Origin of the sequence: Allocatelliglobosispora scoriae, assembly GCF_014204945.1 — a bacterium.
Classification (GTDB): domain Bacteria; phylum Actinomycetota; class Actinomycetes; order Mycobacteriales; family Micromonosporaceae; genus Allocatelliglobosispora; species Allocatelliglobosispora scoriae.
Window position 1 is genome coordinate 2,774,045 of record NZ_JACHMN010000002.1, and the last position, 56,357, is coordinate 2,830,401.

50 protein-coding genes and 3 pseudogenes (2 of these 53 running past the window's edge) are annotated in these 56,357 nt (G+C 69.8%); 26 read left to right on the forward strand and 27 right to left on the reverse strand.

Translation table 11 applies throughout. From position 1 onward, the window contains the following. The 4 genes from F4553_RS18030 to F4553_RS18045 form a co-directional block, all read left to right on the forward strand. Positions 1-438, forward strand: the 3' portion of a protein-coding gene (locus F4553_RS18030) for an Lrp/AsnC family transcriptional regulator (RefSeq protein ID WP_184837542.1). The gene continues 63 nt to the left of window position 1, outside the view; the window shows 438 of its 501 coding nt (coding positions 64-501); the start codon falls outside the window, past its left edge; the stop codon is at positions 436-438. A gap of 217 nt (positions 439-655) precedes the next feature. Further along, positions 656-1,534: a DUF559 domain-containing protein gene (locus F4553_RS18035; protein WP_184837544.1), complete on the forward strand. Its 879-nt coding sequence runs from the start codon at positions 656-658 to the stop codon at positions 1,532-1,534. Between the two features lie 240 nt (positions 1,535-1,774). Beyond that, on the forward strand, positions 1,775-3,124 hold the full coding sequence (locus F4553_RS18040; protein WP_184837546.1) for an aspartate aminotransferase family protein: 1,350 nt from the start codon (positions 1,775-1,777) through the stop codon (positions 3,122-3,124). Between the two features lie 20 nt (positions 3,125-3,144). Then, on the forward strand, positions 3,145-4,515 hold the full coding sequence (locus F4553_RS18045) for an NAD(P)/FAD-dependent oxidoreductase (protein ID WP_184837548.1): 1,371 nt from the start codon (positions 3,145-3,147) through the stop codon (positions 4,513-4,515). A 98-nt stretch (positions 4,516-4,613) separates the two neighbouring features. Here F4553_RS18045 and F4553_RS18050 read toward each other — a convergent pair whose 3' ends face one another. Beyond that, positions 4,614-4,964, reverse strand: coding sequence for a DUF3499 domain-containing protein (locus F4553_RS18050; protein ID WP_184837550.1), 351 nt, complete (start codon positions 4,962-4,964; stop codon positions 4,614-4,616). 171 nt (positions 4,965-5,135) lie between these two features. On the opposite strand from F4553_RS18050, the gene F4553_RS18055 reads away from it, so the two are divergent. Beyond that, a complete protein-coding gene (locus tag F4553_RS18055) occupies positions 5,136-5,570 on the forward strand; it encodes a metallopeptidase family protein (RefSeq protein WP_376776224.1) in 435 nt (144 codons plus the stop codon). A 49-nt stretch (positions 5,571-5,619) separates the two neighbouring features. Here the strand turns inward: F4553_RS18055 and F4553_RS18060 are convergent, their stop codons facing one another. The 3 genes and pseudogenes from F4553_RS18060 to cofG all read right to left on the reverse strand — a co-directional run. Continuing rightward, positions 5,620-5,874 (reverse strand): WhiB family transcriptional regulator, encoded by a 255-nt coding sequence (locus F4553_RS18060; RefSeq protein ID WP_184837552.1) that lies wholly within the window; start codon positions 5,872-5,874, stop codon positions 5,620-5,622. Positions 5,875-6,117: 243 nt separating this feature from the next. After that, positions 6,118-7,314: pseudogene (gene cofH / locus F4553_RS42980) on the reverse strand (5-amino-6-(D-ribitylamino)uracil--L-tyrosine 4-hydroxyphenyl transferase CofH); the annotation flags it as partial. Positions 7,315-7,596: 282 nt separating this feature from the next. Continuing rightward, positions 7,597-8,952, reverse strand: a pseudogene (cofG, locus tag F4553_RS42985) (7,8-didemethyl-8-hydroxy-5-deazariboflavin synthase CofG); the annotation flags it as partial. Between the two features lie 67 nt (positions 8,953-9,019). Between cofG and cofD the strand changes: the two are divergent. Together cofD and F4553_RS18075 are read left to right on the forward strand one after the other, a co-directional pair. Then, positions 9,020-10,018, forward strand: a complete 999-nt coding sequence (cofD, locus tag F4553_RS18070) for a 2-phospho-L-lactate transferase (protein WP_184837554.1) — start codon at positions 9,020-9,022, stop codon at positions 10,016-10,018. Then, positions 10,018-10,767, forward strand: a pseudogene (locus F4553_RS18075) (coenzyme F420-0:L-glutamate ligase); the annotation flags it as partial. The gene cofD and the pseudogene F4553_RS18075, both read left to right, overlap by 1 nt. Before the next feature lie 127 nt (positions 10,768-10,894). Here F4553_RS18075 and F4553_RS18080 read toward each other — a convergent pair. The 6 genes from F4553_RS18080 to F4553_RS18105 form a co-directional block, all read right to left on the reverse strand. After that, positions 10,895-11,860: an ArsR/SmtB family transcription factor gene (locus F4553_RS18080; RefSeq protein ID WP_184837557.1), complete on the reverse strand. Its 966-nt coding sequence runs from the start codon at positions 11,858-11,860 to the stop codon at positions 10,895-10,897. Between the two features lie 325 nt (positions 11,861-12,185). Next, on the reverse strand, positions 12,186-13,271 hold the full coding sequence (locus tag F4553_RS18085) for a mannose-1-phosphate guanylyltransferase (protein WP_184837559.1): 1,086 nt from the start codon (positions 13,269-13,271) through the stop codon (positions 12,186-12,188). A gap of 65 nt (positions 13,272-13,336) precedes the next feature. After that, a complete protein-coding gene (locus tag F4553_RS18090) occupies positions 13,337-14,461 on the reverse strand; it encodes a glycosyltransferase family 4 protein (RefSeq protein WP_184840858.1) in 1,125 nt (374 codons plus the stop codon). Positions 14,462-14,631: 170 nt separating this feature from the next. Continuing rightward, complete coding sequence (locus F4553_RS18095) at positions 14,632-15,285, reverse strand: TIGR03089 family protein (RefSeq protein ID WP_184837561.1); 654 nt, start codon at positions 15,283-15,285, stop codon at positions 14,632-14,634. Then, complete coding sequence (locus F4553_RS18100; RefSeq protein ID WP_184837563.1) at positions 15,285-17,252, reverse strand: acetoacetate--CoA ligase; 1,968 nt, start codon at positions 17,250-17,252, stop codon at positions 15,285-15,287. Before F4553_RS18100 ends, F4553_RS18095 begins: the two co-directional genes overlap by 1 nt. A 112-nt stretch (positions 17,253-17,364) precedes the next feature. After that, positions 17,365-17,880 (reverse strand): acyl-CoA thioesterase, encoded by a 516-nt coding sequence (locus F4553_RS18105; RefSeq protein ID WP_184837565.1) that lies wholly within the window; start codon positions 17,878-17,880, stop codon positions 17,365-17,367. A gap of 58 nt (positions 17,881-17,938) precedes the next feature. Here F4553_RS18105 and F4553_RS18110 point away from each other — a divergent pair, with 58 nt between their 5' ends. Beyond that, complete coding sequence (locus F4553_RS18110) at positions 17,939-18,598, forward strand: hypothetical protein (protein ID WP_184837566.1); 660 nt, start codon at positions 17,939-17,941, stop codon at positions 18,596-18,598. Positions 18,599-18,617: 19 nt separating this feature from the next. Beyond that, positions 18,618-19,421, forward strand: a complete 804-nt coding sequence (locus F4553_RS18115; protein ID WP_184837568.1) for a hypothetical protein — start codon at positions 18,618-18,620, stop codon at positions 19,419-19,421. 63 nt (positions 19,422-19,484) lie between these two features. On the opposite strand, the gene F4553_RS18120 is transcribed toward F4553_RS18115, so the two are convergent. Further along, positions 19,485-20,756 (reverse strand): MFS transporter, encoded by a 1,272-nt coding sequence (locus F4553_RS18120; RefSeq protein ID WP_184837570.1) that lies wholly within the window; start codon positions 20,754-20,756, stop codon positions 19,485-19,487. Beyond that, a complete protein-coding gene (locus tag F4553_RS18125; protein ID WP_184837572.1) occupies positions 20,753-21,343 on the reverse strand; it encodes a helix-turn-helix domain-containing protein in 591 nt (196 codons plus the stop codon). Before F4553_RS18125 ends, F4553_RS18120 begins: the two co-directional genes overlap by 4 nt. A 122-nt stretch (positions 21,344-21,465) precedes the next feature. On the opposite strand from F4553_RS18125, the gene F4553_RS18130 reads away from it, so the two are divergent. Both F4553_RS18130 and F4553_RS18135 read left to right on the forward strand, forming a co-directional pair. Beyond that, positions 21,466-21,738 carry a GlsB/YeaQ/YmgE family stress response membrane protein gene (locus F4553_RS18130; protein ID WP_184837574.1) on the forward strand — a complete coding sequence of 91 codons (273 nt, stop codon included), beginning with the start codon at positions 21,466-21,468 and terminating at the stop codon, positions 21,736-21,738. 211 nt (positions 21,739-21,949) lie between these two features. Beyond that, positions 21,950-23,047: a DUF4352 domain-containing protein gene (locus F4553_RS18135; RefSeq protein ID WP_184837576.1), complete on the forward strand. Its 1,098-nt coding sequence runs from the start codon at positions 21,950-21,952 to the stop codon at positions 23,045-23,047. Between the two features lie 40 nt (positions 23,048-23,087). Here F4553_RS18135 and F4553_RS18140 read toward each other — a convergent pair whose 3' ends face one another. Then, on the reverse strand, positions 23,088-23,555 hold the full coding sequence (locus F4553_RS18140) for a MaoC family dehydratase (RefSeq protein WP_184837578.1): 468 nt from the start codon (positions 23,553-23,555) through the stop codon (positions 23,088-23,090). Positions 23,556-23,593: 38 nt separating this feature from the next. Next, entirely contained in the window at positions 23,594-24,190 is a 597-nt protein-coding gene (locus tag F4553_RS18145; RefSeq protein ID WP_184837580.1) for a TetR/AcrR family transcriptional regulator, read from the reverse strand. Positions 24,191-24,256: 66 nt separating this feature from the next. On the opposite strand from F4553_RS18145, the gene F4553_RS18150 reads away from it, so the two are divergent. Together F4553_RS18150 and F4553_RS18155 are read left to right on the forward strand one after the other, a co-directional pair. Then, positions 24,257-24,799: a GNAT family N-acetyltransferase gene (locus F4553_RS18150; protein WP_184837582.1), complete on the forward strand. Its 543-nt coding sequence runs from the start codon at positions 24,257-24,259 to the stop codon at positions 24,797-24,799. A gap of 122 nt (positions 24,800-24,921) precedes the next feature. Beyond that, entirely contained in the window at positions 24,922-25,227 is a 306-nt protein-coding gene (locus F4553_RS18155) for a hypothetical protein (RefSeq protein ID WP_184837584.1), read from the forward strand. Positions 25,228-25,344: 117 nt separating this feature from the next. Here the strand turns inward: F4553_RS18155 and F4553_RS18160 are convergent, their stop codons facing one another. Beyond that, the gene (locus F4553_RS18160) at positions 25,345-26,427 is read right to left on the reverse strand and encodes a glycoside hydrolase family 19 protein (RefSeq protein WP_184837586.1); all 1,083 of its coding nucleotides are present in this window, start codon (positions 26,425-26,427) and stop codon (positions 25,345-25,347) included. A gap of 129 nt (positions 26,428-26,556) precedes the next feature. Here F4553_RS18160 and F4553_RS18165 point away from each other — a divergent pair, with 129 nt between their 5' ends. Beyond that, positions 26,557-28,437 (forward strand): TCP-1/cpn60 chaperonin family protein, encoded by a 1,881-nt coding sequence (locus F4553_RS18165; protein WP_184837588.1) that lies wholly within the window; start codon positions 26,557-26,559, stop codon positions 28,435-28,437. A gap of 125 nt (positions 28,438-28,562) precedes the next feature. On the opposite strand, the gene F4553_RS18170 is transcribed toward F4553_RS18165, so the two are convergent. Further along, complete coding sequence (locus F4553_RS18170; protein WP_184837590.1) at positions 28,563-30,617, reverse strand: glycosyl hydrolase family 28-related protein; 2,055 nt, start codon at positions 30,615-30,617, stop codon at positions 28,563-28,565. Positions 30,618-30,889: 272 nt separating this feature from the next. Between F4553_RS18170 and F4553_RS18175 the strand changes: the two genes are divergently transcribed. Then, positions 30,890-31,462 carry a bifunctional 4-hydroxy-2-oxoglutarate aldolase/2-dehydro-3-deoxy-phosphogluconate aldolase gene (locus F4553_RS18175; RefSeq protein ID WP_184837592.1) on the forward strand — a complete coding sequence of 191 codons (573 nt, stop codon included), beginning with the start codon at positions 30,890-30,892 and terminating at the stop codon, positions 31,460-31,462. Next, the gene (locus F4553_RS18180; RefSeq protein ID WP_184837594.1) at positions 31,452-32,393 is read left to right on the forward strand and encodes a sugar kinase; all 942 of its coding nucleotides are present in this window, start codon (positions 31,452-31,454) and stop codon (positions 32,391-32,393) included. The genes F4553_RS18175 and F4553_RS18180 overlap by 11 nt, the downstream gene beginning before the upstream one ends. A gap of 169 nt (positions 32,394-32,562) precedes the next feature. On the opposite strand, the gene F4553_RS18185 is transcribed toward F4553_RS18180, so the two are convergent. Further along, a complete protein-coding gene (locus tag F4553_RS18185; RefSeq protein ID WP_184837596.1) occupies positions 32,563-33,321 on the reverse strand; it encodes an IclR family transcriptional regulator in 759 nt (252 codons plus the stop codon). Positions 33,322-33,350: 29 nt separating this feature from the next. Between F4553_RS18185 and F4553_RS18190 the strand changes: the two genes are divergently transcribed. Then, on the forward strand, positions 33,351-34,115 hold the full coding sequence (locus F4553_RS18190) for a DUF6807 domain-containing protein (protein WP_184837598.1): 765 nt from the start codon (positions 33,351-33,353) through the stop codon (positions 34,113-34,115). A 70-nt stretch (positions 34,116-34,185) separates the two neighbouring features. Here F4553_RS18190 and F4553_RS18195 read toward each other — a convergent pair whose 3' ends face one another. From F4553_RS18195 to F4553_RS18225, 7 genes are all read right to left on the reverse strand, one after another. After that, the gene (locus F4553_RS18195) at positions 34,186-35,853 is read right to left on the reverse strand and encodes a pectate lyase family protein (protein ID WP_184837600.1); all 1,668 of its coding nucleotides are present in this window, start codon (positions 35,851-35,853) and stop codon (positions 34,186-34,188) included. Between the two features lie 93 nt (positions 35,854-35,946). Continuing rightward, positions 35,947-37,290 carry a pectate lyase family protein gene (locus F4553_RS18200; RefSeq protein ID WP_184837602.1) on the reverse strand — a complete coding sequence of 448 codons (1,344 nt, stop codon included), beginning with the start codon at positions 37,288-37,290 and terminating at the stop codon, positions 35,947-35,949. A gap of 171 nt (positions 37,291-37,461) precedes the next feature. Further along, the gene (locus F4553_RS18205; RefSeq protein ID WP_184837603.1) at positions 37,462-38,601 is read right to left on the reverse strand and encodes a Gfo/Idh/MocA family protein; all 1,140 of its coding nucleotides are present in this window, start codon (positions 38,599-38,601) and stop codon (positions 37,462-37,464) included. Next, on the reverse strand, positions 38,592-39,965 hold the full coding sequence (locus F4553_RS18210; protein ID WP_184837605.1) for a mannitol dehydrogenase family protein: 1,374 nt from the start codon (positions 39,963-39,965) through the stop codon (positions 38,592-38,594). The genes F4553_RS18205 and F4553_RS18210 overlap by 10 nt, the downstream gene beginning before the upstream one ends. Then, positions 39,956-41,236 (reverse strand): enolase C-terminal domain-like protein, encoded by a 1,281-nt coding sequence (locus tag F4553_RS18215; protein ID WP_184837607.1) that lies wholly within the window; start codon positions 41,234-41,236, stop codon positions 39,956-39,958. Before F4553_RS18215 ends, F4553_RS18210 begins: the two co-directional genes overlap by 10 nt. Positions 41,237-41,238: 2 nt before the next feature. After that, positions 41,239-42,690: a glucuronate isomerase gene (gene uxaC, locus F4553_RS18220; protein WP_184837609.1), complete on the reverse strand. Its 1,452-nt coding sequence runs from the start codon at positions 42,688-42,690 to the stop codon at positions 41,239-41,241. Positions 42,691-42,692: 2 nt separating this feature from the next. Further along, positions 42,693-44,006: a Gfo/Idh/MocA family protein gene (locus F4553_RS18225; RefSeq protein ID WP_281395021.1), complete on the reverse strand. Its 1,314-nt coding sequence runs from the start codon at positions 44,004-44,006 to the stop codon at positions 42,693-42,695. Between the two features lie 264 nt (positions 44,007-44,270). Here F4553_RS18225 and F4553_RS18230 point away from each other — a divergent pair, with 264 nt between their 5' ends. The 7 genes from F4553_RS18230 to F4553_RS18260 all read left to right on the forward strand — a co-directional run bounded on the left by F4553_RS18230 (position 44,271) and on the right by F4553_RS18260 (position 50,047). After that, positions 44,271-45,305: a LacI family DNA-binding transcriptional regulator gene (locus F4553_RS18230; protein ID WP_184837613.1), complete on the forward strand. Its 1,035-nt coding sequence runs from the start codon at positions 44,271-44,273 to the stop codon at positions 45,303-45,305. A gap of 131 nt (positions 45,306-45,436) precedes the next feature. After that, entirely contained in the window at positions 45,437-46,699 is a 1,263-nt protein-coding gene (locus F4553_RS18235; RefSeq protein WP_184837615.1) for an ABC transporter substrate-binding protein, read from the forward strand. Between the two features lie 140 nt (positions 46,700-46,839). Next, positions 46,840-47,829 (forward strand): carbohydrate ABC transporter permease, encoded by a 990-nt coding sequence (locus F4553_RS18240; protein WP_376776275.1) that lies wholly within the window; start codon positions 46,840-46,842, stop codon positions 47,827-47,829. Continuing rightward, entirely contained in the window at positions 47,829-48,680 is an 852-nt protein-coding gene (locus tag F4553_RS18245; protein WP_184837617.1) for a carbohydrate ABC transporter permease, read from the forward strand. The genes F4553_RS18240 and F4553_RS18245 overlap by 1 nt, the downstream gene beginning before the upstream one ends. A 4-nt stretch (positions 48,681-48,684) precedes the next feature. After that, positions 48,685-49,284, forward strand: a complete 600-nt coding sequence (locus F4553_RS18250) for a hypothetical protein (protein ID WP_184837619.1) — start codon at positions 48,685-48,687, stop codon at positions 49,282-49,284. Between the two features lie 92 nt (positions 49,285-49,376). Then, positions 49,377-49,724 (forward strand): type II toxin-antitoxin system RelE/ParE family toxin, encoded by a 348-nt coding sequence (locus F4553_RS18255; protein WP_184840862.1) that lies wholly within the window; start codon positions 49,377-49,379, stop codon positions 49,722-49,724. Beyond that, positions 49,721-50,047, forward strand: coding sequence for an XRE family transcriptional regulator (locus F4553_RS18260; RefSeq protein WP_184837621.1), 327 nt, complete (start codon positions 49,721-49,723; stop codon positions 50,045-50,047). Before F4553_RS18255 ends, F4553_RS18260 begins: the two co-directional genes overlap by 4 nt. Positions 50,048-50,260: 213 nt before the next feature. Here F4553_RS18260 and F4553_RS18265 read toward each other — a convergent pair whose 3' ends face one another. Continuing rightward, positions 50,261-50,713 carry a carboxymuconolactone decarboxylase family protein gene (locus F4553_RS18265; RefSeq protein ID WP_184837623.1) on the reverse strand — a complete coding sequence of 151 codons (453 nt, stop codon included), beginning with the start codon at positions 50,711-50,713 and terminating at the stop codon, positions 50,261-50,263. Positions 50,714-50,880: 167 nt separating this feature from the next. Between F4553_RS18265 and F4553_RS18270 the strand changes: the two genes are divergently transcribed. Next, complete coding sequence (locus F4553_RS18270; protein ID WP_221469939.1) at positions 50,881-53,118, forward strand: ATP-binding protein; 2,238 nt, start codon at positions 50,881-50,883, stop codon at positions 53,116-53,118. 35 nt (positions 53,119-53,153) lie between these two features. On the opposite strand, the gene F4553_RS18275 is transcribed toward F4553_RS18270, so the two are convergent. Further along, positions 53,154-53,612, reverse strand: coding sequence for an iron chaperone (locus F4553_RS18275; RefSeq protein WP_184837628.1), 459 nt, complete (start codon positions 53,610-53,612; stop codon positions 53,154-53,156). 263 nt (positions 53,613-53,875) lie between these two features. On the opposite strand from F4553_RS18275, the gene F4553_RS18280 reads away from it, so the two are divergent. Continuing rightward, positions 53,876-56,149, forward strand: coding sequence for a WD40/YVTN/BNR-like repeat-containing protein (locus tag F4553_RS18280; protein WP_184837629.1), 2,274 nt, complete (start codon positions 53,876-53,878; stop codon positions 56,147-56,149). Between the two features lie 102 nt (positions 56,150-56,251). Here the strand turns inward: F4553_RS18280 and F4553_RS18285 are convergent, their stop codons facing one another. Continuing rightward, positions 56,252-56,357: the 3' end of a type I restriction endonuclease gene (locus F4553_RS18285; protein ID WP_184837631.1), read on the reverse strand. It continues 974 nt past the right edge of the window; only the last 106 of its 1,080 coding nucleotides appear in the window; its start codon lies off the right edge, out of view; it ends in the stop codon at positions 56,252-56,254.

Sequence of the window (56,357 nt, forward strand, 5' to 3'; positions counted from 1 at the left end):
CTCCTCGACGATGTCGCGAAGCAGATCATCGAGCAGCTGCAGGAGGACGGTCGGCGGCCGTACGCCACGATCGGCCGAGCCGTGGGCCTCTCCGAGGCTGCGGTGCGGCAACGCGTACAGCGGCTCATCGACGCGGGCGTCATGCAGATCGTCGCCGTCACCGACCCGCTCCAGCTCGGCCTCGGCCGCCAGGCGATGGTCGGGGTGAAGACATCGGGCAACCTGGAGCTGATCGCCGACCAGCTGTCCCTGATCGACGAGATCGACTACGTGGTGATCACAGGCGGATCTTTTGACCTGCTGCTGGAGGTGGTCGCCCGCAACGACGACCATCTGCTGGAGGTGATCCAGGAGGTCCGCGCGGTGGAGGGTGTCAACGGCACCGAGGTCTTCGTCTACCTCAAGCTCCGCAAACAAACCTACTCCTGGGGCGCCTAACCCCTCCCGCTCGCCTTTCCTCGCCACGTGGGCCGCTGCGCGCCCAAGATCGTCGTCACGTTTTGCAGCAAAGCGTGGCCTCGGCGCGGATTTTGGCCACGCTTTGCTGCAAAACGTGACGATCTTGAGCGGGCTCGGTTGTCCACACAGCGGCACTGTCCACAGGACGGGGGTGCTTGAGCGGGCGTCCACGCGGTGGAGGGCTGAGCCTGGTCCGGTGCCCAAGCCTCCATACCGGCCTCGGGAACTCGCCTGGCAGATGTTCAGGGGATCCCAGGCCACCCGAATCGGCGTCCTCACCGAAAACCAGCTTCGCACCTCGGCCTGGATCCGGGTGCGTCATGACGTCTACGCCGACTCCCGCCTCGAACGCGATCACGCGCTCGCCTGTCAGGCCGCCATGCTCAGGCTGCCGAGGGAGGTGGTGATCGGCGGGGCTTCCGCGGCGTACCTGCTGGGTGTTGCTCATGCCGCGTCCTTCCGCGACCCGGTCAGCGTGATCGCGCCAGCCTCGATGCATGTCGGAACGCAGGCCCGCCTCGTGACCCACCACCTCACGGTCGACCCGCAAGACATCAGCGGTCGGATGACCACGGCGGAGCGGACCGCGTGGGATGTCGCCCGGTGGTACGAGGTGACACGAGCAGTGGCGATCATCGACACTCTGCTCAGCGGCGGTCTCGTCACCGCCGAGAGCCTCGCCGCGACAGCGGAGCGCCTGGGCAGCGAGCGAGCGGTCACGACGTTCGACCTGGCCGACGGCCGATCGCAGTCACCTCCGGAGTCCGCGCTGCGAGTGCGCCTGGTGCTTGCCGACCTGCCCAAACCCACGCCCCAACTCGCGGTCCGTGTCGCCGACGGAATCGTGCTCCATCCCGATCTCGCCTGGGCGGAGTACAAGGTGGCGATCGAGTACGACGGCGAATGGCACGACGAGACCGACCAGTTCCATCGTGATCGCCAACGCCTGAATCTCCTCGTTGCCGATGGCTGGATCGTCCTGCATGTGACCAAGCGCCAGCTCACAGCCGACTTCCCCCGGCTGGTCAGGCAGGTCAAGGCCGCACTCCGCTCCCGAGGCTGGCGCCCGGCCTAACGCTGGTCACGTTTTGCAGCAAAGCGTGGCCTCGGCGCGGATTTTGGCCACGCTTTGCTGCAAAACGTGACGATCTTGAGCGGGCGGACCGGCCGCCGCCGGGTGGTCCCGTCGCATCGGGAGCGGGGTACGGATTTCGTTGCGAAAGCTTGAAAGGGCGACGGTTAGGGTTGCGGTGGGCCGCAGCACTGTGCGATAACCGTAGGCACCTGCTTTTGAGACCCCCAAGATGAGGCGACAATGGGCAATCCAACCGACAACCTCTGGATGCACTTCACCCGCATGGGTGCCTACCGTGACGGCAACGTGCCGACGATCGTGCGGGGGGACGGAAGCTACATCTGGGACGCCGATGGCAAGCGCTACCTCGACGGCCTCGCCGGCCTCTTCGTCGTCAACGCGGGCCACGGTCGGCAGGAGCTGGCGCAGGCGGCGTTCAAGCAGGCGAGCGAGCTGGCCTACTTCCCGCTGTGGTCGTACGCGCACCCCAAGGCGGTGGAGCTGGCGGAGCGGATCGCGACCCTGACCCCCGGCGACCTCAACCGGGTCTTCTTCACGACGGGCGGCTCCGAGGCGGTCGAGACCGCGTGGAAGCTGGCACGGGCCTACTTCAAGCGCGTCGGCCAACCGCTGCGGCACAAGGCGGTCAGCCGCTACATCGCCTACCACGGCACCTCGATGGGAGCCCTGTCGATCACGGGCATCCCGCCGTTCAAGGTGGACTTCGAGCCGCTGGTGCCGGGCGGGATCAAGGTCCCCAACGCCAACTTCTACCGGGCGCCGGAGTTCTGCCGGGAGGACGAGGCGGCGTTCGGCCTCTGGGCCGCCGACGAGATCGAGCGCGCGATCCTCCGCGAGGGCCCCGAGACGGTGGCCTGCGTCTTCCTGGAGCCGGTGCAGAACGCGGGCGGCTGCCTGCCGCCGCCGGTCGGCTACTTCCAGCGGGTCCGCGAGATCTGCGACCGCTATGGCGTCCTGCTCGTCTCCGATGAGGTGATCTGCTCGTGGGGTCGGCTCGGTGAGTATTTCGGCGCCCAGCGCTACGGCTACCAGCCCGACATCATCACCACCGCCAAGGGCCTGACCTCTGGTTATTCACCGCTCGGCGCGATGATCGCATCGGACCGGCTGATCGAGCCGTTCCTCGCCGACGGCCAGATGTTCGCCCACGGCGTCACCTTCGGCGGCCACCCGGTGAGCTGCGCGGTGGCCCTGGCCAACCTCGACATCTTCGAGCGCGAGGACCTCATCGGTCACGTGCAGCGCCACACGGCTGCGTTCCGGGCGACGCTGGAGAAGCTCTACGACCTGCCGATCGTCGGTGACGTTCGCGGTGACGGCTTCTTCTTCGGCATCGAGCTCGTCAAGGACACGACGACGCGGGAGACCTTCACCGACGCCGAGTCCGAGCGGATCCTGCGCGGATTCCTGTCGCACGCGCTCTTCGACGCGGGGCTCTACTGCCGCGCCGACGACCGGGGCGACCCCGTCATCCAGCTGTCGCCGCCCCTCATCGCCGAGCAGCAGCAGTTCGACGAGATCGAGCAGATCCTCCGCGATGTCCTGACAAAGGCGTGGACGCTCCTGTGACCTCGTTCTGGTCAGAGTCCGTGAATGCCGCGAAGCCGACTTCGTCGACCGCGACCGAGGGCCGCTCCCCGATCGGGGGGCGGCCCGCCCTGACTGGCGACACGACCGCCGACGTGGCGATCGTCGGCGCCGGCTACACGGGCCTCTGGTCGGCCTACTATCTCAGCAGACAACGCCCTGACCTGCGCATCATCGTGATCGAGAAGGAGCACGCGGGCTTCGGCGCCTCCGGTCGCAACGGCGGCTGGTGCTCGGCGCTGCTGCCGACGCCGATCTCCACGCTGGCCCGCCGCCACGGTCGCGACGCCGCGATCGCGATGCAGCGCGCGATGTTCGCGACGGTCGCGGAGGTGGAGCGCGTCACGGTCGCCGAGGGCATCGACTGCGATCTGGCCGTCGGGGGCACTCTCCACTTGGCGCGTACGCCGACCCAGCTCACCAGGGCCGTCCACGAGGCCGCCGAGGCCGCGGAGTTCGGGCTCGCCGACGATGTCAGGCTGCTCAGCGCGGCCGAGGCGAGTGATCGCTGCTCCGCCACCGGGGTCCTCGGCGCGACCTTCTCACCGCACTGCGCCGCGATCCACCCGGCGAAGCTGGTCCACGGCCTCGCCGCGCTGGTCGAGCGGCTCGGCGTGACGATCGTCGAGGGCACCAGCGCGCTCCGCCTCACCGCCCACCAGGTGATCACGGACCGGGGCACGGTGACGGCGGGCCACGTCATCCGGGCCACCGAGGGCTATACCCACACGATCCCCGGCAACCGGCGCGAGCTCGCCCCGGTCTATTCGCTGATGGTGGCGACCCCGCAGCTCGACGCGGCGACCTGGGACCGGATCGGGCTGCGCGAGCGGGAGACCTTCGCCGACCACCGCCACCTGATCATCTACGGCCAGCGGACCGCGGACGACCGGCTCGTCTTCGGTGGACGGGGCGCGCCCTACCACTTCGGTTCGGCGATCCGGCCCGAGTTCGACACCGATGCCCGCGTCGCCGCCAAGCTGCGCCGGACGCTCGGCGAGCTCTTCCCGGTGCTGGGTGACGTACCCATCACGCACGCATGGGGCGGACCACTCGGGATCGCCCGGGACTGGCACGCCGCCGTGGGACGGGATCCGCGTCGGGGGTTCTACCACGCCGGAGGCTATGTCGGGGACGGGGTGGCGACGAGCAACCTCGCCGGGCGTACCCTCCGGGATTTGATCTTGGGGGTGGAGAGTGAGCTGACCGCGCTGCCGTGGGTGGGGCACCGCTCGCCGAGGTGGGAACCGGAGCCGCTGCGCTGGATCGGGATCAACGCCGCATTGCGGCTGGTCTCGGGCGCGGACGCCGAGGAGGCGCGCACCGGCAGGCCGTCCCGCCGAGCCGCCCTCACATCGCGCCTGCTCGGCTGACCGCCTGCCACGTTTTGCAGCAAAGCGTGGCATCGCGGCGCGAAATAGCCACGCTTTGCTGCAAAACCTGGCAGGGGCGGCGCTACCCGGCGCGGGAGCTACTGGGGTGGGGGGACGCTGCGGAGGTGGCCTCGGCGGCCGGGGGTGGGCGGCGTGCCCTCCTCGCGTCGCTGCACCGGGCGGGCGGCCTCGCGGACCGCCTCCGCGAGCGCGACCAGGTCGTCCGTGGTGGGCGGTGGCGCCTCGAACTCACCGTCGTGGCGCACGAGCTGCCAGCCGCGGGGCGCGGTGAGGCTCCGCGCGTGCGTTTCACACAGGTCATAGGTGTGCGGCTCGGGGTAGGCCGCGAGGGGCCCGACAACGGCCGTCGAGTCCGAATAGACATAGGTCAACGTCGCAACCGCCTGGCGGGGGCAGCCGTTGCGGGAGCAGCGTCTTGGTGACCTCACGGCCGCTGACGTTATCGCGACACGCCCTGGCTGATCCCACCGACACGCCCTATTGACGTGCGCGATCTCCCAGCGGCACCCGGGAAGCGCCCGGGATGCCGGCAGGGGAGGCCCGCAAGGCGCGCCCGGATAGTTGCCGCGCGCCGGTCGCCGGGCGATACATTGTCAGACGTGACCAGCCCTGAGCGCCGCCGCCCGAGCCAACGTCGTGACCGGCACGGCCGCGGCCTGCGGGGGCGCCTGGTGCCGGCGACGGTCCCGATGTCCCGGACCAAGGCCGAGGTCTTCGACGACCTGGTGCTCGACACGGTCGAGTCGCTGGAGCGGCGTTACACGACGGAGCTGGCGGGTGTCGAGTTCGCGGTCGAGGATGTGCCGCCGGACCTCAACGTCTACGACTCGGATGTGCTGGAGGACGGCTCCGTGCCGCTGGCGCGCCTGCTGCCGGGCCGACCGGGCAAGCACGGCGTCCCGCCGCGGATCGTGGTCTACCGCCGACCGCTGGAGTTCCGGGCAGCCGATCGTGACGAGCTGGCGGAGCTGGTCCGCGACGTGGTCGTCGAGCAGGTGGCGAACCTGCTCGGCATGAGCCCCGACGACGTATAGAAAAGCGCACAGTAAAGGGCGCCCCACCGCGGGGCGCCCTTTACCGAAGTCAGGCAGCTCGACGCTTCAACTTGCGTCGTTCTCTTTCGGACAGTCCACCCCAGATGCCAAAACGTTCGTCATGGCCAAGGGCGTACTCCAGGCATTCGGCCTTCACGTCACACCGCGAGCAGATGCGCTTCGCCTCCCGGGTGGAGCCACCCTTCTCCGGGAAGAACGCCTCCGGGTCAGTCTGCGAGCAGAGAGCCCTCTCCTGCCACTCCGGCGCGTTGCCGAGCAGATCGGCCACGACGGGACCGTCCATCGCACCAGCCTCCTTATTCTGCGCCGACCGTGTCGACGCAACCCCCCTTGTCCAGTTTGGCAGCGTTCCCCAAACGCCCTCCGGACAACCCCGCCAAAATTACACGTGTGTCACGCGTGCATCGTCAAGGCGAACCTGATAAATGGGCCGTTCGTTCGGGGTACCCCGCCACTGCCCTATCGTTTGGAACGCCCAATTGGTTACGGCCTTTCGGCGTGTCGTCGCGGATTTTCCTTGGGGGCACTAAACAATGGCGCGCGCCATCGCCGGACCCACCCTGCCGTAGGTCGTCGTCCGCTGCGCTGCCGGGCGTCCCGCCGCCGCCGCGATCGCATGGAGTTGTTCCACCGTACGGGCGGATCCAAACTCAGATCCGGCCATTCGGGAAATTGTCTCCTCCATCAGCGTCCCGCCGAGATCGTTGCAGCCGCCCTGGAGCATCATCCGGGTGCCCTCGTCGCCGAGCTTCACCCACGAGCACTGAATGTTGTCGATCCGCCCGTGCAGCAGGATCCGCGCCATCGCGTGGATCACCCGGTTCTCCCGCCAACTGGCTCCCGCCCGGGCGATCCCGGCGAGGTAGATCGGCGCGTTGGTGTGCACAAAGGGCAGTGCCACGAACTCGGTGAACCCACCCGTCCGGTCCTGGATCCCGGCGAGCACCCGGAAGTGCGTCAGCCAGTGCCCCGGATTGTCCACATGCCCGAACATCATCGTCGCGCTGGACCGGATCCCCAGCTCGTGCGCGGTCGAGACGACGTCGATCCACTGTGCTGTCGGCAGCTTGCCCTTGGTCAGCACCCAGCGCACCTCGTCGTCGAGGATCTCCGCCGCGGTCCCGGGGATCGTGCTCAACCCCGCGTCACGCAGGCCGGTCAGCCACTCCCGCACCGAGACGCCGGCTTTCGCCGCCGCAGTCACGACCTCCATCGGCGAGTACGCATGAACGTGCATCTCCGGCAACCGCGACTTGATCGCCCGGACCAGGTCGGGGTAGACGCTCACGGGCAGCTTGGGATCGATGCCGCTCTGGATGCAGACCTCGGTGGCGCCGAGATCCCAGGCCTCCACGGCCCGCTCGACGACCTGGTCGACGCTGAGCCGGTAGGCGTCCGCGTCCCGTTCCCGCTGCGCGAAGGCACAGAACCGGCAGCCGACATAGCAGACGTTCGAGAAGTTGATGTTGCGATTGACCACGTAGGTCACCTCATCGCCCACCACCTTGGCCCGCAGCACGTCGGCGATGCCCGCGAGCCGGTCGAGGACCTCCCCGTCGCTGGCGAGCAGCGCGAGCGCCTGCTCCTCGTACTCGGGAAGCAGCAACGACGCCGGGTCGTCAGCGGCCCGGGCCAGCGCGGCCTCGATGAGCGCGCTGGAGATCGCACCGTTTTCCCCGAAGATGGCCTGATCATGACCCTTGATCACACCGTTATCCCCGAGGAAGGTGTGATCTTGCTCGGTAACGCCGCGCGAGGAGCCCGCAGCGGGCCGCGAGAGCAGCGAAGCGCTGGAGATCACGTCGCTTTGCCCGAACCAGACGTGATCATGGGATGTGATCACGTCTGGTTCCCCGAACTTGACGTGATCTCCAGAAGGGAAGCCCGCGGCGAGCGGCCCCGCAGGGACCCGCGCACCCCGAGCAGCACCCAGCTCCTCGTCGTCGAGCTCTCCCCCCAGCGACACATCCGCGCCCGTCGACCCACCCGCAGCAGCCGAAGCCCCAGCAACCGGAGTCCCAGCCGCAGCAGCCGACGCCACCGCAGACCAGTCCCCATAGATCGTGTCGAAATCGGCCCGCCGATCCCCCGTCCGCCCCACCGTGTCGATCTCCGCGTGCAGCGAGGTCCGCCCGATCGCGACGAGCTCCTCCGGCTCCTGCCAGGCCATCCCCACCGGCTTGGCCGACTCGTCCGCCAGCCCGGACGGCAGCGCGAGCGCCGACACGAACGAGAACAGCCGCGGGTCGATCCACCGCTCCGCGTCCTGCACATAGGACGGGTAGACCGTCAACCGCTCGCGCAGCTCGAACCCGGCCTCGGCCGAGTGCGCCGCGAGCTGCTCGATCACCGGCCAGGGCCGCTCCGGGTTCACGTGGTCCGGCGTCACCGGCGACACGCCGCCCCAGTCGTCGATCCCCGCCGCCAGCAGCAGCGCGAAATCCCCGCCGATCAGGTTGGGCGGCGCCTGGATCCGGGCCTTGGGCCCGAGCACCAGCCGGGCCACGGCGACGGTGGCCGCAAGCTCGGTCACGAGTGCGTCCGGCGCGGACCGCATCGCCGTGTCCGGCTTCGCCCGGAAGTTCTGAATGATGGTCTCCTGGATGTGGCCGTACTCCCTGGCCACCCGGCGGATCGCGAAGATCGACTCGGCCCGCTCCTCCAGCGTCTCACCGATCCCGATCAGGATGCCGGTCGTGAAGGGCACGCCGACCCGCCCGGCGTCCTCCAGCACCCGCAGCCGCAGCGCGGGCTCCTTGTCGGGCGAGCCGTAGTGCGGGCCGCCCGGCTCGGACCACAGCCGGGTCGCGGTCGTCTCCAGCATCATGCCCATGCTCGGCGCGACCGGGCGCAGCCGCTGCAGCTCTTCCCAGCTCAGCACGCCCGGGTTGAGGTGCGGCAGCAGACCGGTCTCCTCCAGCACCGCGATCGCGCAGGCCCGGACGTAGTCCAGGGTCGTGCCGTAGCCCCGCTCATTGAGCCACTGAGCCGCCTGGGGCCATCGGTCCTCAGGTCGGTCACCAAGGGTGAAGAGAGCTTCCTTGCAGCCCTGTGCAGCCCCCTCGCGGGCGATCGCCACCACCTCGTCACGCTCCAGGAACAGCGATTCGAGCCGGTGCGGCACGGTGGCGAAGGTGCAGTAGTGGCATCGGTCCCGGCAGAGCCTGGTCAGCGGGATGAACACCTTCTTCGAGAAGGTGACGACGCCTGGGCGGCCGGCTGCGAGCAGGCCCGCATCGCGTACCGCCGAGGAAATCTCAAGAAGCGCGGCCAGGTCGTCACCGCGTGCAGCGAGCAGCGTCGCAGCCTCGGTCTGGTCCAGAGTCCGGCCGTCGCGAGCGCGACGCAGCGCCCGCCTCATCGCATCCGCCACTCGCGCACTCTAGCGCCGTTGAAGGGTGGAACAGAGCATGGGAGAGGATAAGGAAATGCACATCACGGTGATCGCCGGCGGCATCGGCGGGGCGAAGTTCCTCCAGGGGGTCCGTGCGCACGCTCGCACGATCGGCGCCGAGGTCACGGCCATCATCAACGTCGGCGACGACGTGACCATGCACGGGCTGCGAATCTGTCCCGATCTCGACTCGGTGATGTATACGCTGGGCGGGGGCAACGATGTCGAGCGCGGCTGGGGCCGGGCCAAGGAGACCTTCGTCGTCAAGGAGGAGCTCAACGCCTACGGCATGGCGCCGGAGTGGTTCGGGCTCGGCGATCGTGACATCGCCACGCACCTGACCAGGACCGTCATGCTCAACGCGGGCTACCCGCTCTCGGCGGTCACGGAGGCGCTGTGCCGGCGCTGGCAGCCGGGCGTGCGCATGATCCCCGCGACCGACGAGCGGATGGAGACCCACGTCGCGCTGCGCCGCGACGAGGCCGAGGCCGCGGGGGTCGATGTCTCGACCGCTCCCGCCGAGTCCGAGCAGGTCGTGGTCCATTTCCAAGAGTGGTGGGTACGCCTGCGCGGCCGCGTCGACGCCCAGCGCTTCATCTTCATCGGCGCCGATCAGGCGAAGCCCGCGCCGGGGACGCTGGAGGCGATCGCCGGGGCCGACATCGTGCTCCTCGCCCCGAGCAACCCCATCGTCTCGATCGCTCCGGTCTTCGCCGTGCCGGGCATGCGCGACGCGCTCCGATCGACGCCTGCCCCTGTCGTCGGCGTGTCGCCGATCATCGGCGGCTCCCCGGTCCGGGGCATGGCCGACCGCTGCCTCGCCTCCGTCGGGATCGAGTGCTCCGCCACCGGTGTCGGTGCCCTCTACGGCGCCAGGGCGACCGACGGCCTGCTCACCGGCTGGCTCGTCGACCCGGTCGACGCGCAGACCACCGTGCCCGGCGTGACCGTCCGGGACACCCCGTTGTGGATGACGGACGACGAGGCGACCGCCTCGATGGTCCGCGCCGCCCTGTCGCTCGGAGGCGTGTGATGGAACTGCCCGATGGTGCCCTCTCGGTGATCCCGGTGCGGGGCATCCCGTCCGTGCAGCCCGGGGACGACCTCGCCTCGTTGATCATGACGGCCGCGCCGTGGCTGCGGGACCACGACATCCTCGTCGTCACCAGCAAGATCGTGTCGAAGGCCGAGGGCGCGCTCGTCGACGTGCCGGAGAGCGGCTCCGAACGCGAGGAGGCCCGCGAGTCGGTCCTGCGCTCGCAGACCGCCCGGGTGGTCGCCACACGCGGGCATACCCGGATCGTGCAGACCCACCACGGCTTCGTGATGGCCAACGCCGGCATCGACGCCTCCAACGTGGACCGCGCGCAGCTCGTCCTCCTGCCCAAGGACCCCGACGCCTCCGCCCGGGCACTCCGCGCCGAGCTGCTCGCCCGAGGGCTCGACGTGGCGATCGTCGTCTCCGACACCGCCGGGCGGCCGTGGCGCAACGGGCTCACCGACGTGGCGCTCGGCTGCGCGGGGATCTCACCGCTGCGCGACCACCGGGGCGAGACCGATCCCTACGGCAACGAGCTGCACATCACCCAGATGTCGATCGTCGACGAGCTGGCGGCCGCGGCGGAGCTGGTCAAGGGCAAGATCGACCAGGTGCCGGTCGCGGTCGTCCGCGGCCTGATCACGTCGACGACCGACGAGGAGCCAGGCGTCGTACCCACCCTGGTCCGCGACGCGGGCAGCGACCTGTTCTCCCTGGGCACGGCCGAGGCGATGGAGCTCGGCCGCACCCTCCTGTAATGCGGGCGTACTGCCGACGACCGTCACGTTCCCTGTCACGTTTTGCAGCAAAGCGTGGCCATTTCGCGCCGCGAAGCCACGCTTTGCTGCAAAACGTGACAGGGGGCACGGGTCAGCCGAGCAGGGCGAGGCCCAGCGGAGTCAGGGAGTGCATCACCCGGTTGGCGTCGCGGACGCTGACGAGCAGGCCGGAGTCGCGCAGCACGGCGGCGTGCTCGCTCGCCGCCGACATCGAGATGTTGAGCCGTCGCGCGAGCTCGGTCGTGGTGCACCCCTCGGCCACCACCTCCAGGACCGACGCCCGCGTCCGCCCGACCAGCGACGCGAGCGCCTCCTTGCGTACGCCGGCGGGCAGCACCGGGGTCTTCTTCACCGGATAGACCAGCACCGGCGGCAGGTCGTGATCGGCGAGCTTCAGCGGCATCTCGTTGGACTTGAAGTAGCTCGGCACCAGCACGAGGCCGCGGCCGTCGAGGTGCAGATCCGGCTCGCCGCGGTAGCCGTCGATCTCCAGCACCCCACCCGACCAGCGCATCGCCGGGTGGATCGCGCCGAGCATCGCCTCGACGCCACGCTCGACCATCATCCGGCCGCGCAGTGCCCGGTCGGCGTCGATGGCAGCCCGGACCCGGTCCCAGATGGGGTCGAGTGCGGTCTTCTGATAGCTGCGCATCGCGGTGCCGAGCGCCTCCGCCGATGACGCGTCGCCCCGGCGCAGGCCGTCGAGCGCGGACGAGCGGGTTTCGAGCAGGCCGACCTCGCGCTCCAGCACCTCGCGGGGAGTCCGGACGACCTGCTCGATCGCCGCCTCGAAATCGCGGTCGGCGACAGCCGGGGTCAGGAAGTCCGGAAAGTAACCGAGTGGGGGGTTCAGCTTGACCAGCATGTCGACCTCGGCGCGCACGGGACTGCCCGGACGGAGCGCCGCCGTGACGGTGCGCTTCCAGGGGTCCAGGACCGGGTCGGCATTCCGCGTACGCAGAACGTGCATGCTCAGCACGAGTTCCCAGAGTGGCTCGGGGCCGGGCGCCACCCTGGTACGAGCGAGATCCTCACCGGTGAAGTGAATCCGCAGCATGTTGAGGGCTCCGTACTAGGGAACCCCAGACATTACAGAACCCTTATCACCTGCGTCTTTCGTCCCTGGCCGAAACTCCTCGACCCGAACGGCCCATATGCAGCATGCTCATCTGGCGCCACACGGGGAGGCGCACCGCACGGGGGATTTACTTGCGGGGGCGTGGCGCGCTCCTGCTGCGCTTGGCACCAAGCAGCAGCAGAGCGCGCCACGCTGTTTTTCCTGCCCGGGTGGCTCAGCACCCGAAATAACACCAACTCTTCAAGAGTTGCGGCGATCGGGGAGCCGAACCGCCCGGCCGCCCGCCGAAGCGGGCAGGCCGGCGTTACAGGTAGGCGGTTTCGCCCCGGTCCTTGAGCTCGTCGACCAGCTTCTTCACATCCTGGGCCCGGTCACGCGGGCAGACCAGCACCGCGTCCGGCGTATCCACGATGATCACATCGCGCAGGCCGACGGCGGCGACGAGCCGGCCCGAGCCGGGCACGATCACCGAGTCGTGCACGTCGACGAGGAGCACCTCGTCCTTGGACCCGCCGAGGATCACGTTGCCCTCGTCGGTCGCGGGCAGCACCGTGCCGACCGTGTGGAAGTCGCCGATGTCGTGCCAGCCGAAGTCACCCGGAACGGTCCCGACGATGCCCTTCGCCGACGCGCCCTCCATCACGGCGTAGTCCACCGAGATCTTGGTCAGGGTCGGCCACAGGTCGCCGATGGCGGCGTCCCGGTCGTCGGTGTCCCAGACCGCGGCGATGGCACGCAGCCCCTCGTGCAGAGACGGCTGCTGCTCGGCGAGCTCGGCGAGGAAGACGTCGGTCTTCCAGACGAACATGCCGGCGTTCCACAGGTAGTTGCCGGACTCGACATACGCCCTCGCCACCTCGGCGTTGGGCTTCTCCTTGAACTCCGTGACCTCGCGGATGCCACCGGCGACGAGATCACCGGTGTGCAGGTAGCCGTATCCGGTCTCGGGGTGCGTCGGGGTGATGCCGACCGTCATCAGCAGCCCGCGCTCGGCGCCCGCCACGGCCTCGCGCACGACGGTGACGAAGGCGGCCGGATCGCGTACCAGATGGTCGGCGGAGAAGGACCCCATCACCGCGCCGGGCGAGCGGTGCTCGATCACCGCGGCGGCCAGCCCGATCGCGGCGCAGGAGTCGCGGGGCGACGGCTCGACCAGGATGTTGGACTCGGGCAGGTCGGGCAGCTGGCGCGCGACCGCGACGGCGTGGGACACGCCGGTGACGACGAAGGTCTCCGACAGGCCGGAGAGCGGTGCCAGCCGGGCCATCGTGGCCTGCAGCATTGTCTGTGCGGTGCCGGTGAGCGGGTGAAGGAACTTGGGGTTCGACGACCGGGACAGCGGCCAGAGGCGCGTCCCGCTTCCACCAGCGGGAATTACGGCATGCAACATCCGGCCATTCTGCTCCAGGATGGCCGGAGTTGCCGTGTTCACCACCGATGAAGTTACCGGCGCCACTATCGCTTTACGTCGGTGATGGCCCGTTGCCAGGCGGCGATGTGCGCCTCCGCGCTCGCCGCCCAGGTGAATTCCGTGGCCCTGAGCAGGCCCGCTCGGGCCAGCGTCTTGCGGCGGGGCTCGTCGTCGAGGAGCGCGAGCAGGTCCTTGGCGATCCGTTCCGGGTCCTCGGTGGTGTATGCCACGGCATCGCCACCGACCTCGGGCAGGGAGAGCCGGGGGGTGGTGAGCACCGGAGCACCGCACGCCATCGCCTCCAGCACCGGCAGGCCGAAGCCCTCGCCATAGCTGGGGTAGGCGGCGACGAGCGCACCGCCGAGGAAGCCGGGCAGGTCGGCGTAGCGCAGGTAGCCCGGGCGGATGAGCCGCAGGTGCGCGGGCACCTCGGTCGCGGCCCGGTCGATGTCGTCGTCGTGGCCGGAGCCGCCTGCCACCACGAGCGCGGGCGGATTGGGCAGGTCGCGGACGGCGAGGACCCAGCCCCGGATGAGGTTGGGCACGTTCTTGCGCGGCTCCTTGGCACCGAGGAAGGCGACATAGTCGCCGGTGAGGCCGAGCCGGGCCCGCACCCGCGCCTTCTCCTCGTCGGTGGGTGCGTGGAACGCCGCCGGGTCGACGCCGTGATAGGCGACGTCGATGCGGGTGGGGTCGGCGTCGAGCAGCCGGATCAGCTCGTCGCGGGTCGCCTTGCTCGGCACGATCACTCGCGCGGCGCGCCGCATGGAGGTGCGGATCGCCGAGCGGAAGAAGGTGCGCCGCGAGGCGTCGTAATGCTCCGGCTCGGTGAAGAACGTCGCGTCGTGGACGGTCACGGTCACCGGGCAGGACGCCCGCAGGGGACAGGTGTAGAACGGCGAGTGCAGCACCTCCGCCGAGACCTGCTGGGCGAGGATCGGCAGGCCGGTCTGCTCCCAGGCGAGTCGGGCGGGTCGGTGCGCCGCCGCGGCGGGCGCGGCGATCACTCGGGCTTGCGGCAGCATCTGCTGATAACGCTCCTGGTCGGAACGCTGAGCCACGACGCTCAGATCATCCGAGAGCAGGGTGCCCACCGCACCGAGGAGACCGTCGAGATAACGTCCGACACCGCCCCGGTCGGCTGGGACGCTGGTGGCGTCGACTAGCACGCGGGCCACGGGTCACTCCTTCGCGCTCTGCGGCACGGGTCACGCGCCGCTGATTCGCGTCAGCGCTGCTCGCTCCGGCCGCTGTGCCTTCTTGAGTGTGCGCTGCGTCACAGTTGTCATTACTACCTTACGTCAGCACAGCACGTTCCGGTGGTCGGCGACGCGACAGTTCACTCACTCATCCGGTCTGATTCAGCATCCATCCGGATGGTTACCCGCTCTGACGTCGCTTTACGCGCCAATGTGGACACGTCCGTGTGTGAACAGGCCACAATCGAAGAACCCGCCGCGAGTGGCGCCCAGAGCCACACCGACGGCTCCGGGTGGCGGTCGGTGTCGATCAAAACCCGCCCCGCTGCGGCTTCGCGGGGCTCCAGCTCCATCGGCTGGTACGCCGAGAAGAAGTCCCCGTGCTGCCTCGCCTCCAACGCCCAGTCCCCCACCCCGCCGGGCAGATCCCGCATGGGCAGGGCAAAAGGGTGCAGCGAGACCGCGAGCCGCTCGTCGGCCCCGGCGATCTCGGCCAGCCGCTCCAGGGTCGCGAACCCCACGTCGGCGGTGCCGGTGTCGACCACCCGCACTCCGGCGGCGGCACACCCGAGCAGCACGGCGGCGGTCTGCCAGTGCGGTGGCAGGGCCACCACGGCGGTGCTCCCCGGTCCCAGGCCCAGCCCGTCGACGAGCAGGTTAGCCGTCTTGTTCGTCCAGTTGGCGAGCGTCGCCGTGGAGAGCTCGGTGCGCTCGCCGGTGGCGTCGTCGTACCAGGTGAGGCGGGGTTGGGCGGGGTCGGCGGCGCGGGCGAAGAGGTCCCGGACGGTCGTCATCAGTTGCCTCGCTCGTGGGCGAGCCGCTCGAAGGCGAGCAGCGACTCGGGGTTGGCCAGGGCGCCCTTGGCGGCGGCTGCGTCGACCGGCGTGCCGGTGAGGATGCGCTTCACCGGCACCTCCAGCCTCTTGCCGGACAGGGTCCGGGGTGCCGCCTTGACCTGGTGGATCTCGTCCGGGATGTGGCGCGGTGACAGGGCTGTCCGCAGCTCTCGGGCGATCTTGGCGCGCAGCGCGTCGTCGAGCTCCATCCCGTCGGCGAGCACCACGAAGAGCAGCAGTTCGCCGGCGCCGCCCTCGGCGTCCTCCAGGTGCACGACGACGGAGTCGACGACCTCGTCCAGCCCTTCGACGACGGAGTAGAACTCGCTCGTGCCCAGGCGTACGCCGCCGCGGTTGAGCGTCGCGTCGGAACGCCCGGTGATGATGCAGCTGCCGTGGTCGGTGATCGTGATCCAGTCGCCGTGCCGCCACACCCCGGGGAAGACATCGAAGTAGGCCTCCCGGTAGCGGGCACCCGACTCGTCACCCCAGAAGCCGACCGGCATGCTCGGCATCGGCGCGCTGATCACGAGCTCGCCCAGCTCGCCGAGGACCGGCTTGCCCGTCGGGTCGAAGGCCTCCACCCGGGCACCGAGGCAGCGCGCCGCGATCTCGCCCTCGAAGACCGGGTTGAGCGGGCTCGCGCCGACGAAGCCGGTGCAGACGTCCGTGCCGCCGGACAGCGACTGGAGTTGCAGGGTCGAGGAGACCGACTCGTAGACCCAGCGGAACCCCTCGGGCGGCAGCGGCGCGCCGGTGGACCCGAGCCCGCGCAGCCCGGACAGATCGGCCAGCTCGCTCGGCACGACTCCAGCCTTGCGACAGGCGAGCAGGTAGGGCGCCGATGTCCCGAAGTAGGTCATCCCGGCGGTCTCGGCGAGTCGCCACAGCGCCCCGAAGTCCGGGCTTCCGTCCACCTTGGGCGCGGGGTCGCCGTCGAAGAGGACGATCGCGGCGCCGACGGCCGGGGCCGAGATGAGGAAGTTCCACATCATCCAGCCGGTCGTGCTGAACCAGAAGAAGCGGTCCCCGGGGCCGAGGTCGTGGTGCAGGGCGAGCATCTTCAGGTGCTCAAGCAGGATGCCGCCGTGCCCGTGCACGATCGGCTTGGGCAGCCCGGTCGTCCCGGAGGAGTAGAGGACGTAGAGCGGGTGGTCGAAGGGGACGGCCTCGAAGGTGAGCGGCTCGTCGGTCTCCCGGGTGAGCTCCGCCCAGCCGTCGGTGTCGGACAGTCCCGCGTAGTCGAGGACGACCGTGTGCGCCAGCGACGGCAGGGCGGCCTGGATCCCGGCCACCTCGCCCCGGCGGTCGATCAGCTTGTCGCCGTAGCGGTAGCCGTCGACGGCGACGAGGACCTTCGGCCCGATCTGGGTCCAGCGGTCGGTGACGCTGCGGGTGCCGAACTCCGGGGCGCAGGACGAGAAGATGGCGCCGAGGCTCGTCGTCGCCAGCAGCAGCACGAAGGTCTCAGGGATGTTGGGGGCATAGGCGGCCACCCGGTCGCCCTTCGCCACGCCGAGGCGGCGCAGGCCGGCGGCGGCTCGGCGTACCTGCTCGCGCAGCTCGGCGGCGGTGAGCGTGACCGGCTCGCGGGTCTGCGAATAGCCGATCACCACCGGCGCGTCGTCGGCGATGCCCGGCATCCGCAGCACGTGCTCGGCATAGTTGAGCGTCGCACCGGGGAACCAGCGAGCACCCGGCATGTGCGCGTCGCCCAGGGTCTCGGCGGGTTCGGTGTGCGCGACGACCTCGAAGTAGTCCCAGATCGACCGCCAGAAGCCGGGCAGATCGTCGACCGACCACTGCCACAGCTCGGCATAGCCGCCGAAGGTGCGCCCCCGCTCATCGGCGAGCCACCGCAGGTAGTGGCCGATGCGGGTCGTCTCGAGAACGTCGGCCGGCGGGGTCCACAGGATCGTGGTCATCGTGCTGCTCCTCCCACGGGCACGCCACGGCTGTGTGCCGGCCCACCGTCCCATCCTGCCCGAGTGCCGTACCGGCCGGAGATGGAGGTCGGCCACACGACCAGCCCGAACCTTATGTGCGCCCCTCCTGCTTCTCACTGCGGTGCTTGTTGATGGCCTCCCTCGATGCGAGCCGGTGCGCCCGGCGGATCTGCGCCTCGGCGAATCTGCGCTCGTTCTTGGGGGTGTCCGGGATCACGGGATTGACGGTGCGGGGCTGGCCGTCCTTGTCCACCGCGACGAAGACCAGGTAGGCGGTGCCCACCTTGACCGCGTCGGTGCCGAACTGGTCCCAGCGCTCCGCCCGGACGGTGACGCCGACCTCCATCGAGCTCCGGCCGGTCCAGTTGACCTGCGCATAGACGTGCACAAGATCGCCGACGCGGACCGGTTCCAGGAAGAGGATCTCGTCGATCGCCGCGGTGACCGCGATGCCGCCGGAGTGGCGGGCGGCGGAGGCCCCGGCCACGTCATCGATGAACTTCATGATGACTCCACCGTGGACGGAGCCGTAGAGGTTCACGTCGACCGCGGTCATGATGCGAGACAGGGTGACCTGTGAGTGCGCGGTAGGACGGCCTTCAGTCATGCCGTGACGATACCTATGGACCTGTCGCGCGGAGTGACGAGACGGTACCCTGCCCCGCATGCGTCATCTTTGGAGCCTCCTCGCCGGGCTCACCATCGCACCCCTCACCTGGGTGCTACTCGCGTATGCCAACGGCGGCATCCATGTCACGGCGGACGCCATCGGCACCAACCCGCCGGTCATCGCGACTGCCCTCGTCGCCATCGCGGGTCTCATCGTCGGCTCCATCGCGAGCCTGCGGGTGTCGCCGCTGGGACCGCTCTTCAGCGGGCTGCTGCTGATCAGCGTCTCCGTGCTGGGCCTCGCCATCCCGGGCGAGTTCTACCGGTCGCTGCCGGACCTGCCGGAGATCTCCGACCTCCGCTCCGCGACCCTGTCCGTGCCGGTCGGCAACGGCGAGCTGCTGCTCGTCGGCGCCATCCTGGTCTTCGCGGTCTTCAGCGCGCAGCGCTGGCGGATGTGGCCCACGTCGAAGCTCCACCCGACGGTCGGCCCGGTCAACCCCATGATCGACACCGGCCGGATCGAAGCGATCAAGAGCTGGTCACCGGGCGAGGACACCGGATCGACGCCGACCGCGGCCACGCCCACGGTCGCCACCCCGGTCTACCTCGCCGACGACCCGACGAACCCCATCGTCGCCGGGAAGCACGCCAGCACCGACAAGACTGAAACCGACGGCGCGTCGCCGTGGGCCGCACCGCCCACCGGCCGCTGATCATCGGAGGATTAGGCGCATGCGCCATCTAGGTTCGCTCGCTCTGGCCCTGGTGCTCGCACCGGCGGTCTTCCTGCTCACCGGTGTCGGCCTCGACGCCTTCGCCGCCGCCTCGGCCAAGGGCCCCGACCAGGCGCCGATGGACACCACGCTCGCCCTGGCGGCGCTCGCCGTCGCCGGTGGCATCTACGCCGTGCTGGTCATGGCCCGGCTCTCCCCCATCGGCCCGGCCTTCGCCGGTCTGCTCCTGCTCGGCGTCAGCGCCTGGCCGATGATCGACGCCGAGGGTTACAAGATCGCCCTCACCGACTTCATGGGCCTCTTCTCGGACACCGTGGAGATCCGCGGCTTCAACCTGGTCGGGATCAGCGGCCTCGGCGTCTTCCTCGCCGTCCCGCTGCTCGCCACGGTGGCGAGCCCGCGTCGCTGGAGCCGTTACGCATTCCCCCTCGCCGAGGTGGAGGCATCGAGCGGCGGCGGTTACAGCGGTGGTTCCGCACCGGACGCCACGCGATACATGCCGTCGCAGGGCACCGAGCCGGTCACGACCGGACTGCCGGACATCAAGGCTCCATCGCTCGGCTACCCGCGTGCAGCGGCCGGGCAGGTCTCCGCGCCGCCCGTGCCACCGGCGGTCGTGACGCAGCCGGTCCCGCCGCCCGCCGCGGTGACGCAGCCCGTACCGCCCCCGGTCATCGCACCGCCGGTCGTCTCGGCCCCGCCCGTCATCTCCGCCCCGCCGGTCATCGCGCCGCCGGTGCTCGGTGGCGGCGAGACCGTCAGCCTCATCGACGGCGACCCGGACAAGACCCGCCAGCTCTGACCCGTTGTGCAGCACAGCGTGGCCTTCTCGCCAAGGGAGGCCACGCTGTGCCGCATCACGGGGCTAGACGGCGACGACCTCCCGCTCCACAGCAGGCTCCGCCGCACCCGGTGAGCCCCGACCGGCGTCCATCCGGCGCCACCGCTTGCCGAAGAACGGCACCAGGGTGACGGCGAGGTAGATCAGTCCGGTGATGAGCAGCCCTGCCCGCAGGCTCACCAGGTCGACGAGCAGCCCACCCAGCAGGCTGCCGGCCGGGATGCCCGCCCAGGCCGCCGCGGTGACGAGGCCGAAGACCCGGGCCTGCAACCGTTCCGGAATGACCTCATAGCTCACCGCGCTCAGGATCGGGTTGACCACGGAGATCGCCACCCCGGCGGTGGCGGCCATCGCGACGACCGTCCAGACCGGAGAGTCGAGCGCCATGACGAGGAACCGGGGCGCTCCGCCGATCAGGAAGCCCACGGCGAACGGCCCGAGTCTCGGCCAGCGGGGCGCGACCAGGGTGTACGCCGCGTTGCCCGCGACGGCACCCAGCGCGAAGACCCCGGCGAGCAGGCCGATCCCGGCCGGGGATCCGAAGACGTCCCGGGACCAGACCGGCACGAAGACCGTCGTGTAGGCCTGGTCGAACAGGTTGGTGGCGAAGAGCATCAGCACGATGCCGAGGGTCAAGGGCTCCCGTCGCACGAAGCCCAGCCCGGTCCGCAGAGCGGTGAAGTAGGGCTCGGCGGGCTCGGCCGACCCCGACGGCTCATCGGTCGGCCGGTTGCGGACCAGCCCACCGATGATGAATGCCGCGACCGCGAACGACGCCGCATCGATGAGCAGCACGTCGACCGCGCCGAACGTGGCCGCGAGCACCCCGGCGAGCGGCGCACCGACGAGCGTGGCGGCCCGGGCGATGCCGTCGTAGAGGCTCACCGCGCGGGTCATCTCGACACCGGACTCGGCGATCGCCGCGGGCAGCAGCACCCGCTTGGCCGAGTCGCCGAACCCTCGGACCAGGCCGATCACCCCGACCAGGCCGAGCAGCAGTCCGAAGTCGAGGCGGCCCAGGTGGTGCAGGAGCGGGACGGCGGCGACGAGCGCGGCACTGAGCACGTCGACGACGACCGAGATCCGGCGCGCGCCGAGGCGGTCGATGAGCGGACCACCGGCGGCGGAGGCGATCACATAGGGCAGCATCTCGGTCAGCGCGACGAGCCCGGTCTTCGTGGCGCTGCCGGTGGTGACGAGGACGAGCCAGGGCAGCGCGACCGCGGTCATCCTGCTGCCGAACAGCGAGATCGCCTCGGCGGTGAGCAGCCCGACGAGTCCGGCCAGGCGCCTCATCGGAGGTCACCCCCGTGCCCGGCGACGCGCGGGAAGGGCATCAGCTGGTATTGCAGCATCACGCGCTCGGTGCCGTCGGGCAGCTCGCCCGCCGGTTCGTCCCGGCGGTAGGTGTCGATGAGCGCCTGGAACTCCACGAGAAATCGCGCCGCCTCCTCGGGGCGCAGTCGCAGCAGGGCGTTGGAGAGGGTCATGCCCTCGTGCCACTCCTCGGGGATGGTGGTGAGCTCGCCGAGCCAGCGGTCGACCCGGTCGGCATACTCCGCGGCGACGGCGCGGAGGTATGCCTCGCTGTCGGCCGGCGATGCCCGCGCGTCCTCGGCCTGGAGGGTCGTCGTCTCGTGAGCGGCCCGCCACCAGCGCTCCCGCCCGTCGCCCTGGGTGTCGTCCTCGACGACGAAGCCATAGGCGGCGAGTTGGCGCAGGTGATAGCTGGTGGCTCCACTGGACTGGGCGAGCCGCTCGCCGAGGCGGGTCGCGGTCGACGGCCCGTCCTCGCGCAGCAACGAGAGGAGTCGCACCCGCAACGGGTGCGCGATGCCGCGCAGCGCCTTGCCGCGCAGCTCGACGCGAGTCGGTTCGGTCATATCGCAAAGATAGCTTTGCAAAGAAGTCTTTGCAATCCTCCGACGGAAAAACCTCCCTACAGCGACCTGCGGGTCTACCGTGATTTTGGAAGATCCATCAGTGCCGAGTACGGGGGTTGGTCATGATCGGAACGATCATCTGGGGCATCATCGGCGGTGCCATCGTGGGTTACCTGGGGCGCCTGCTGCTGCCCGGTGCTCAGAACATCTCCGCCGTCGTCACGATCATCGTCGGCATCCTCGCCGCGACGCTGGGCGGCATCCTCGCCGACGCGCTGGGCGTCGGCGACACCAACGGCATCGACTGGATCAGGCACATCATCCAGCTTGCCCTCGCCGTGTTCTTCGTCTGGCTGGCGACCCGGTTCTTCGGGAACAAGACCGCGACCCGCTGATCCGACGAGCACCACGACAGCGCCGGGCGATCCTCGCCCGGCGCTGTCGCGCGCCAAGACCGCCGCAACTCTTCAAGAGTTGGTCCTAAAAGGGTCGGCGCATGCCGAAAGCGGGCATCCTAACCAGCCGATTCACGTTTCGGACAGGGTTGACCAATGTGGCCTCAAGCCGCCGTGGCCCTTCGTAGTGTCGCCAACGGAAGGAGAGAACATGCATCCAATCCTGGGAGCGTTTCTCCTGGCCGGCACCATCACGGCCAGTACGCCGACAGCGCCGCTCGTCCCGCCCGCAGCCCCCGACGTCTCGGTCGCGATAGCGCCCAGCGCCGATGGCACCAGCTTCGATCTGCGGATCGTCAACACCTCCGACAAGGCAGTCCCCACCCTCGTCACGCAGACCCTCCCCGATGGAGCCGGTCCGGCGAAGGCGAGCGAGGGCGGCAAGGTGACCGCGTCGGCGGTGAGCTGGCAGCCGACAGTGCCACCACACGCGACGATCCGGCTGACGACCACGCTCGCCGCCGTACCGACCGCGGTCCGGCAGGTCAGCTCCGTCTGCGCGGCGGACCCGAGGACGGGGCGGATGCACGACTGCGCCTCCGCCGTCACCACGCTCGCCCCGCCTCCCGAGCCGTCGACGCCGTGGTGGCGTAGCGCATGGCTGCTGCTGGGCCTGCCGCTGCTCGGGCTCGGCGCCTGGGGATTCTGGCGCTGGCGCAACCGCACCCGACCCGAGGACGACGACGAGGTGGCACCGGAGCCCGCGCCCGCCGTCGAGGCGAAACCGCGCCGGGACTACCGCCGGTTCGCGCCGCTGGTCTCGATCATCGCGATCTTCGCCGTGGTCGGCGGGGTGATCCTCGTCGCCAAGCCCTACATCCGCGATGGGGTGACGACGGGGCGGGCATTCCTCGGCGAGTCCGGCTGGTACGGCGAGAAGCATCAGGCCCTGCTCGGCGCACCCACGGCGGACGAAGCGGTCGAGTTCACGGTGCATCGCGTGCAGTGCACCACCGGCAAGGCCGGGACCTGCACGGTGACCGCTCAGTTCCGCAACATCAGCGGCACCAGGCAGCCCTGGTACCTCGGCATGCAGCGCCTCTACACCGGCGAGGACCAGTGGGTGCAGCCGGATGTGACCGCGACGCTCGCCGCCAACGGTGGTGTGGACCCCTTCGCGAGGCCGCTGGAGCCGGACGCCGAGGTGCTGGCGACGCTGAAGTTCGCCCTGCCGACGGGCACGAAGCCCATCCGGCTGGAGCTGCGCGAGGGACCGGCCGCCCGCGGCGTCTTCATCAACCTGCCCTGATCCATTCTCGATCGGCGCGGCCCGGCCCGGGTCGCGCCGATCAGTCCGCGTGGCCCCGCAGCAGGATGACCTCCTGCGCGGTGCAGGCCTTCGCGACCTTGCCGTCGTGCTCCACCTCGAAGGTGAGGCCCACGACCACCTCGATGAATCCCTTCGGCCGGGGTCGCGCGTCGACGACGTCGGCGAGCATCCGCACCCGCGCACCCACCGGTACGGGTGCCCGCAGCAGCACGTTGTTGAGCCCTCGGTTGACCGTCATCTCGACGCCCTCGACCCGCCAGATCTCCGCCAGCAGCGCCGGTGTCAGCGCGATGGTGAGGAAGCCGTGCGCGATCGTGCCGCCGTAGGGTCCGGTCGCGGCCCGCTCCGGATCGGTGTGGATCCACTGGTGGTCCCAGGTCGCCTCGGCGAAGAGGTCGACCTGGCGCTGGGTGATCTCGTGCCAGGCGGAGCTGCCGAGGTGTCGGCCGACCATCGTCACCACCTCATCGAGCTTGCTGACGAGCATGCGATCTCCCTCTGTGGCTGGTCGGGGAATCGTAGCGGTCACCGTTGCAGCCGCGCGATGAAGCCGTCGACGAGCGCGATCTGCCGCTGCGCCGGGAATCGCGCCGGATCGAAGATCGCCTGCACCACGATCCCGTGCGCGAATCCGGCCGCGGTGGCGACGATGTCGTCCGGGTCCACATCGTCGGGGTCGCCGGCGAGCTGCCCGAGGCGGATCGCCGCGTCGACGTGCGGGCGCAGCATGCCCCGCCACCGCTCGTACCGCTGCAGCTCCACCTCGGCGAGCTCCGCATCGGAGAGTGCGGCGTCCCAGAAGCTGATCCAGACCCGGTTCATCGCGGTGCTCTGCGGCGTCAGCGGCATGACATCGAGCAGTGCGGCGCGCAGCCCCGGCAGGCCTTCGCCCGCGGAGGTGAAGCGCTCCCGCCCGGCGGTGTGCTGCTGGGCGATCTCCAGCGCATGCCGGACCAGCGCCTGCTTGCTGGGGAAATAGTGCGTCAGCAGCCCGGTCGAGGAGCCCATGTGGGTCGCGACGGCCCGCAGCGTGAGCCCGCCGAAGCCCTTCGCCGCGAGCACCTGCCAGACCGCCTCGGAGACGTCGCGCCGGCGAGCGTCGTGGTCACCGCGTGCGGGCATGTCACCCTCCGTCCGTTCACGAGCTAGAATACATAACAAACGTTTGGTACGCAGACAGGAGCCCCCATGCTCAGCCAGCCCCTTACCCCGAACGCCGACCTGCGCACCCTGGAGCCGTTCCACGCACCGCAGTTCGCGGCGTACATCGACCGCAACCGGGACCACCTCTCCCCCTGGCTGCCCTGGGCGGTCATGCTCACCGACGAGGAGCAGACCCGAGCGTGGCTCCAGCGGTACGCCGACGACACCGCCCGCGACGCCGGCCGGATCTACGGGATCTGGCTCGACGGCGAACTCGTCGGCGGCACGCTCTTCCGCACCTTCAACGCGAGGTTCCGCCTGGCCGAGATCGGCGTCTGGCTCTCCCCCGAGGCCGAGGGCAAGGGTTTGGTCACGACCGCGGCGCGGGCGATGATCGCCTGGGCGATCGGCGAGCGCGGCATCCACCGCGTCGAGTGGCGAACGGTACCGGAGAACAAACGAAGCATCGCTTGCGCAGAACGGCTCGGCATGACCCTGGACGGCACCCTCCGCGAGGCCTTCCACCACAACGGCAGGCCACACGACGTCCACGTCTACTCCCTCCTAGCCCCAGCCTGGACACCCTGACCCCCCGCCAATTCGCGTTGATCAAGGGAAGACTCGCCGCATATCGCGCACCCCCGATGGCGAGTCTTCCCTTGATCAACACGAATATCGGGCCCTTACGCGGCCTATCACCACTACGCTGGATGACGCTCATCGGGTGGTGTGCCATGGCTGGGCAAACACGAACCAAGCTCAGTCTGAGCATTAGTCGGCTGATACCCACCGCGCTGCTTGCGCTTGCAGTCGTCGCGTGCGGGACTGGCGAGGGTGGGCCTGAAGAGTCTCCGGCGGTCTCGGTGACCACCGCGGCATCGACGAAGCCCAGTGCCGCAACGATCACCAAGCACACCGTCACCGAGACCCGGGTTGTGCCGTTCACCAAACGCATCCGCCAGGATCCCCTGCTGAACATCGGCGAACGCCGGGTCAACGCCCATAATTCGCGTTGATCAAGGGAAGACTCGCCATCCGGGGTGTCCGATATGCGGCGAGTCTTCCCTTGATCAACGCGAATTATGGGGCGGACGCCGCCGCAGGGGTGGGGCGGCATCCGCCTGGTGGAGTGGCTAGCAGTAGAGGTTGTTGCCTGCGGTGGTGCCCAGGATCTGGACGAACTGCTGGTATGCCGTCACCCGGCTCTGGACCTGGCCGGGGTTGCCGCCGTTGCACTCGATCGACCCGTTGATGCTGCGGATCGTCTCGCCGAATCCGGCGCCGTTGACCATCGCGTTGTGCGGGGTCATGGTGCCCGGGCCGTTCTGGGTCATCCAGTACCAGATGCCGGTCCGCCAGGCGACCGAGGCATCGGTCTGGACCAGGTTGGGGTTGGTGAGCAGCGGGAGGCCCAGCGCGTCACCGGCGGCCTTGTAGTTGAAGTTCCAGCTGAGCTGGATCGGCCCGCGGCCGTAGTACATCGCCTGCCCGGCCGGGCAGCCGTAGGACTGGCTGAGGTCGCAGTAGTGCGGGTAGTTCGCCGTGTTCTGCTCCACGATGTAGACCAGGCCGCCGGTCTCGTGGTTGACGTTGGCGAGGAAGGCCGCGGCCTCCTGGCGCTTCACGGTGTCGCTGCCGGTCTTGGCGAACGCGGGGTAGGCGCTCAGTGCCGCGACCAGGCCGGAGTAGGTGTAGAACGAGTTGCGGCCCGGGAACATCTGGTTGAACTGGGCCTCGCTCACCACGAACGCGCCGGGGTTGGTCGGCGGTGGCGAGGAGGGCGGCGTTCCGGTGCAGGTGTAGGGGTCCCAGTACCAGGTGCTGATGATCGGGTCGTAGCCCGGGTTGTCGTGCTCGGCGATGTAGTAGAGCCCGTTGGTGTAGCGGACGATGTTGCCGGTGACGTAGTTGGTGCCCGCCGCCCAGTTGGGGTGGTTGCAGGCGCCGGGGGTCGGCGAGGGCGGGGTGCCGCCGCCGCAGACGCCCTGGTCGGCCCAGACTCCGGTGGTCCCGGGAGGAGCTTCGTTGAGCGTCCACCACTTCGCGAGCCAGTTGTGGCTGTTGCGGGAGGCGACCATGCCGTTGGTGTAGGTGGTGGTGGCGCTCCACGGTGTCGCGCAGGCTGCGGCCGAGGCGACGGTGGAGGGGAGGATGACCGCCATCGCACCGGTGATGACCAGGGCGGCGATCGTGGCTAAGGTTCGCATTCTCGACATGCGTTTTCCCTTCCTGCGGCGCGGGCGCGCCGGGAATTGTCAACGTTTACGAATATGCATCGATGCACATGTACGGTAGCAGTTAACAATTAGGATTCCTAACAGTATTCTGCGGTTAGTCTGCCAACCGTGGCGGATCACGTCTTCATCAGTTACAGCCGGGCCGACGGCGACTACGTGCGGCGGCTCGTGGAACATCTGGGCCGTCACGGCGTACCCGTCTGGGTCGATGACAAGCTGGACTATGGCGATGAGTGGGCCGCGGTCCTGCGCGAGCAGATCGCGAGCTGCGCGGCCCTGGTCGCGGTGATGACGCCGACGGCCGAGGCCTCACCGTGGGTGGAGCGCGAGATCGCCTATGCCGAGCAGCTCGGCAAGCCGATCCGGCCGTTGCTCCTCGCCGGTCAGGGCTTCTTCCGGCTCGGCGATCTCCAGCGGGAGAACGTCACCGGCGGCGAGCTGCCGAGCGACGCCTTCGTCGCCGGACTGCGCGCGCTCACCCGGCCGACGGGCGACCCGGTCGCGGCGACGGCACCGGCGGTCGGCTGGCGGGCGATCGCCGACGGCTTCGCGGAGGTGTCGGCCCTCGTCGCCCGCACGCTCGGACCGCAGCGCCGACGCGCGCTCGTCACCGCTGCGGACGGCCGGACCGTCGAGGCGGTCGACGCCCGCGGCATCGTCGCACACCACGCCACCGGCGGCGGCCATCGCGGCATCGGCGCCGAACTCGCCCGCGACCTCGTCTCCATCATGGACAGACATGCCGGTGACGGCACCGCGAGCGCCGTCGTCTTCACCGCGGCGCTGCTGTCCCACGCCGCGACCGAGCTGGCCGCGGGCGCCAACCCCGCCGTGCTGGACCGGGGCATCGGCGCCCAGCTCGACCGCGTCGGTGCCGAGCTGGGCGACGGACTGCTCGCGATCGAGACCAAGGAGCAGCTCCACGCCGTCGTCGCGACCGCTACCGGCGCCGCCGCCGTCGCGGACCTCGTGACGACCGCCTTCGACAAGGTCGGCCGGGACGGTGCGATCGTCGCCGAGGCCGGGAGCACGCGCGGGTTCGAGCTGTCGCTCGCCGAAGGGCTGCGCCTCGACCAGGGTTACCTCTCCGCGCAGTTCGTCACCGACCCGGTTCGCGACCGCGCCGAGCTGGAGAGCCCCTGCGTGCTGCTCATCGACGGCACCGTGAGCGACGTGCGGGTGCTGCTGCCCGCGCTGGAACGGGTCAAGGAGGCGAACCGATCGATCGCCGTCATCGCCCGTGACCTCGACGGCGACGCCCTCACCACGCTCGTCGTCAACCACGTGCACCACACGCTGCGGTCGGTGGCGGTCCGGGCGCCCGGCTACGGCGACCGACAGGCCGCGATCCTCGGCGACATCGCGGTCCTGACCGGCGCGCGGGTGGTCACCCCGGCCGAGCTGACGGCGGTCACCCTCGCGGACTTCGGCAACCTCCGGCGGATCGTCGCCACCGCCGAGCACACCACCCTCGTCGACACGATGGGCGATCCGCAGGTGATCGGAGCGCGGGTCCACGCGATGCGCGCGGAGATCGAGCGTGCCGGGAGCGCCTACGACGCGGAGATGCTGCAGCGCCGGTTCGCCGCGATCGCGGGCGGCGTGGCGTGCCTGCGCTTCGGTGGACGGACGGCGGCCGAGACGGAGGCCGTCGTCGACTCGCTGAATCGCACGCTGCTCGTCGCGAGCTCCGCCGCGACCGACGGGGTCCTGCCGGGCGGCCTGCTCTGGCTCGCCCGGCGCCCGGCACCGCCGTTCCTCGCGGCCGCGCTGCGAGCGCCCTTCGACCAGGTGGTGCGCAACGCCGGCCACGACCCGGCCCGCGCACTGCGCGCGCTCGAAAAAGCAGGACCCCGTGTCGTGTACGACGTGAGCACCGACCATCAGACCGACGCTCTGAGCAGCGGAATCGTCGACTCGGCCCGGACGATCCGGACGATCCTGGCCGGGGCGAAGGCGACCGTGAGCCGCTTCCTCGCCCTGGCCTGAACGGCGCGGCTCCGGCGCGAGGAGCCCCGCCGGGGCGCCAGAAATACTGCGGGCGGACTCTCGAGTCGTGAAACCCGAGGGCCCGCCCGCAGCCTCTCCTTCTTACCGAGCCGAGCTGACTCGCATCACCAGGCGGAGGGTGCCGGGGGCACCACGACCGGCGGGCGGTCGTCACAGGTGATGGTGTTCGGCAGCTGCCACGATCCGAACCAGGGTCCGGTCGTGCCGCCGCCGTCGTTGCCGCTGCCCGAGAGCGAGAACTCCGAGCCCGACGGCGTGAAGTGGAACGAACCGCAGTTGTTGATGCCGACGGCACCCACGTTGCGGGCGTCGACGTTCTCGAAGGTCGCCGAACCCGCCACGCGACCGCTGACGACCGAGGTGCCCGTACCGTCGACCTTGATGTCCTTGAAGTGGACGTTCGTGATCGTGTAGAGGTCCTTCACCGGCCAGTCGCTGACGAACATGATCGCGTTGTAGGTGTTGTCGAGGAAGTTGTCCCCGACGACCTGGATGTCCGCGTCGATGCTCTTGTCCAGCGCGAAGAACCAGATCGCGCCGAGACCGATGTTCCAGTTGAGCTCGAAGGTGCCCGCCCGGACCGTGGTGTTGTTGGTGATCCACAGGTGTCCGGTGAACGCCACCGCGCCGAAGCGGGAGCCGACCTGGATCGCGCTGCCCTCACGGATCGGGTCCGCGATCAGGTTGTTGGAGACGGTGTTGTCCGCGCCGCCGTAGATGGCGATGCCGTTCGCGAGGACCGGCGTCTGCACGGTGTTGTGGTCGAACGTGTTGTTGGCGTTGGCGGTCGTCTCCGACCACATCGCCAGCGCGTCGTCGCCCGAGTTGCGGATGAAGTTGTTCTTGACCAGCGAGTCCGTCACGCCGATGTGGAAGTTCAGACCATCGGCGATCTGGTCGACGATCACGTTGTTGGTGACCTTGACGTTCGACATCGGACCGTCGAACCAGAGGCCGACCTTGGTGTGGCGGATGTAGAGGCCGTCGATCGTCGAGTTGCTCATCGCGCCACCGATGCCGTTGACCTGGTCGGTGTCGATGCGGTCGCGGACGTCACCCTCGATGGCGAAGCCGGAGAGGTGGACGTTGGTGCTGCCGCCGACCGACGAGTCCTTGCCATAGAAACCGACGCCCGTGTGGACCGAGCCATCGGGGGCGGGGGTGCTCAGCGCGACCTCTTTGCCCTTGATGATGGTCCACCAGCTGCCGGCGCCCTTGATCGTCACGTTGTCGACGATGATGTGGCGGTTGACCTGGTAGGTGCCCGGCGGGACGTAGACGTCGAGGTGGAAGCGCTTCGCGAAGGCGATCGCCTTGTCGAACGCGTCGGCCGAGTCCTTCTTGCCGAACGGGTCGGCACCGAAGAGCAGCACGTTGGACGCGATGAGGTCCACGTAGGGCAGGCCGACGAGCTCGGAGTCGAGCAGGTCGATGACGGTCCACGCCGCGTTGCTGCCGGCCGGGACCGTGAGCCGGACCTTGTCGCCCGCCTTGTACTTCTTGTTGAGCAGCAGGCGCTGCTCGTCGTAGAAGTGGTTGGGGCGGAACGGGGTGGTGATGACGGGCGCCGGCGTCGTGTACGCCGGCACGCAACCGCACTCCGTGATCCACCAGTCGGGGTGCAGCAGACCGGCGTTGGGGTCGTTGGAGAACGGGTACTGGTTGTAGAGCCACGCGTACTGCGAGGTGAGCGTCATGGTCTTGCGCGAACCGCCGTTGACGGTGACGTCGAGCGGAGCGGTGATGCCGCCGCCTTTGGGCGCGTCCGGAATGCTGTAGCGCACGTTGATCGCGTTTGCGGCGCTCGGCAACGTGAACTCGACATACTGTCCCGGCGTGAGCTTGACCGCCGTCCGGCCGGATGCCTCCGCCGGAAGCGTGTAGGCGGCGCGGCTCGGACCGATGATGGTGCCGTTGTGCGTGGCGTTCTCCGCCTCCTGCTCCAGGAAGTTCACGCTGGCGCCCCGGCCGGCGACGAGCGCCGGGTCGAGAGCGGCCCGCGTGACGACGGGAGCCGGTGCGGCGGCGAAGGCTGTGCCCGCGCCGGTCAGCACACTGAGTGTTACTGCGGCCGCTGTCGCCGAGGCGACCCCCGCCGCGGCCCAGCGAGAGGACCCGAGGGACCACCTCGCTGTAGATCCGATGATGTTCCGTGACATCGAATGACTCGATTCTCTCGGGGTGGTGAACGCCTGCCGACGCTCGAGGCGAGAACGTCCTCCGTCGTGGGGTGCACGGTCGTCATGCCTCGTTTACGGGTACGAAACAGTACGCGACTGGTCGTCATGTTATTGCGAAGTTCTGTAGTTATTCAAGCGCAAGTTTGTCCAAAAATTTTGAGCGCAATGTTGGCATTTGAAGCGGGACAGGCGCTTCCCACCTCGGGCTTCACCGTTGCGCCGTTCCTTTGAGCGGACTATCGTTCCGTGTGATGGAACGATTGACAGAAATCCTCGCCCAGGCTCGTGTCGTCCCGGTGATCCGACGCTCCACCCCGGACACCGCCGAGCCCGCTGCACGCACGCTGCTCGACGCGGGCCTGCCGGTCATCGAGCTGACCGCCAACACGCCCGACTGGGCGGAGACGCTGCTGCGCCTGCACGCCGACTATCCGCACGCCGTCATCGGCCTCGGCACCGTGACCTCGACCGGCATCGCCCAGGAAGCGCTCCACGCCGGGGCCCACTTCCTGGTCAGCCCCTGGCCGGTGCCGCAGGTCCGCGGCTTCGCCGATGAGCACGGCCTTCCCCTCTGCGAGGGCGGCTTCACACCCGGCGAGATCGCCTCGGCGGCATCGCGCGGCATCGCCAAGCTCTTCCCGGCGAGCACCGTCGGGCCCGCCTACCTCAAGTCGCTGATCGCCGTGCTCCCGAGCGGCAGCGCGGTGATGCCGACCGGCGGGATCACCCTCGACAGCGTGCCCGCCTGGCTCGCCGCAGGTGCGATCGCCGTCGGCGTCGGCAGCGACCTCGACCGGCTGCCGGAGGTGTGGCGTGCGCTATGACGTCGTCGTGATCGGCGAGCCGCTGATCGAGTTCGTCGCGGACGAGCCGTTGAGCGCGGCCACCGCCTTCACCCTCGGGTTCGCCGGGGACGCGCTCAACGCCGCGGTCGCGGCGGCCGCTGCCGGGGCCCGCACGGCACTCCTCACCCGCCTCGGCTCCGATGAGCTGTCGGACCGGCTGGTGGCGTACCTGTCGGTTCACGGCGTCTCCACCGACCTGGTGCTGCGCGAGTCCGGCCAGTCCGGTGCCTACGTGCTCGGCGCCGATCCCGACGGGACGAGGGCCTTCGCCTACCTGCGCGCGGGGAGTGCCGCGACCCGGCTGACACCGGCGGATGTGGATGCTGCCGGGCTCGGCGACACCCGAGCGGTCCTCTTCAGCGGGATCACCGCCGCGCTCTCCGAGTCGTGCCTGCTCGCCGTCCGCCGGGCGGCCCGGGTCGTCCGCGAATCGGGCGGGCACGTCGTCTACGACCCCAACTTCCGGGCCCGGCTCACCACGGCCGAGGCCGCGAGCGCCGCGTTCACGCAGCTCGCACCCGACCTCACGGTGGCACTGCCGTCGGCACCGAGCGACACCGCCGCGCTCTTCGGCTGCACGAGCGCCGTCGAGGCGGCACGGGCGGTGCACGAGCGCGGCACACCGATCGCCGTCGTCACCCAGGGCCATCGCGGCGTCGCCGTCTCCGAGCGCGGCCACCTCACCGAGCTGCCCGTCGTACCGGCCCCGCACATAGTGGACGCGACCGGCGCCGGTGACAGCTTCGCCGGGACGCTCACCGCCCGACTGGCACTCGGTGACGACCTGCTCGGGGCGGTGCGGCTCGGCACGGCGGCCGCGTCGCTGGCCCTCGGCGGCCGCGGCGGTACGGGCCACGTCGCGTCGCTCGCCGAGTCCCGAGCCCACCTCTCCGGCCATGCCACGGTCTGAGAGCGTCCGCACCAGCGCTGCCGGTGTCACGTTTTGCAGCAAAGCGTGGCCTCGCGCGGCGAAATGGCCACGCTTTGCTGCAAAACGTGACACGCCGCGGACCGCGGGCCGTGACACACCGCGGACCGCGGGCCGTGACGGGCCGCAGGGCGCGCTCAGCTGCCGGAGGTCAGGCGTGGCCGCCCAGCGCCGCAGAGATCTCGACCGCTGCCGCGACCGCCTGCGCGCCCACACCGGGGATCGCCTCCGGACCGAGCTCCAGCGCCAGCGCCGAGACGCTCACCGCGCCGACGACCTCGCCCTGTCCCCCGGTCACCACGGCCGCGACGCAGCGCAGGCCGGGCTCGTTCTCCTCGTCGTCGACGGCGTAGCCGCGTTCCCGCACCTCGGCGAGCACCCGCAGCAGCGCGCCGAGATCGGTGATCGTCCGGGACGCGAGGCGGGGCAGGCCGGTCCGGGCGCAGATGGCACGCACCTGCTCCTCCGGCAGCGCGGCGAGGATCGCCTTGCCGATCGCGGTGGAGTGCAGGTGCAGGCTCTGCCCGACCCGGGACCGCATCTCGTAGGGCCGGTCGGCGGCGAGCTTGTCGGCGTAGACGACCTCGTCGCCCGAGCGCAACCCCAGGTGGACGGTGAAACCGGTGCGGTCCCGCAGCGCCGTGAGCGCCGGGCGGGCGGCCTTGGCCGGGTCGAGCCGTCCCATCACCCGGCCCGCCAGCGCCAGCACCCGGGGACCGGGCAGATAGCCGCCCTCGCCGTCGGTCGTGGCATAGCCTCGCGCCACCAGCGACTGCAGAATGCGGTGCACGGTCGACTTCGGCAGCCCGGTCGCCGCCGTGATCTCGGCGAGCCGCTCGTGGTCCGCGAGTCCGTCCAGCACCGAGAGCACCTTGTCGACAGCGCCGTCCGAGCCGCCACTGGAGTTCATGCGGCCGAGCCTAGCCCCGGGAGCAACTCATGAATCTGAAGGTGGGCGGCGTGACCGTCGCCGACTACGTGATCGAGCCCGACCTCGACGCCACGCTGTCGCCGAGGCCCTATCTGCATCCGGTGCGGACGCTGAGCGGGGTCGTCGTGACGGACACGCTGCCCGAGGACCATCTGTGGCACCTGGGGCTGTCGCTCGCGATGCAGGACGTCAACGGCAACAACCTCTGGGGCGGCAGGACCTATGTCCGCGGTCAGGGCTATACGTGGCTCGACGACCACGGCCGGATCACGCATGAGGGATTCGACTCCGTCGCCGACGACCGGCTGGTGCAGCGGTTGGCGTGGCGCGGTCACGACGGCGGGGTGCTGCTGCACGAGCGGCGCGAGCTGGTCGCGACCCTGGTGGGCGAGAGCGCCTGGCGGCTCGACCTGAGCTGGGACCTGGCGGCGTCCGAGCGGGTCACCCTGGGCAGCCCCGCCACGAACGGCCGTCCCGACGGCGCCGGCTACGGCGGCTGCTTCCTGCGCTTCGCGCCCATCCGGGGGGTACGCGTGACCGCCGGCGAGCTCGTCGGCGAGGAGGAGGTCAACGGCTGCGCCGAGGATGCCGTGGAGTGGGCCGCCCCCGACTACACGGTGACGATGACGGGTGCCGAGCGCTGGTTCGTGCGTACCGGCATCTACCCCGGCGTCTGCGCAGCCTGGGCCTTCGAGCAGGTCCGGGTGATCGAGCCCGGCACCAGTTGGAGCGGTTCCTTCACCGCGACATTCGAGGACGTGGCCCCCGCGTGACCGCACCAGCCAAGATCGCCGCAACTCTTCAAGAGTTGCGGCGATCTTGGGGCTAGCAGGTGGTTGCCGGTCAGATCTTGCCTACACCGGCGCCCGCCGACACCAGGGCCTTGATCGATGCGGGGTCGTCGAGGGTGTAGGAGTAGTACAGGCTCGGCTCCTGGACGGTGCCGGAGCAGTCCGGCTGGCCGGGCTCGTTGCCGGTGTAGATGTTGTTGCGCGCCACGCACCGGCCGGCGGGCCCGGCGTAGCTGTTGGAGATCGGTTCTTCCACGCTCTCGAAGTAGTTGCCCTCGACCATGCAGCCCGCATAGGTCTGGCAGGCGACGCCGACATCGGTGTTGTGGAAGTAGTAGTTGTTGTAGATGTGCACCGGCTCCCCGTAGCGGACCCGCGGGTTGCGCTGCGGGGTCTGGTCGAACCAGTTGTGGTGGTAGCTGACCTTCAACCGGTTGGTGTCCTGCACGTCATCGGCGTCGTCGCGGCCGAGCAGCATGTTCTTGCTGTGGTTGTGCGTGTGCACCCACGAGACGGTGACGTAGGACGAGCCGCGCTTGATGTCGATCAGCCCGTCATAGCCGAGCGCCATGTCGAGGTGGTCGAGCCAGATGTGGTGCGAGAACATCTGCACGTTGATCGAGTCGTCGGTCGCGTTGCGGAACGACAGGTTGCGGATGATGACGTTGTTGACCGCGTCCGCCGGTGGCGAGGTGATCGCGTCCGAGATCGGGATGCCGATGTTGAGGCCGCCGCCGGTGATGAGCGCCGTCGCGCCGATTCCGATGATCGACTTGTTCGAGGTGACCTGGTGCATCTGCGGCGTGGCGGGGAGCGTGATCGTGCCGCGTACGCAGATGTTGAGCGGCCCGGACTGCCCGATCGCCGCGAGGAACTCGGCGGCCGTGTCCACCTCGATCGTCGGTCCGCCCGCGCCGCCGGTGGTGCCGTTGCGGCCCCAGGCGTTGACGGCGGCGAAGCCGGTCGGCGAGCCCGAGGTGTTGCAGGTGCCGGGCGGCAGCGGTGAGCTGGACGGCGATGGCGGAACCGACGCCGAACCGGAGGCCGACGGCGACGGCGGCGGCGCGTTGTCGGTCACCGTCACGTCGTCGAACGACGCACCGGCGTAGTAGGTCGACAGGCCGATCTTGCCGGCGCTGAAGGAGCTGTCGTTCGCGCTGACGAGCTGCTGCCCGTCGACGGAACCGCTGAGCGTGCCTCCGGCGAGCCGTAGCGTCACCGTCCGCCAGACACCGGTTCCGGTGCCGGTGGGTGCCGACGCCAGGCTGGTGAACCCGCCGCCGACCCGCTTGCCGAGCTCCAGTACGCCGGTGGAGCGCAGCGCGAGGTAGTAGTAGCTCGTCGTGCTCTGCAACCGGCCGAGGACCGCGACGGAGCGGTTGGCCCCGTTGTAGGCGAGCGGCTTGATCCGGGCCTGCACCGTGTAGTCGGTCCAGGTCGCCTGGCCCGCCTGCGCCTTGGCGTCGGCACCGGTGCTGGTCTGCTGGTAGACCTGGCCGCCGTCGACCGCGACGGCCCAGCTGCCACCCGACTTGGACCAGCCGTCGGCGTTGCCGTCGTTGAAGTCGTCGGTGAAGAGGGAGGCGGCATAGGCGGTGCCGCCGAAGGGGATCATCCCGGCGGCGACGATCACCGCCATCAATCCGGCCCCAGCGGCCGCGATCAGGCTGAGCTTTCGGTTTCGATGCCGTCCGAGTGGGAGTTCTGAGCGGTTGTTCATCGTTGAACCTCCTCATTAATTGGTCCGCGGCCCGGTGGCCCGGTGCTGGGCGCACACCGGCGGGCGCCCACCGGCCGCGGGGCACTGTGCCGCCTACCAGGCGGGGATCAATCGACCGGCGCCGGAGAGCAGCGTCACGACGGGCACGGTCAGTGCGGGCAGCGGCGGATAGGCGCGCAGCGCGGGCGTCCAGCCCGCATCACCGCCAAAATCAAGATCATGAGTCGCGTTGTACGCCGCCAGCAGGCTCACCGCCGCCGGGCGCCCCGACTCGGGCCGGACCCAGGTGCCGAGCTCGGTGAGCCTGGTGCCCTTCCAGTCCTTGAGCACCTTGTCGGCGGTGATCCCGTCGTTGAGCGCGACGTAGTTGTTCTCCAGGTAGACGGCCGACTGGATGCCGATGCCGACGCTGTAGTCGTAGGTCGGGCCGCCGACGCGGAAGTAGTTGTTGTAGACGTCGACCTGGCCGAACCGCACCCGCGGCGCCCGCTGGCCGACCTCGTCGAAGACGTTGTGGCGCAGCGTCACCCGCAGCTTGCCGACGTCGGGTCCGACCGTGTCGCTCGATCCGATCAGCATCGTCTTGTCGTGGTTGGTGAAGACGTTCGCCGAGACGGTGACGAGGTCCGAGGTGTGGGTGATGTCGAGCGCGCCGTCGTGCACCTGCCACGGCCGTCCGAAGTAGACCGGCTGGGTGGAGTCGGGGTTGCCCTCGTCGGAGAAGGTGTTGTGGTCCACCCAGACGTTGGTCGAGCGGCGGACCGAGACGAGGTCGTACTCCGAGTTCCAGTTGCCCTCGGCGCCGTCGGTGGGCCGCCAGCGGGGGAAGCAGTCGGCGGCGTCGGTGAAGGTCAGGTTGCGGACGATGACGCTCGTGGCGCCGTCGATCATCAGGGTGATGTGCCGCAGCTTCGCGCCGCGCAGGCCGACGATCGTCGTGTTGGAGCCGACCTTGAGCTCCATCAGCGCCCGCTGGGCGGCGACGGAGCGCACCCGTGCCTGCTCGATCGGCCCGCTCGGGTCGGTTGCCCGGCCCCAGACGGCGGGGTCATAGGCGGCGAGGTAGTCGGTGAGGTTGTAGGCGGGGTCGGCGAGGTCGGCGCAGGTGAGCGGTGCACCCGCCGCGCTCGTGAACCCGTCGATCTCACCGGCGACATAGACGATCTTCGGGTCGCTGCCGAGCAGCGCCGCCGCGAGGGCGGCCCGGTCGCGGACCACGAAGGTGTGCGCCTCGTCGGCGGCCGACCCGCCGGCGGTGCCGATGCCCGAGGCGGCCCAGCCGTCCGATGCCGCCAGCGGCTGGTGCGCCACCTGCCTGGCCAGCCAGGTGACCTCGTCCGCCCCGTGGCGGGCTGCCCCGGCCTGCGCCGGGACCGCTCCACCGATCGCGAACAGCGCGGCGACCAATGGGACAACGCCTATCAATGACTTTCTCATCCAGCACTCTCCGCGATTCCGATGTGTTACGTCATCGTGAATTTATGGAAAGCGCTTACCCAAAGTCAATGTCATGAATGTGCAGCTTTGTTGCAGCCATTCGAGTGCACTTCTGGCCGCTCCGGGCCAGCAGGACCGGAGCGCAGCGACTATCTATTCAGACGGCATTCGTCAGGGCGGCGGAATTGCAGGACCACTCCCGGGGGTTGCAATCCACGGCGTGCCAATCTCGGTGAGGAGCGCGAATTCATCGGCGCATCGCCGCAGCGCGTCGTTGACACCGCGCAGGGTTCGGGTGCCGCCGTCGACGTCGTATGCGTTCGGCTCCACCTCGACGGGCATCGGTGCCTGCCGCAGCCGGGCGATCACGTCGGTGAAGCCCGCCGTCCGGGCCAGCGGCGAGAGCAGCTCCGCGGCACCGGCCCGGTGATCGATCAGGTTCTCCAGCAGGGTGACCCGGCCCTCGACGGTGGTCAGCTCGGCCTCCCCCGGCAGCCGGAGCAGGTCCTCGCGGAAGGCGAGTTCCGCGCGGCCCGCGCTGCCGTGGACCACCAGCTCGCCGTCGACGAAGGACTCCGAGACGAGGGTCACCGCGATCAGCACCAGGGCGCCGCCGGAGAGCGTGACCCGCAGCGTCGCGGTGTCCTCGACCTCGATGTCGCGTACCCGGCACCAGGCCACCTCGACCTCGACCGGCTGCTGGTCCAGCACGGCGAGCGCCTGCATCAGGGCGTGCGCGAACGGGTTGGCGAGGGCACCGTCGAGCGACGGCCGACCGGCGACCGACCGCCGGCCCGACCAGCTCGACCGTCGCCAGTAGTCGTCGTCGCGCTGCCACGCCCCGAGCACGGAGACGCCCCTCGGGGTGCCGACCGCACCCGCCGCGACCGCCTCGCGCAGGCGGCCGAGCGCGGGTGAGGCGAGCGCCTGGAATCCGACCTGGACCACCCGGCCCGTCTCCTCCTGCACCGCGACGAGCGCGTGGTGCTCGTCGAGGTCGAGCACGGGCGGCTTCTCCAGCAGCACGTCGGCGCCGGATCGCAGCGCCGCGCTCGCGAGCGCGAGGTGCGTGTGCGGCGGCGTGCAGACGATGACGACATCGGGCTTGATCTCGCTGAGCAGCGCGGCGAGATCGGCGAAGACCGGTACGCCGTCGGGGGCGTCGACGACGGGCGCGGTGTCGGCGAGTGCCACCAGTTCGGCGATGCCCCGCTCGGTCAGCTCCGCGAGCTGCTCCCGATGGCGCATCCCGTGCCCGTTGGCTCCGATCAGTGCCACCCGGACCGGGCGCGCGGGCGGTGTCAGAGGCATCGCCGCACCACCTCGGCGGCGCCGTGGCTCGCGAGTTCGTCGCGCCAGCGCTGCACGGCGACGAGGTGCGCCGGATCGGCGAGCGGCAGGATGCCGCCGGGGCCGAAGAGCGCGGCGGTCGTCGGATCGGCCCGGATCTCCGCCGCCCGCGGGTCGTCGAGCGGCAGCTCGCCGCCGTCGTCGGAGCGGCCGAGGGCGAACTGCGCCCAGGCGGCGAGGATCAGCGTCCCGAGCTGCGGTTCCACGCCGTCGGCGTCGACCACCGAGACCACCCGCTGGGGCAGCTTCTGGCTGCCGTCCATCGCGACCTGCCAGGTCCGGTGCCCGAGCTGCGGGTTGGCGAAGCGCTCCAGCACGGTGTCGCCGTAATCGACGACGCTCACGCCGTCGGGCGGGGCGAGGGAGGCCGCCACCTCACCGGAGACATAGCTGCGCAGCAGCGATCGCATGCCGGGCAGGTCGAGCGCCTCGGCGATCGTCTCCCGCCCGGCGAGCGCGCCGAGGTAGGCCAGCGCGCTGTGCACGCCGTTGAGCCCGCGCAGCTTGAGGTGCTCCCAGTCGGTGACATCGCTGGTGAAGGTGGCACCGGCGGCGGCCCAGTCGGGGCGTCCGGCGGCGAAGTCGTCCTCGATCACCCATTGGCGGAACGGTTCGGCCGCGACCGCCGCGAGATCCGCCGTACCGAGGATCCGCCGGGCCGAGCTGAGCGTGGCGACGGTGCTCGCCGGCACGATCCGGTCGACCATGCTCGACGGGCAGCTCACCTGCTGCTCGAACCACTCGGCGAGGCTGGACTGCTCGGTCGTCGCGAGTTCGCCGATCAACGCAGCGCGCAGCGCTCGGCCGTTGGCCGGAAGGTTGTCGCAGCTCAGCAGCGTGATCGGGCCCGCGTCCGCAGCGGCGCGGGCGGCGAGACCGGTCAGCAGCAGGCGCAGCAGAGCGGCTCCGGGCCGGTAGGCCTTCTCGGTGACGGTGAGCGAGATGATCCGGACCGCCGGATCGGCGATGAGCGCCGTCACGGCCGCCGGATCCGACGCGGCGTGCGCGGTGCCGGTCAGCGCCGCGACCACCCTCGCCCGCTCGCCGTCGGCACCGCCGAGCGTGACCACGCTGAAGAGGTTGTCCTGCGCCGCGAGCGCGTCGACCACGCTCCGCGAGCTCGGCGCGACCCCGACGGTCCCCCAGTCGCCGCCGCTCGCCGCGATCGCCGCCTCGGTGAAGACCGCCTGGTGCGCGCGGTGAAAGGCACCCACACCCAGATGGACCATGCCGGTACGCAGGTCCGCCGGGTCGATCGCGGGGCGGCACTCGGACGGCAGGCTCGACAGTGCGGTGCGGTCGAGGCGCAACTGCTTCACCGCCATGCCGCACCGTCGGGGAAGGAGAACTCCTCGATCGACGCCGCCTTCATCGTCACCGAGTAGCCGGGCTGCTCGGGCAGCCGGTAGCGGCCCTCGACCACGGTGATCGGGTCCTCGAAGTGCTCGTGCAGGTGGTCGACATACTCCACCATCCGGCCGTCGAGCGACCGGCCCACGCGCAGGAAGTCGAAGATCGACAGGTGCTGGACGTACTCGCAGAGGCCGACGCCACCCGCGTGCGGGCAGACCGGTACGCCGAACTTCGCCGCCAGCAGCAGGATCGACAGCACCTCGTTGACACCGCCGACCCGGCACGCGTCGACCTGGCACACCTGAATCGCGTCGGCCTGCATGAGCTGCTTGAAGATGACCCGGTTGGCGGCGACCTCACCCGTGGCGACCCGGATCGGGGCGACGGCGCGGGCGATCGCGGCGTGGCCGAGCACGTCGTCGGCGTGGGTCGGCTCCTCGATCCAGTAGGGGTCGACCTCGGCGAGCACCGCCATGTTGGCGATCGCCTCGTCGACATCCCAGACCTGGTTGGCGTCCATCATCAGCAGCGCGTCGGGACCGATCTCCGCGCGGATCAGCCGGGCCCGGCGCAGGTCGTCGTCGATCGGGCCGCCGACCTTCATCTTCATCGCCCGCCACCCCTGCGCGTAGGCGGCCCGCGTCAGCTCCCGCACCTGCTCGTCGGGGTAACCGAGCCAGCCCACCGAGGTCGTGTAGCTCGGGAAACCGTCGCGGCGGAGCAGGGCCAGGCGGTCGGCGTACCCCTCGTCGGGTTCCAGGATCTTCAACGCCTCGGCGGGCGTGAGCGCGTCGCCGATGTGATGGAAGTCGATGCTGCGCACCAGCTCCTCGGCCGGCATCTCCGCCAGGAGCTGCCACATCGGCTTGCCCTCGGCCTTGGCGCGGAGGTCCCAGACGGCGTTGACGATCGCGCCGGTCGCCATGTGGATGACGCCCTTCTCCGGGCCGAGCCACCGCAGCTGCACGTCGGCGCTGAGCGACCGCCAGAACTCGACCGGCTCCGCGAAGAGCTCCGCGAGCGTGCGGCCCCGCACGTGGTGGCTGAGCGCCTCGATCGCGGCGCAGGCGATCTCGTTGCCCCGGCCGTTGGTGAAGGTGAAGCCGGTGCCGGTGATGCCCTCGTCGGTGTGCAGCTCCACGTAGGCCGCCGAGTAGTCGCCCCGGTTGATCGCGTCGGAGCCGTCCCCGGACGCGGCGGTCGGGTAGCGCACGTCGTGGACGCGGACGTCGATGATTTTCATGGTCACCCTACTTTGAAGATCTTCTTGGGGAGGTGGTAGGCGAGATCGGCGATCGTCTCGCCGGCCTCGTCCAGGCTGAGCCGGTGCTCGGCGACGAGCCGGGCGAGGAATCCGGCGTCGATGCGGCGGGCCACGTCGTGCCGGACGGGGATCGAGCAGTATGCGCGGGTGTCGTCGACGAAGCCGGCCGTGTTGTAGAAGCCCGCCGTCTCGGTGACCGCCTCCCGCCAGCGGCGCAGCGCCTCCGGAGCATCGAGGAACCACCACGGCGCGCCGACGAAGACCGACGGGTAGCCACCCGCCAGCGGCGCCAGCTCCCGGCTGAAGTTCTGCTCGTCGAGCGTGTAGACGACCATCCGGAACCGGGGATCATGCCCGAACTCGTCGAGCAGCGGCCGCAGCGCCCTCGTGTACTCCGTCGCCTCCGGGATGTCGCCGCCGACGTCCCGGCCGTGGGTGCTGTGCAGCCACGTGTTGTGGTTGCGGACCGCGCCGGGGTGCAGCTGCATCACCAGGCCGTCCTCGGTGGACATCCGGGCGAACTCCACGAGCATGTGGCCCCGGAACGCCTCGGCCTCGGCCGCGGTCACCGCCTCGCCGCGCAAACCCCGGGTGAAGATCGACGCGGCGTCGTCGACGCTCGCCGCCCGGGCCGTCGGGTGGCCGTGGTCGGAGCTGGTCGCGCCCGCGGCGATGAAGTCGAGCCGGCGCAGCCGCAGCGCGTCGAGGAACCCCGACAGGGTGTCCGTGTCGCAGCCGGTCATCGCGCCGAGCGCGCGCACCCGGTCGGGCCAGCCGGCCCACTCCAGGTCGACCATGTCGTCCGGCCGGAACGTGGTGATCACCCGGCCGCCCGGACCGCCCCAGCCGTCGGCGGCGAGCTTCGCGTGCCTGGTCAGCGGGTCGAGCGCCGACTCGGTCGTGGCGAGCACCTCGAGGTTGAACCGGGCGAACAGCGCCCGGGGCCGGAACTCCGGCTCGGCGAGGCGGGCGCTGAGCGCGTCGTAGATCTCGTCGGCGGTCTCCGGACGCAGCGGCGTGTGCACGTCGAAGACGCCGGTGAAGGTCCGCTCCAGCCATAGCTTCGACGGCGTGCCGCGGAAGAGGTGCCAGTGCGAGGCGAGGGTACGCCAGATCACCCGGGGGTCGGACTGCACCGGGCCGCCGTCGACGCGGGGTACGCCGAGCGCGTCCGGGCTGATCCCCTGGCTCAGCAGCATCCGGGTCACGTAGTGGTCGGGCACGACGAAGAGCCGCGCCGGATCACCGAAGGGTTCGTCGTCGGCGAGGATGCCCGGGTCGATGTGCCCGTGCGGGCTGATCAGGGGCAGGTCGCGAGCGTGACCGTAGAGCTCGCGGGCGATCTCGCGCACCCTCGGCTCGACCGGCAGCAGCACATCGTCGTCACTGCCGCCGGCTGTCTCCTGCCGAGGTGACCGCACGTCAATCGTCATCGTCAACGCTCCCATTCAGCGAGGTCCAGTAGTTCGCGCACCGGCACCATCCGGCCGGTCGCGATCGACTCGTTGGCCGCGAGCCCGGTCAGCAGCGAGCGCGCGCCATCGAGCACCGTCGCGGACCTGGCCAGCGGGTCGGCGTGCCCGCCGAAGAGCACCCCGGTCATCCGGATGTCGGCGCCGCCGTGACCTTCGCGGTCATAGGCGGGCACGACCACCTCCGTCGGCTGCTGCCAGAAGCGGCGCAGCCGGAGCGAGACACCGCCGGACTCGGCAGCCGCCTCGACGCCGTGCAGCGCGGCGGTGTGGCCCTTGACCGCGCCCGCCACCCCCGGCGCGACGTGATCGGACTCGACGACATCGAGCTCCAGGCGGCCCAGGCTGCCGTTGACGGCGACCCGATAGCCCTCCCAGGGCGCGAAGGCGGTGAGGTGGTAGGACATCGTGGCGCCGGACGCGTACCGGGCCAGCACCGCCATGTCGTCCTCGATCGTCACGCCGGGCGCGAAGACGTTGACGTCGCGGTGGTAGCCGTCGTGCTCCTCGGCGTCGAGGTAGAGCTCGGCGAGGGCCGGGTTGTCCTTGAGGTGCAGGGCGAAGGGGTCGCCGACCGCATCGGGCGCGCCGTGGGCCCGGGCGTAATCGCGGGCGAAACCGTGGCGCGCGCCGGAATCGCCGTAGAAGAACAACCGGCCCTCGGCGGTGACCCGCTCGGGAGTGCTCCCCAGCCACCAGTTGACCAGGTCGAAGTGGTGGGTCGCCTTGTGCACCAGCAGCCCGCCGGAGCTCGCCTTGTCGCGGTGCCAGCGCCGGAAGTAGTCCGCACCGTGCCGCACGTCGAGCAGCCACTCGAAGTGCACCGACGAGACCTCGCCGATCGCACCGCTCGCCAGCAACTCCCGGACCTGTTCGTGCACGGGGTGGAAGCGGTAGTTGAAGGCGACGGTCACGTCACCCCCGGTCCGCCGGGCCGCGTCGAGGATCCGGCGGCATTTCGCCGCATCCGTGGTCATCGGCTTCTCCGTCACCACGGCACAGCCGGCTTCGAGACCGCCGACGATGAACGCGTCGTGGGTGGCGTCGACGGTGCAGACGATGAGGGTGTCGACCCGCTCCTTCGCCAGCATCACGTCCAGCTGGTCGGGGTGGTATTCGGCGGCCCTCGGTGCTCCGTCGGCGAGCAGGCGGCGCTGCTGCGCGGCGACCCGGGCCGGGTTGATGTCGGCCAGCGCCACCAGCTCGCCGTATGCGTGCAGCGAACGGGCGAACATCTGGGCGCGGGCACCCGTGCCGACGATCGCGTACCTGGTCAACTTGTGCTCCCCACGGACTACAAACGTTTGCAGTAGAACTAACCATCGTGCATCGATTGCGTCAATGCCGGAAACAAAAGTGTCGGTTATTTCCATATTCGTCCTGCTGGATAAACACTCAGGACCCCGTTTCGAAGCACTGTCGAAATAACATCCGTTGACATCGGAGCAACCGTTTGCATTAATGGGTCACTACGTGATGGCCGCCACTGTTGCTGCCAAACCTGGGCCGCAAGGCCTTCCACCAGCAAGAAGGAGCGCCACGTGCCGGTCACCATCCGCGACGTCGCCCGTGTCACCGGCGTGCATGTGTCGACGGTGTCGCGTACGTTCAGCGCGCCGCACCAGGTGAACGCAGAGACGCGGCATCGAGTGCTGGCCGCGGCCGAGGAGCTGGGCTACCGGCCCAACCGGGCGGCACGGGCGCTCATCACCGGCCGGACGCACAACATCGGCCTGATCGTCGCCGACATCGCCAACCCGTTCTTCCCGCCGCTGATCAAGGCGGCGGAGAGCCACGCCCGAGGTCGGGACTACCACGTCTTCGTGGCGGACACGAACGAGGACGCGAGCGTCGAGGAGGAGCTCGTCCTGGCGCTGGCGAAGCAGGTCGACGGGATCCTGCTCTGCAGCCCGCGGATGAGCAACGCCCAGATCGAGAAGTTGTCCCGCGATGTGCCACTCGTGATCGTCAACCGCCCGGTGCCGGGCCTGCCGGCCGTGGTGATGGACGTCGGACAGGGCGCGCGGCTCGCGGTCGAGCACCTCGTCGCCCTCGGCCACCACGACATCGCCCTGCTCGGCGGCCCGCGCGGCTCCTGGACCAACCGGGAGATCCGCAAGTCGGCGACGCTCGCGGCCCGCTCCCTCGGCGCGGAGCTCACCATCTTCGGGCCCAACCCGCCCACCGAGGACGGCGGTGCCGCTCAGCTCGACGCGGTGCTGCAGGCCGGTGTGACCGCGGTGCTCGCCTACAACGACCTGATGGCGGTGGGCCTCATCGACGCCCTCGACCATCACGGGGTCAAGGTTCCCGACCAGATCAGCATCGTCGGCATCGACGACACGGCGCTGAGCAGGCGGACCAGACCCACCCTGACGACGGTGGCCACCCCTACGGCGGCTGCCGGCCGAGCGGCTGTCGACATGCTGCTTCAGCATGGCGACGACCGTCGCACCACCGCACTGGTAACGCTTCAGACCGAATTGGTCATCCGCGACTCGTCAGGCCCGGGCCCGCATAGCCCTGCGGGCCCGGGAGGGCGGCTGCAACCGCCACACGACGGTGTCGCGTCCTGAGAGAGCAAGGAGTAGGAGCCATGCACCCTGCGACACCTGCGCCGGCCCATGAGCCGTCGCAGCACAACGTTATCTTGTCCGGCGGCTCGACCGGCTGGAACCGTCGTCAGCTGCTTCGTACCGCTGTCGGCATGGCGGTGGCCCTCCCGGCCGCCGGCCTGCTCGCCGCGTGCGGCGACGATGAGCCCGCCGCCGGTGCGGAGTACCCGACCGGCCCGGTCACCCTGACGTTCTACTGGTGGGGCGGTGAGGCACGCGCCAAGCTCACCGACGACGCGCTCAACCTCTACACCAAGGCGCACCCGAACGTCACGATCACCCGTACCTGGCAGGCCTTCACCGGGTATTACGACAAGCTCGCCACGATCTCCGCAGGCGGCAACGCACCCGACATCTTCCAGATCGACGACAACGGCCTGGCGGAGTACGCCAGCCGCAACGTCACCCTGGACCTGAGCCCCTACACGAAGTCGGGTGCGATCGACGTCTCCAAGCACCCGAAGAGCCTGACCGAGTACGGCCAGCTCAAGGGCAAGCAGGTCGCGATCGCCACCGGCGAGAACACCCCGGCGATCATCTACGACAAGACCATCCTCACCGAGCTGGGTCTCGCCCTGCCGAAGGTCGGCATGACCTACGAGGAGATCATCACCTGGGGTGCCGAGGTGAGCGCCAAGAAGCCCGGCTACTGGGGTCTGATGGACCCGAGCTCCGACTACAAGGCGCTGTGGCTGTGGCTGCGTGCCCAGGGCAAGGAGTTCTACAGCGACAACAAGATCGCCTTCTCCGAGGCGGACCTGATCGCCTGGTTCCAGCTCTGGGTCGACGCCCGCGCCAAGAACGCGGTGCCGCCGGCCGACGTCGTGCACGAGGCGGTCACCGGCAGCGTCGCGACCCAGCTCGTCGTCACGAAGAAGGCAGCCGTCTCCTTCATGTGGTCCAACCAGCTCTCCGAGATGCAGAAGGCCACCAAGAACGACCTCGCGATGACCGCCTACCCCGGCGACCCCAAGGGCCAGTGGGCCCGGGCGTCGACCTACTGGGCGGCGTCGCGGACCACGAAGAACGCCGTCGTCGTCGCCGATCTGATCAACTTCCTGGTCAACAACGTCGAGGCCGGCAAGGTCCAGGGCGTCGACCGCGGTCTGCCGAGCAACCTCGATGTCCGCACCGCCGTCTCCGACTCGCTGACCGACCAGAAGATGAAGGACACCGTCGCCTTCGAGAACGAGATCACTCCGAAGTTCGGGCCGGCTCCGGCTCCGCCGCCCAAGGGACACAGCGGGCTGCGCAACACGCTGCGCGACATCGCCGAGACCGTCACCTACGGCAAGGCGACGCCGGAAGCCGCTGCGAAGCAGTTCTTCACGCAGGCAGCAGCGGCACTCGCCTGACCTGGGTGACCCGGGGCTCGCATGGCGTACCAACGTCGAGCCCTTGATTGTGACCGGCAGCCGCGCGGCGTGAGTCGCGCGGCTGCCGGACCCCTGACTCGATCTCGTGACTCGTTCTCGGAAGGAGACCGCCCGTGGCGATCAGCAACGTCATCTCCGAGCCGGCCTCCCCTGCGGCCACGCCGACGCGTGGCTCACCGCCCTCCCCCAAACGCCGAGCCGGGCAGAGCCCCGGGCGGCGGCAGGAGGGCCGGGCCGGCCTGTTGTTCCTCTCGCCCTGGCTACTGGGGCTGATCGGGATCACCGCGTTCCCGATGCTCTTCTCGCTCTTTCTCAGCTTCACCAACTACGACGTCCTGAGCAGCTGGGAATTCCTCGAGTTCGTCGGCTTCGACAACTACCGGAAGATCTTCACCACCGACCCGATCTTCTGGAAGTCGGTCCGGGTCACCCTCACCTTCGGGCTGATCGCGGTGCCGCTCAAGCTCGCCGCGTCGCTCGGGGTGGCGCTGCTGCTCAACAAGGCCCGCCGCGGCGTCGGCCTCTACCGGAGCATGTTCTACCTGCCGTCACTGCTCGGCGGCTCGGTGGCGCTGGCGCTGGTGTGGCTGGCGATGTTCAACGGCGACGGCGCCTTCAACGACTTCCTCGCGCTCTTCGGCATCGAGGGCAAGTCCTGGATCAACGAACCGGACTGGGCGCTCGCGACCCTCATCGTGCTCTCCGTCTGGCAGTTCGGCGCACCGATGGTGATCTTCCTGGCCGGTCTGAAGCAGGTCCCGACCGAGCTCTACGAGGCGGCCTCGGTCGACGGCGCCAGCAAGCTTCGCCAGTTCTTCCACGTCACACTGCCGATGCTGTCCCCGGTGATCTTCTTCAACCTGGTTCTGGAGACGATCCACGGCTTCCAGGGCTTCACCGCGGCCTTCGTCATCAGCAACGGCACGGGCGGCCCCGTCTATGCCACGAAGCTCTACACCCTGCTCATCTACGACAAGGGCTTCACCGATTTCCAAATGGGGTACGCCTCCGCGCTCGCCTGGATCTTCCTGGCCGTCATCGGCCTGATCACGGTGGTCTTTTTCAGCACCGGACGGTTCTGGGTGCACTACTCGGACGGAGAGAAGTGATGGGCCGACCCACGGCGGTCTCCCGCGTACGCGGGGTCATCGGCGCGATCGTCCTGATCGCCATCCTCGCCGTCGTCCTCTATCCCCTGATCTGGCTGCTCGGCGGGTCCTTCAAGTCGCCGACCGAGGTCGTCAGCAACATGTCGCTGCTGCCGACGGAGCCGACCCTCGGCAACTATCCCGACGGCTGGAGCTACATCCAGGGCGTCCCGTTCGGCACCTTCTTCGTCAACAGCATGGTGATCTCGCTGCTGAGCGTCGTCGCCAACGGGGTCTCGTGCCTGGTGACGGCCTATGCCTTCGCGCGGCTGCGCTTCTTCGGCCGCAAGGTCTTCTTCGCCCTCATGATCGGCACGCTGCTCCTGCCGGGGCACGTGCTGATCATCCCGCAGTACGTCATGTTCAACGAGTTCGGCTGGGTCGACACCCCGCTGCCGCTCGTCATCCCCAAGCTGCTCGCGACGGAGGCGTTCTTCGTCTTCCTGATGGTGCAGTTCATGCGGGGCATCCCTCGCGAACTCGATGACGCCGCCAAGATCGACGGGTGCGACCCCTACCGCACCTTCCGGCACGTGATCCTGCCGCTCTCGCGGCCGGCGCTCATCACGACGGCGATCTTCTCCTTCATCTGGACCTGGAACGACTTCTTCACGCAGCTCGTCTACCTGCCCAGCGTCGAGAAGTACACGGTGCCGATCGCCCTGCGCCTGTTCATCGACTCCAGCGGGCAGACCTCGCTCGGGCCGATGATGGCGATGTCGGTGCTCGCGCTGATGCCGGTGTTCCTCTTCTTCCTCGCCTTCCAGCGGTTCCTCGTCGAGGGCATCAACACCAGCGGTCTGAAGGGCTGAACCCATGACCACCGAGCAGCGCCTGGCACCGGCCCGCGATTGGCGGGACACGTTTCGCGACGGAGCCGATCTGGCGCTGCTCGGGGTGGTGGTGAGCATTGCCTGCCTGCCGCTGGTGACCGCGGGAGGAGTGGTGGCCGTGGCGGCGGAGGCCGTCGCAGTGCGGTACGGGCAGGGGCGGTGGCTGACGCTCGGCGAGCTGTGGGCTGCGCTGCGGCGGCGGTTCCTGCCGGGGCTGGCCGCCGGGGCCGTCGTCCTGATCACCGTCGCGCTGCTCCTCGCGGATCAGGTGCTGCTCGCCGGTGGCGTGGTGCCCGGCGGGACCGCGCTGGCGTGGGTTACCGGGCTGCTGGGGCTGGTGATCCTCGGGATCTACGCGCTGGTCGTGCCCTTCGTGGGGCGCGGGCTGGGGTTCTGGGCGGCGGTGGGGGCTGCTCGGGGGGTGGCGGTGGCTCGACCGGGGGTGCTGGTCGGGGTGGTGGGGGTGCTCGTGCTGAGCGGATTCCTCGCCTGGGTGCTGCCGGTGGCGGGGCCGTTGCTGGTGGGTTACGTGCTGCTGGCCCTGCACGGCATCGTCCAGCGCTCAACCGTTGCGCACTCCTGAAGTAGCCGACTCCGCCGACGGGGAAGCGGATCCGCTTAGTATTCAAGAGTACTATCGAGATGTACTCTCGACCGGTGAGCTTTCGGCTGGAGATGGTCAACGAGGTCCGGGACTGGTTACACCACCTCAGACGGACCGACCGCAACACTGCCGTCCTCATCGGCCAGGCTATCTCCGCCCTCCTTGATGAGGGACCGAACCTCGGGCGCCCACTCGTCGACCGCATCAAAGGCTCGAGGCTCCACCACCTCAAAGAGCTGCGACCCGGTTCGGCGGGGACCACCGAGGTGAGGATTCTGTTCATCTTCGACCCCGAGCGCAAGGCCGTGCTTCTGGTCGCGGGCGACAAGGCCGGAAAGTGGAACGACTGGTACCGCGAGGCGATCCCCACCGCCGAAAACAGGTATGCGACCTACCTGAAGGAGATGGAACAGCCATGAGCAGCACTCACAGCTACGACAAGGACAGCTTCCTCAACGAGTTCTTCCCCGACGAGGCGGACCGCGCGGAGGTCGAGGCAGGCGCGGAGCATCTGATCGATATCAGCCGCGCCACCCGGCTCGTCGAGATGCGCAAGCGCCTCGGGCTCACCCAGGCCGAGGTCGCTGAACGAATGCACGTCCGCCAGGAGCGCGTCTCCGCCATCGAGCGGGCCAAGGTGACGGCCAGTGAGCTGCGGACGCTGGCTTCGTACATCGAGGCGCTGGGCGGGCGCATGGAGATCATCGCCGACTTCGGTGGAGAACGGCTCGTCGTCGGGTGAACCGCCCATCGGAGATCGTTAAATAGTTAAAAATATTGACAGTTATTGCGGCGCGTCATCGTTCCTCACCCTCGGTGTCGTCAGTGGAGGAAACACCTGCGCTCCCCCAGAAGGTGGTTCGCAACCGCGGTCGCGTTGACGCCCGCACTGCTCACGGACTACGTGCGCTGAGTCATCGACGGCTGGGAGCACCCGCCGGATGCTCCCAGCCGCCTACCCACCCGCCTGCTGACGTGTCGGCACCGCGAGGCGGTCGGTGGCGTTGGCGACGGCGATGCTGAGCAGCAGTGCGGCGAGTTCCCGCTGGTCGAAGTGCTTGGCGGCGATGTCCCACACCTCGTCGGGCACCGCGTCGGGGCTGTCGGCGAGCCGGGTGACGGATTCGGTCAGGGCGAGCGCGGCACGTTCCGCTTCGCTGAACCAGCGTGTCTGGCGCCAGACCGCCACGGTGTCGACCTGTTCCACGGCGGCTCCGTGCCGACGCGCCAGATCTGCGCCGTCGGCCACCCCCGTGCTGGAGCCGTTGATCTGGCCGGCGCGCAGTCGGGTCAGCGCCAGCAGTCTGGCGTCGATCCCTTCCCCCATGACGGCGTCGCCGACCGCGATCAGCGCCGCCCTCGCCTCGGGGAACAGGGTCGCCGGATTCGGCATCCGCTCCGTTGCCATGGTTCTCCCCCACCTTCATCGGCGTGTTCCGACGACAGCAATGGGACCACCGGCGTGAGGGAGCCCGCACCGCCCATGGGACACCGTGGGACAAACACAGTGCCTCCTGGCTGCGACAACACACCTCCGAACCGTGCCGCCAGGCTGGGACGGGTAGCGTGACCCGGATGTCGAGCGTCCAGGAGCGGCTGGTCGACCAGCTCGCTCGGATCAAGGAGCTGAGCGGGCTCAGCCTGCGCGCCCTGGCCCGTCAGGCGGGCCTCAGCAGTTCGTCGCTGTCGCGCTATCTCGCGGGTCAGCTGGTGCCGCCGTGGGAGGCCGTGGTCGCCCTGTGCCGGGCCGTGGATCGCGATCCCCGGCCGCTGCGGGCGCTGTGGGTGGAGGCGTCGAAGGCCGGTGCGGCACCCGCTCCGCGCCGCAACGACCTTCCGGCCGACCTCGCCGACTTCACCGGCCGCGAGGCGGAGGCCGCGCAGATCGCGGAGCTGATCAGCAGCGCGGGTGCGGTGGCGATCGACGGGATGGCGGGCGTCGGGAAGACGAGCCTCGCCGTGCACGTGGCCTACCGGCTCGCACCGTCCTTTCCCGACGGTGGGCTCTATCTCGACCTGCGCGGTTTCACCCCCGGCCAGGAGCCGCTGGAGCCGTCGGCCGCGCTCGGGCAGCTGCTGAGCGCCCTGGGTGTCACGCATCCCCCGGCGGGTGCTGCCGAACGCGCGGCGCTGTGGCGATCGGAGCTCTCCCGGCGACAGGCGCTCGTCCTGCTCGACAACGCGGTCGACGCGGACCACGTCCGCCCGCTGCTTCCGGGGGCGGGACGGTCCGCGGCACTGATCACCAGCCGAAACCGGCTCGTGGAGCTGGACGGCGTACCCCCTGTTTCGCTGGAGCCGCTGCCACCCGCCGCCGCCGCGATGCTTTTCGGCCAGGCGGCCGGCGTCGATCTCACCGATGAGGCGGCGGCTGAGCAGGTGCTGCAGCAGTGCGGCGGGCTGCCGCTGGCCCTGCGGATGGCGGGTGCGCGGCTGCGGCACCGTCCCGGTTGGACCGTCGCGGTGCTCGCCGAGCGGTTGCGCGACAGCGCCAACCGTTTCGACGCCGTCTTCGGCATGTCGCTCAAGCAGCTCGACTCGGACCAGCGCCGCACGTTCCGGCTGCTCGGCGTGGTGCCGGGGACCGACTTCGACGCACCGGCGGCGGTCGCGCTCACCGGCATGCCGCCGGGCCGCGTCGACGCGGTCCTGGAAGAGCTGGTCGACGCGCACCTCGCGCAGGAGCCGTCACCCGGGCGCTTCCGGTTGCACGATCTCATCCGCCGGTACGCCGCAGAGCTCGCCGCCGAGGAGGAGCCGCATGCCGACGCCGCCGTGCGCCGCGTGCTGGACCACTATCTGGCACTGGCGATCGCCAATGACGAGGCGCTGCCGCTGCCGAATCGCGGCGGGGCACCGGGTGACCCGGCCCGGGCCATCGCCTGGTTCGACGCCGAATACGCCAACCTGATCGCGTGCTTCGACGCCGCTGTCCGGCTGGGCGCGGACGAGGTCGTGGCGGACCTGCCACCGGCGATGCGCTCCTGGTTCTTCCGGCACCGCGGCACCGACGACCAGGTTCGCCTGCTCGAAGGCGCCGTGGCAGCGGCGGAACGCCTCGGCCGGACCCGGCAGCGGGCCGCGCTGCTCGTCGACCTCGGCTTCGCCCACGCCGCCGCCGGACGCCTCACCGAGGCGCTCGCCGCCTATGAGCAGGCCGAACCATCGGTCTCCGACGATGACGAGCTCGCGGGCGCGCTGGCCCTGCGCAGCGGTTTCGTGCTCCGGGACCTCGGCGAGCTCGAGGCGGCGCAGGCTCGGTTCCGGCGGGCCGGCACCATCTTCGAGAAGCTCGGGCAGCGGGGCGGGCAGTCCCAGGCGCTCGCCTTCGACGGATGGCTCACCCTCCGGCTCGGCCACCGGCACGAGGCTGCCGAGATCGCGCGGGCAGCCCTCGCGCTCGCGGACGGCTCGGCGAGGGTGACCGGCCTCGTCACGCTCGGTGTGGCGCTGGCGTCGCAGGACGCGGCGGAGTCGCGGCGAACGCTGCAGGAGGCGTTGCAGCTGGCCGAGCTTCCGCACACCAGGGCCTGGTGTCACAACTATCTCGGCGTCGCGCTGCGGATCATGGGCTCGCTCGACGAGGCGCTCGATCACCACCGCACCGCCCTCGAACTGCTGGAGCCGCTCGCCGAGACACAACTGGAGATCGACTTCCTGCCCACCTACGCCGAGACCTGCCGGGTCGCGGGCCGGACCGACGAGGCGCTGGCACTGCACGAGCGCACGATCGAGCTGGCACGAAGGCTCGGGCGGCCCGGCGATGAGCGGCTCGCGAACGAGGCCCGGCAACGCCTCATCGATGGAGGCTGAGGGGCCGACCGAAGCCGGCCCCGTCACTCAGGTCCTCAGCTCGCCGCACGCTTGATCAGCTCGGCGATCTTCTTCTCGTCGGCGGCGGTCAGCTTGGGCAGGGCGAAGGAGACCGGCCACATGGTGCCGTCATCGAGGTTCGCCGGGTCGCTGAAGGCCAGCGTCGCGTACCGGGTCTTGAACTTCTGCGCGCTCTGGAAGTGGCAGACGATCTTGCCGTCCCGGGCGTAGGCGGGCATGCCGTACCACAGCTTCGGCTCCAGGTCCGGCGCCGCGGCCTTGATGATGGCGTGGAGCCGCTCGCCGATGACGCGGTCCGACTCCGGCAGCTTGGCGATCTTGGCGAGCACGTCCTTCTCCGCGTCCGCCGCCTTCGCGCCGCGCCGGGCGCTCGCCTTCAGCTCCTTGGCGCGCTCCTTCATCGCGCTGCGCTCGTCGTCGGTGAAGCCGTCGTAGCCGGTGCTCTTGGCCGCCGCGCTCTTCGTGCCGATCATCTCGGTTCTCCTTTGCATCGGTGTCGCTCTGACAGGAGTCATCTGACCACCGACGCGTCAAGGCCCGCACCGTCCATGGGACACCGTGGGACATCCGGAACGCTCCCCAGCAGCAGAAACGATCAGCATGTCTCGCCGCCGGGGCTGGGACAGGGCCGGATGCCGCCCGGGAGCGGCTCCGCGAAGGGCTTCCTTTAAGTTCGTTTAGCAGCCAAACTATCTGGGTCATGTAACTCCCTCGAAGTATTGAAGGAGACGCCCACATGCAAGACGCGCGTATCTCCCGGCGCGGCCTGCTCACCGCCGGTACGGTCGGCGCACTCGCCGGTGTCGGTGCCCTCGCGGCACCGGCGCTCGGCGGACCGGGTTCGTCCTACACCTGGAGCAACGTCGAGATCGTCGGCGGCGGATTCGTCCCGGGAATCATCTTCAACCAGGCCGAACGCCATCTCGTCTACGCCCGTACCGACATCGGCGGCGCCTACCGCTGGCACCGGCCCACCGGGCGCTGGATCCCGCTGCTCGACTGGGTCGGCTGGGAGAAGTGGGGCTGGACCGGCGTCCTCAGCCTCGCCACCGACGCCGTCGACCCCGACCGGGTCTACGCCGCCGTCGGGACCTACACCAACGACTGGGACCCCAACAACGGTGCCATCCTGCGCTCGCGGGACCGGGGCCGCACCTGGAAGGTCACCGAGCTGCCGTTCAAGGTCGGCGGCAACATGCCCGGCCGGGGCATGGCCGAGCGGCTGGCGATCGACCCGCACCGCAACAGCACCCTCTATCTCGGCACCTCCAGCGGCAACGGGCTGTGGCGCAGCACGGACTTCGGCGAACACTGGGCCAAGGTCGCGAACTTCCCGAACGTCGGCACCTACCGGGCCGACCCCGACGACACCAGCGGCTACTCCAGCGACAACCAGGGCGTTGTCTGGGTGACGTTCGACCCGCGGACCGGCAGCCGCCGCAGGGCGACGCAGACCATCTACGTCGGGGTCGCCGACAAGGCCAACCCGCTCTACCGCTCCACCGACGGCGGGGCGACCTGGGCGGCGGTCACCGGGGCACCCACCGGATACCTGCCGCACAAGGGGGTCCTCGACCACGCCGACGGGTACCTCTACCTCGCCACCAGCGACACCGGCGGCCCCTACGACGGCGGCAGCGGGCAGGTCTGGAAGCTGAACACCGCCACCGGCGAGTGGACCGACATCACACCGGAGAACGGCAGCTGGGGGTACTCCGGGCTCACCATCGACCGCCAGAACCCCGGCACGCTCGTGGTCGCCACCCAGATCGCCTGGTGGCCCGACGTGGTCTTCTTCCGCAGCACCGACGGCGGTGCGTCCTGGACCCGGTCCTGGGACTGGGGCGCATGGCCCGACCGGATCAAGCGCTACGACATCGACATCACCGACGCACCGTGGCTGACCTGGAACGCGACCCCCTCGCTGCCGGAGGAGGCACCGAAGCTCGGCTGGATGACCGAGTCGCTGGAGATCGACCCGTTCGACTCCGACCGGCTGCTCTACGGCACCGGTGCGACGATCTACGGCACCGGCAACCTCACCGACTGGGACTCGGGCGGGAGCGTCCACATCGGCGTACAGGCGAGGGGGCTGGAGGAGACCGCGGTGCTGGACCTCGTCAGTCCGCCGGTCGGGGCGCACCTGCTCTCCGCCGTCGGCGACGTCGGCGGGTTCGTCCACCACGACTTCGCCCATCCCGGCCTGATGTTCGACAACCCGACCCACGGCAGCAACACCAGCCTCGACTATGCCGAGCTTGCACCGCAGGTCATCGTCCGGGCGGGCAACGGCGGCAGCTCGCGCTTCGCGATCTCACGGGACGGCGGGAGCACCTGGACACCGGCGGCCACCCAGCCCGACGGGATCTCGGGCGGCGGGCGGGTGGCGGTCAACGCGGACGGCACGAAGGCCGTCTGGTCACCGGACGGCGCCGCCGTCTCCCACTCCGCCGACGGCGGGGCGACCTGGTCCGCGAGCGCCGGACTGCCGGTCGGGGCGCGGATCGAGTCCGACCGGGTCAACCCGGCCGTCTTCTACGCCTTCAGCGCTGGCGTCTTCTACCTCAGCACCGACGGCGGCGCGTCCTTCGCCGCCACGGCAGCCGCCGGGCTGCCGGTCGCGGGGGATGTGCGGTTCAAGGCCCTGCCCGGCGTGGCCGGCGACATCTGGCTGGCCGGCGGCGAGACCGACGGCACCTATGGGATGTGGCACTCGGTCAACTCCGGCGCCTCGTTCGTGCGGGTGACCGGTGTGCAGGAGGCCGACAACGTCGGCTTCGGCAAGGCCGCGCCGCACAGCCGCTATCCGGCGATCTACACCAGTGCGAAGATCCGCGGCGTCCGCGGCATCTACCGCTCCGACAACGCGGGTCGCGGCTGGGTCCGCATCAACGACGACCGCCATCAGTACGCGTGGACGGGCGCCACGATCACCGGCGACCCGAGGGTGTACGGGCGCGTTTACGTCGGCACCAACGGCCGCGGAATCATCCTCGGCGACCTCTGCTGAGCCCCACGGCCCATGATCGCGTTGTTTCCGGGAAATAGCCCCTTCACCACCTATGCGAGGGGATTATTTCCCGGAAACAACGCGATCATGGGCCTCCGGCGCCTAGCTTGCGATGTTCCTGGCGGCATTCCGGATCGCGTCGGCGTGCAGGTAGATGTCGTCGAGTGAGTCGATCAGGTGGCGGGTCTCCACTTTGTTCTCGTCGAAG

Excerpts from the sequence above, each read along its gene's own strand:
- F4553_RS18245 (WP_184837617.1), top strand. The coding sequence starts at position 47,829 with ATGGGCCGACCCACGGCGGTCTCCCGCGTACGCGGGGTCATCGGCGCG.
- F4553_RS18130 (WP_184837574.1), top strand. The coding sequence starts at position 21,466 with ATGATCGGAACGATCATCTGGGGCATCATCGGCGGTGCCATCGTGGGT.
- F4553_RS18215 (WP_184837607.1), bottom strand. The coding sequence starts at position 41,236 with ATGAAAATCATCGACGTCCGCGTCCACGACGTGCGCTACCCGACCGCC.
- F4553_RS18260 (WP_184837621.1), top strand. The coding sequence starts at position 49,721 with ATGAGCAGCACTCACAGCTACGACAAGGACAGCTTCCTCAACGAGTTC.
- F4553_RS18185 (WP_184837596.1), bottom strand. The coding sequence starts at position 33,321 with ATGAACTCCAGTGGCGGCTCGGACGGCGCTGTCGACAAGGTGCTCTCG.
- F4553_RS18080 (WP_184837557.1), bottom strand. The coding sequence starts at position 11,860 with ATGCTGCGGATTCACTTCACCGGTGAGGATCTCGCTCGTACCAGGGTG.
- F4553_RS18140 (WP_184837578.1), bottom strand. The coding sequence starts at position 23,555 with ATGCTCGTCAGCAAGCTCGATGAGGTGGTGACGATGGTCGGCCGACAC.
- F4553_RS18105 (WP_184837565.1), bottom strand. The coding sequence starts at position 17,880 with ATGACTGAAGGCCGTCCTACCGCGCACTCACAGGTCACCCTGTCTCGC.
- F4553_RS18205 (WP_184837603.1), bottom strand. The coding sequence starts at position 38,601 with ATGCCTCTGACACCGCCCGCGCGCCCGGTCCGGGTGGCACTGATCGGA.
- F4553_RS18060 (WP_184837552.1), bottom strand. The coding sequence starts at position 5,874 with ATGGACGGTCCCGTCGTGGCCGATCTGCTCGGCAACGCGCCGGAGTGG.
- F4553_RS18235 (WP_184837615.1), top strand. The coding sequence starts at position 45,437 with ATGGCGGTGGCCCTCCCGGCCGCCGGCCTGCTCGCCGCGTGCGGCGAC.
- cofD (WP_184837554.1), top strand. The coding sequence starts at position 9,020 with ATGCACATCACGGTGATCGCCGGCGGCATCGGCGGGGCGAAGTTCCTC.
- F4553_RS18195 (WP_184837600.1), bottom strand. The coding sequence starts at position 35,853 with ATGAACAACCGCTCAGAACTCCCACTCGGACGGCATCGAAACCGAAAG.
- F4553_RS18100 (WP_184837563.1), bottom strand. The coding sequence starts at position 17,252 with ATGACCACGATCCTGTGGACCCCGCCGGCCGACGTTCTCGAGACGACC.
- F4553_RS18160 (WP_184837586.1), bottom strand. The coding sequence starts at position 26,427 with ATGTCGAGAATGCGAACCTTAGCCACGATCGCCGCCCTGGTCATCACC.
- F4553_RS18170 (WP_184837590.1), bottom strand. The coding sequence starts at position 30,617 with ATGTCACGGAACATCATCGGATCTACAGCGAGGTGGTCCCTCGGGTCC.
- F4553_RS18145 (WP_184837580.1), bottom strand. The coding sequence starts at position 24,190 with ATGCCCGCACGCGGTGACCACGACGCTCGCCGGCGCGACGTCTCCGAG.
- F4553_RS18250 (WP_184837619.1), top strand. The coding sequence starts at position 48,685 with ATGACCACCGAGCAGCGCCTGGCACCGGCCCGCGATTGGCGGGACACG.
- F4553_RS18200 (WP_184837602.1), bottom strand. The coding sequence starts at position 37,290 with ATGAGAAAGTCATTGATAGGCGTTGTCCCATTGGTCGCCGCGCTGTTC.
- F4553_RS18150 (WP_184837582.1), top strand. The coding sequence starts at position 24,257 with ATGCTCAGCCAGCCCCTTACCCCGAACGCCGACCTGCGCACCCTGGAG.
- F4553_RS18265 (WP_184837623.1), bottom strand. The coding sequence starts at position 50,713 with ATGGCAACGGAGCGGATGCCGAATCCGGCGACCCTGTTCCCCGAGGCG.
- F4553_RS18135 (WP_184837576.1), top strand. The coding sequence starts at position 21,950 with ATGCATCCAATCCTGGGAGCGTTTCTCCTGGCCGGCACCATCACGGCC.
- F4553_RS18270 (WP_221469939.1), top strand. The coding sequence starts at position 50,881 with ATGTCGAGCGTCCAGGAGCGGCTGGTCGACCAGCTCGCTCGGATCAAG.
- F4553_RS18120 (WP_184837570.1), bottom strand. The coding sequence starts at position 20,756 with ATGAGGCGCCTGGCCGGACTCGTCGGGCTGCTCACCGCCGAGGCGATC.
- F4553_RS18280 (WP_184837629.1), top strand. The coding sequence starts at position 53,876 with ATGCAAGACGCGCGTATCTCCCGGCGCGGCCTGCTCACCGCCGGTACG.
- F4553_RS18275 (WP_184837628.1), bottom strand. The coding sequence starts at position 53,612 with ATGATCGGCACGAAGAGCGCGGCGGCCAAGAGCACCGGCTACGACGGC.
- uxaC (WP_184837609.1), bottom strand. The coding sequence starts at position 42,690 with ATGACGATTGACGTGCGGTCACCTCGGCAGGAGACAGCCGGCGGCAGT.
- F4553_RS18175 (WP_184837592.1), top strand. The coding sequence starts at position 30,890 with ATGGAACGATTGACAGAAATCCTCGCCCAGGCTCGTGTCGTCCCGGTG.
- F4553_RS18210 (WP_184837605.1), bottom strand. The coding sequence starts at position 39,965 with ATGGCGGTGAAGCAGTTGCGCCTCGACCGCACCGCACTGTCGAGCCTG.
- F4553_RS18040 (WP_184837546.1), top strand. The coding sequence starts at position 1,775 with ATGGGCAATCCAACCGACAACCTCTGGATGCACTTCACCCGCATGGGT.
- F4553_RS18085 (WP_184837559.1), bottom strand. The coding sequence starts at position 13,271 with ATGTTGCATGCCGTAATTCCCGCTGGTGGAAGCGGGACGCGCCTCTGG.
- F4553_RS18155 (WP_184837584.1), top strand. The coding sequence starts at position 24,922 with ATGACGCTCATCGGGTGGTGTGCCATGGCTGGGCAAACACGAACCAAG.
- F4553_RS18110 (WP_184837566.1), top strand. The coding sequence starts at position 17,939 with ATGCGTCATCTTTGGAGCCTCCTCGCCGGGCTCACCATCGCACCCCTC.
- F4553_RS18115 (WP_184837568.1), top strand. The coding sequence starts at position 18,618 with ATGCGCCATCTAGGTTCGCTCGCTCTGGCCCTGGTGCTCGCACCGGCG.
- F4553_RS18125 (WP_184837572.1), bottom strand. The coding sequence starts at position 21,343 with ATGACCGAACCGACTCGCGTCGAGCTGCGCGGCAAGGCGCTGCGCGGC.
- F4553_RS18190 (WP_184837598.1), top strand. The coding sequence starts at position 33,351 with ATGAATCTGAAGGTGGGCGGCGTGACCGTCGCCGACTACGTGATCGAG.
- F4553_RS18255 (WP_184840862.1), top strand. The coding sequence starts at position 49,377 with ATGGTCAACGAGGTCCGGGACTGGTTACACCACCTCAGACGGACCGAC.
- F4553_RS18095 (WP_184837561.1), bottom strand. The coding sequence starts at position 15,285 with ATGACGACCGTCCGGGACCTCTTCGCCCGCGCCGCCGACCCCGCCCAA.